We start from the raw sequence: 57,671 nt of genomic DNA, 5'->3' as shown, positions 1-57,671 counted from the left end.
CTTCACGCTGTCCTGGAACGAGTTCATCTACGCGCTGACCTTCATCCAGTCTTCGGAGAACAAGACCATCCCGGTCGGCGTTCTGACCGAACTGGTGCGCGGCGACGTGTTCGAGTGGGGTTCGCTGATGGCCGGCGCCCTGTTCGGTTCGCTGCCGGTGGTGATCCTCTATTCCTTCTTCGTCGACTACTACGTGGCCTCGATGACCGGAGCCGTGAAGGAATGAGCACCCATTCCACCCCGCTGGCCACCCCGCGGGCCGCCTCCGGGGCCGCCCGCGCGGCCGTCATCGGCCTCGGCTCGATGGGCTTCGGCATGGCCCAGTCGCTGCGCCGCGCCGGCTTCGATGTCGCCGGCACCGACGTGAACCCGGATGCCGTCGCCCGCTTCGTCGCCGAGGGCGGCCGCGGCGCGGCGAGCCCGGCGGAGGCCGCCGCCGACGCCGCGGTGGTCGTCTGCGTGGTGGTCAATGCGGCGCAGACGGAGGCGGTGCTGTTCGCTCCCGGCGGCGTCGCCGCGGCGATGCCGGAAGGCGCGGTCTTCGTCTCCTCGGCGACGATGGATCCGGCGGTCGCCCGCCGTCTCGCCGCGGGGCTGGAGGCGACCGGCCGGCACTATCTCGATGCGCCGATCTCGGGCGGCGCGGCCCGGGCGGCCAAGGGAGAACTGACCGTGATGGCCTCCGGCACGCCGGCGGCCTTCGCGGCCGCGCGCGGCGCACTCGACGCCATGGCCGCCAAGGTGCACGAACTCGGCGACGCGGCCGGGATCGGCGCCTCTTTCAAGATGATCAACCAGCTCCTGGCCGGCGTGCATATCGCGGCGGCCGGCGAGGCGGTGGCGCTCGCCGCCAAGCTGGGGCTCGATCTCGACAAGGTCTACGAGGTGATCACGGGCTCGGCCGGCAACAGCTGGATGTTCGAGAACCGCGTGCCGCACATCCTCGCCGGCGACTACCGGCCGCTCTCGGCGATCGAGATCTTCGTCAAGGATCTCGGCATCGTGCAGGACATGGTGCGCGCGGAGCGCTTCCCGGCACCGATCGCAGCCGCGGCGCTGCAGATGTATCTCGCCAGCGCCGGCCTCGGCTTCGGCCGCGACGACGACAGCTCGGTCGCCCGCACCTATGCGCAGCTCTCCGGGACCCGTCTGCCGCAGCCCGGCGGGCCGGCGGAGTAGGCCCGCGCCTCGCCGCGGGGCGCGCATCGACAGATCGATCCGGGCCGGCGGCGATCACGCCCCGGCCGTTCCAACGCCAGGGGAGGGGCCGGTGCCGGTCTTCGCCGCCAATCTGACCATGATGTTCAACGAGTGGGGCTTTCTCGACCGCTTCGACGCGGCGGCCGAAGCCGGCTTCACGGCGGTGGAATTCCTGTTCCCCTACGATCATCCGCCCGAGATCGTCGCCGAACGGCTGAGCCGCAACGGCCTGACCCAGGCGCTGTTCAACATGCCGCCGGGCGACTGGGCGGCCGGCGAACGCGGCCTCGCCGCCCTGCCGGAGCGCTTCGCCGAGGTCCAGGCCGGCGTCTCCAAGGCGCTCGACTATGCGGCCGCGACCGGCGTCAAGCGCATTCACATCATGGCCGGCCTGGCCGCGCCGGACGATCCCGTCGCCATCGCCACCTATCGGCGCTCGGTCGAGCATGCCGCCGGCCGGCTCGCCGAGGCAGGCATCGACCTTCTCCTGGAGCCGATCAACGGGCGCGACATGCCGGGCTATTTCCTCAACGATTTCAACCGCACCGCGGCGCTGATCGGCGAGATGGGGCTCGGCAATGTCAAGCTTCAATTCGACATCTACCATCGCCAGATCATCCATGGCGATGTCGCCAAGGGGCTGGAGCGGCTGATGCCGCTGACCGGCCATGTCCAGATCGCCAATCCGCCCGGCCGGCACGAACCGGACGGTGGCGAACTGAACTATCCGTTCCTGTTCGCAGAGCTGGACCGGCTCGGCTACCAGGGCTTCGTCGGCTGCGAATACCGCCCGCGCGGCGCCACGCTCGACGGGCTCAAGTGGTTCGCGCCCTATCGCGGAGCCCGGTCGTGACGCTCGCCCTCGGCTGCATCGCCGACGACTATACCGGCGCTTCCGATCTCGCCAACAGTCTGGCCAAGGCCGGGTTGCGCACCGTACAGACGATCGGCGTGCCCGATGCAGGGCTCGCCCTGCCGGAGATCGACGCCATCGTCTGCGCCTTCAAGATCCGCTCGGTGCCGGCGGCGGACGCCGTCGCGGCAGCCCTGCAGGCGGAAACCTGGCTGCGCGGCCAGGGCGCCGGCCACGTCCTCTACAAGGTCTGCTCGACCTTCGATTCCACCGACGACGGCAATATCGGCCCGGTCACGGACGCGCTGCGCGCGCGGGCCGGCGAGCCGATTGCGATCGTCAATTCGGCCTTTCCGGAGGCCGGCCGCACCATCTACCAGGGCCATCTCTTCGTCGGCGCCCTGCCGCTGAACGAAAGCCCGCTGAAGGACCATCCGCTCAACCCGATGACCGACGCCAATCTGGTGCGCGTGCTGGCGCGGCAGAGCCGCTCCGGCGTCGGCCTGGTCGACCGCAAGACCATCGCGGCCGGGGCTGCGGCGGTGGCGGCGCGGCTCGCGGCGCTCGTCCAGGAGGGCAAGGGTGCCGCGATCGCCGATACCATCGAGGACGCCGATCTCGAAACCCTCGGCCGGGTCGCGATGACCCACCGGGTCTCGACCGGCGCCTCCGGCCTCGGCCTCGGCATCGCCCGGGCGCTGGTCGCATCTGGGCGGGTGAGTGCCGCCGCGACCGGCACGGCCGGGCTTGAGGTGGTCGGCGGACCGGCGGCCTGCCTGGCGGGGTCCTGCTCCCAGGCGACCCTCGGCCAGATCGCCGAGGCCGAGCGGATCATGCCGGTGCTGCGGCTGGATGCCGGGCGGCTGGTGACCGACGGCATCGCCGAGACCGACCGGGCGATCGCCTTCGCGGCCGAACGCCTCGGCGCCGGCCCGGTGCTGGTCGCGTCCAGCGGCACGCCGGCAGAGGTGGCCGCCGTGCAGGCGAAGTTCGGTCGCGACGCGGCCGGCCACGCGATCGAAGCCGGCATGGCGCGCATCGCCGAGGCCCTGGTGGCGCGCGGCGTGCGGCGGCTGGTCGTCGCCGGCGGCGAGACCTCCGGCGCGGTCGTCGAGCGGCTGGCCATCCCGGCCTTCCGGCTTGGCCCGGAAATCGCGCCCGGCGTGCCGGTGTTGCATGCCCTCGGGATCGCCGGCGGGCCGATGGTGCTGGCGCTGAAGTCCGGCAATTTCGGCGCCCCGACCTTCTTCGCCGACGCGCTGAAGCTGATGCCGTGAAGCCGGGGTGCCGACGGGCGGGGGACGGGTCGAACCGGCCCCTTCTGTCCCCCTCAGGCGATCAAAGAAAATCTTCCCGCGCCGGCGTGAACACGTCGACCAGCACGCCGGGTTCCAGCGCAACGGCGCCGTGGACCAGGTCCGGGGAGACGAAATAGACGTCGCCCGGACCGAGTTCGGCCGTCTGACCGTCGATGGTCAGTTCGAACCGGCCGGACTGGACATAGCTCGCCTGCCGGTGCGGATGGCTGTGCAGCGCACCGATGGCGCCTTTCTCGAAAGCGACCTCGACCACCATCAGATGATCGTCGAAACACAGGATGCGCCGCCTCACGCCGGCGCCCAGATCCTGCCAGGCGATTTCGGCCGCCTTGCCGAAAGGCGCCGCCTTGTCGACCGTCACCATGTCGTCTCCCTTCAGAGCAAGACCCGGCCGGAGCGACAGGCTCCGATCGGAAATGGCTTGCGCAAGTCAAAGCTGGCGCAAGCAAAGTCATGTGCAAGCAACGGCATGCCGAACGGCATCAGACCCGGCGAGGTCGCCTGTCGCCTCAGCGCGCGAGCCAGCCGCCGTCGACCGGCAGGCAGGTTCCGTGGACATAGTCGGAGGCAGCCGAGGCCAGGAAGACCGCGGCACCGGCGAGATCGGCCGGCTCGCCCCAGCGCCCGGCCGGAATGCGCGCCGAGATCTCGGCATTGCGGGTGGCGTCGGCGCGGATCGCGGCGGTGTTGTCGGTGACCATGTAGCCGGGTGCGATCGCATTGACGTTGATGTGGTGCTTCGCCCATTCGTTGGCCATGATCCGGGCGAGGCCGAGGAGCCCGCTCTTGGCCGCCGTATAGGCCGGCACGCGGATGCCGCCCTGATAGGACAGCATCGAGGCGATGTGGATGATCTTGCCCGGCTGCCCGGCGGCGACGCAATGGCGGGCGAAAGCCTGCGACAGGAAGAAGATCGACTTCAGGTTCAGGTCGATGACCGCGTCCCAGTCGCTCTCGGTGAAGTCGAGCGAATCCGCCCGCCGGATCATGCCGGCATTGTTGATCAGGATGTCGGCCCGCCCGAAAGCCGCGACGGCCTCGCGGATCGTGTCGCCGGCATCCGCGCTGGCGAGGTCGGCCGCGATGGCGCAATAGCGGCGCCCGGCGGCCTCGACGCCGGCGGCGGTCGCCGACTGGTCCGACCGGGCGATGCCGACGATGTCGGCACCCGCCTCCGCGAGACCCTGCGCCATGCCGCGGCCGAGCCCGGTCGAGGCGCCGGTGACGATGGCCACGCGGCCGGAAAGATCGAACAGCTTCACGGCGATCGCCCTCTTGTGCGGCGGGTCAGCGCAGGTCCTGCGGCTTGACCATGTCCATGTCGGTGAATTCCTGGTTCTCGCCGGCCATCGCCCAGATGAAGGAATAGTTGCGCGTGCCCGAGCCCATGTGGATCGACCAGGACGGCGAGATCACCGCCTGCTCGTTGCCGAGCACCAGATGCCGCGTCTCGTCCGGCTTGCCCATATAATGGAAGACGCGGCCGTCCTCGCCGAGCCCGAAATAGAGATAGGCCTCCATGCGCCGTTCGTGGGTATGGCACGGATAGGTATTCCAGACGCTGCCCTCATAGAGATCGGTCTGGCCCATGCACAGCTGGCAGGTCTCGATCACATCCGGATGCAGATACTGGCGCAGCTGGCGCTTGTTGGCGTCGCGCACCGTGCCGAGTTCCAGCGTGCGCGCATCGGCCTTGCGGATCGCCCGGGTCGGGCAGGCGCGGTGCGCCGGCACGCTGACCAGATAGAACTTGGCCGGATCGGCCGGGTCCGGACTTTCGAAGGCGACGTCCCTGGCGCCCTTGCCGATATAGAGCGCGTCGGCCTCGACGAGATCGTAGGCGGTGCCGTCGACGGTGATCCGGCCGGTGCCGGCGATCACGAAGATGCCGGCCTCGCGCCGGTCGAAGAAGCCGAGGCCGCCGAACATCGCGCCGCCCTCGGGCCGGAGCGGTGCGCCGACCGGCATCAGGCCGGCCACGACCATGCGGTCGTCGTGGCAGTAGGTCATCCGGATCGCGCCGGGCGCGAAGACGCCGTCGATCAGATAGCGCGCCCGGAGCGTCGCGGTGTCGTAGGCCGGATAGTCGGCCGCGTGGGTCGAATAGCGGATGTCCATGGCGTCCCGGCCTCGTCCTGTCGCTGCCCGGCGCTTCGCGGCCGGTGCCGTTCTATAGCAGCTTGTATGATGACACGACAAGTTGGCAGTGATGCACCGATGGAGCGATCCGTCACCCCTCCCGGCCGATCCGGGCCGCCAGTTCGCGGGCCACGTCCAGGACCATGAGCACGTCGGCGCGGGTGGTGTCAGTCTGGCCGACCTGGACGCGGATGACGAAGCGGTTCTGGTGGCGGGTCTGGGTCAGGTAGATGCGGCCGTCGGCGTTGATCGCCTCGATGAGGTCCGTGTTCAGCCGGTCGAGCGCGGCGGCGTCGCCGTCGAAGCCGCGCGGGCGGTAGCGGAAGCTGAACAGGGCCAGGACCGGCGTCGAGGTCAGTTCGAAATCCGGGTCGGCGTCGACCAGGCCGGCCAGTTCGCGCGCCCAGGCGACATGGTCGCGGATCTTGGCGCGCAGCGCCTCGACGCCGTAGTGGCGGATCACGAACCACAGCTTCAGCGCCCGGAAGCGGCGGCCGAGCGGCACCGACCATTCGTTGTAGTCGGTGACGCCGGCGATCTCGTTGTCGCCGAGCCCGAGGGTGCGCAAATAGGCCGGCCGCAGCCCGAGCGTATAGGTCAGGGCTTTGGGATCCTTCACGAAATGGGCCGAGCAGTCGAAATTCGTGAAGAGCCACTTGTGCGGATTGAAGACGAAGCTGTCGGCCGCCTCCGCGCCGCGCATGAAATGGCGGAATTCCGGGCAGATCATCGCCGAGCCGGCCCAGGCGGCATCGACATGCAGGAAGATGCCGTGCCGGCGCGCCACATCGGCGACGCGGGCGATGTCGTCGACCGCGCCGACCGAGGTGCCGCCGAGACACGCGACGATCAGGAACGGCGTCATGCCGGCGGCCTTGTCTTCGCGGATCTGCTCGTCGAGGGCGGCGACATCCAGGCTGCAGAGCGGGCCGGCCGTGGGCAGCTTGACGAGATTCTGGTGGCCGATGCCGGCCATCCGGATCGCCTTGTCGACCGAGGAATGCGCCTCCGCCGAACAATAGGCCCGGAGCGGTGTCGCGCCGAACAGGCCGACCGTGTTGCCGAGATACGAGAGCGCGCGCTCGCGGGCGGTCAACACGGCCGCAAAAGTCGCGCTGGTCGCCGAATCCTGGATCACGCCGGCGAAGCTCGGCGGCAGGCCGATCATGCCGCGCAGCCATTCCATCATGCGCGCTTCAAGCTCGGTCGCCGCCGGCGAGGTCTGCCACAGCATGCATTGCGCCGCCATCGCGGCGGTCACGAACTCGGCGACCACCGCCGGCGGGCTGGAATTGGCCGGAAAATAGGCGAAGAAGCGCGGATGCTGCCAATGCGTCATGCCGGGCAGGATGGTCCGGTCCAGATCGGCGAAGATCGCCTCCATGGGCTCGCCCTGGAGCGGCGGCTCGGCCGGGATCGCCTGGTGGATCGCGCCGGGCGCGGTCTGGGCGCGCACCGGGCGCTCGCGCACGGTGGCGAGATAGTCGACCGCCCAATCGGCGGCGCGGCGCGCCCATTGGCGGAAATCGAACGGCAGCATCGGGAGTTTCACTCGGATTGCGGGGGCGTCCCCCTTTGCGGGGGCGTCCCTCTCTGTCGGAGGCGTCACCCTACCGGAGCCGGAGCGGTCGCGAAACAGGCGGCCTGATGGACGACGCCCTCCAGTTCGGGTCGCTCGCGGCGGCAGCGGTCGAAGACCAGCGGGCAGCGCGGGTTGAAGACGCAGCCGGGCGGCGGCGAGAAGGGCGACGGCAGTTCGCCCTTCAGGATGATGCGCTCCTTGCGGGCGGTCGGATCGGCGACCGGGGTCGCGGACAGCAGCGCCCGCGTATAGGGGTGGCGCGGATCGGCGAAGATCGCGTCGCGCGGGCCATATTCGGCGACGCGGCCGAGATACATCACCAGCACGTCGTCGGCGATGTGGCGCACGACCGACAGGTCGTGGCTGATGAACACATAGGCGAGGCCGAACTCGGTCTGCAGATCAGAGATCAGGTTCAGAACCTGGGCGCGCACCGAGACGTCCAGCGCCGACACGGGCTCGTCGAGCACCAGGATCTTCGGCCTGAGCATCAGGGCGCGCGCGATAGCGATGCGCTGGCGCTGGCCGCCGGAGAACATGTGCGGATAGCGGCGGGCATGTTCCCGGCGCAAGCCGACCCGTTCGAGCATGTCGAGCGCGGCCGCCCGGCGCTCGTCCGACGATCCGCCCATGCCGTTGACGAGCAGCGGCTCCTCCAGCGTGTCGGCGATGGTCTGGCGCGGATTGAGCGAGCCGTAGGGGTTCTGGAACACCATCTGCACCTTGCGGCGCAAGGCCTTCAGGGTCGCGCCGGTCGAGCCAGTCACGTCGATGCCGTCGATGGCGAGGCGGCCGTCGGTCGGCGTCTCGATCAGCGTCAGCATGCGGCCGAGCGTCGACTTGCCGGACCCGGATTCGCCGACCACCGCCAGCGTCTTGCCCGGCCGGACCGAGAAGGAGATGCCGGCGACCGCCTTCACGTCGGCGGTCGGGGCGAACATGCCGCGGCTGACCTGATAGGTCCGGTGCAGGTCGCGGGCTTCGAGGACGGGCGCGTCGGGCGCGGTCATGCGGAGACCTTTCCGGGCTCGGCGAAGGCAACGCCCTTCGGCAGGTTCTGGGGCGTGGGCAGGCCGCCGACCAGCGGCGTGTGGCAGAGCGCAAAGCCGAGGTCGGCCCGTGCCCGGACCGGCGGCGTGGTGCGGCAGGCCTCGAAGGCGAAGCCGCAGCGCGGCGCGAACAGGCAACCGGGCGGCCGGTCGAACTGGCCGGGCACCATGCCGGGGATCGAGGGCAGGCGTCGCTCGCGGGCCCGCTCGGGCAGGGCGGCGAGGAGCGCGTTGGTATAGGGGTGGTGCGGATCGGCGAAGAGAGCGCGCGTCGTCGCCTCCTCGACCTGCTGGCCGGCATACTGGACGACGACCCGCTCGGAGGTCTCCGCGACCACGCCCATGTCGTGGGTGATCAGGACGAGGCCCATGCCGGTCTTGTCGCGCAGCGAGACCAGGAGATCGAGGATCTGCGCCTGGATGGTGACGTCGAGCGCCGTCGTCGGCTCGTCGGCGATCAGGAGCTTGGGCGAGCAGGCGATCGCGATGGCGATCATGACGCGCTGGCTCATGCCGCCCGACAATTGATGCGGAAAGGCGGCGAGACGGCTCTCGGGCTCCGGGATGCCGACCTGGGCCAGCAGTTCGATCGACCGGCGCTTGCGTTCGCCGCGGCCGAGGCCGAGATGTGTGGCGAGGCTCTCGCCGAGCTGGAAGCCGACCGTGAAGCAGGGATTGAGCGAGGTCATCGGCTCCTGGAAGATCATCGCGACATCCTTGCCGATGATCCGTCGTCGCTCCGACGAGGTCAGCTTCAGAAGATCGCGCCCCTCGAAGGTCATCCGGTCGGCCGTGACCCGCGCGGTCTTGGGCAGGAGCCCCATCACGGCCAGCATGGCGACCGACTTGCCGGAGCCCGATTCCCCGACGATGGCGACGATCTCGCGCGGATTGACCGTCAGCGAGATGCGGTCGACGGCCCGGAACAGGCCGGATCGCGTCTCGAACTCGACGGTGAGGTTCTCGATCTCGAGAAGGGGCATGGAACGAGCCTCGGTTAGCGACTATATTGAGATCGAAAGGCGGGCCGGGACGGTCCGCTCATGCGAGGTGGCTGTCATGGCTGGTCCGATCCGTCCGTTCGTTGATCGTATCTGAACCCGGCACGCGGCGTTTCCGACCGAGGTCGGCGCCGAACCGGATCGCGCTGGCCATTTCGATCGCGGTCAGCGCCGCCAGACCGGCGGCCTGCTGCTCCCTCAGGAGCGCACCCAGGTTTCTCATGTATTTGCGCTTCTCGTCGGGCGTCTGCTGCTGAAACAGCGGATGCCGGGTGTCGTTGGTGTAGATGTTCGAGCGCATGGCCAGCTTGTAGTAGAGCACCACTTCGTGCGCGACCTCGACCGGGAGGAGGGAGAGGTCCGACTTGATCGATTCGAACACGAAATCGGTCTCGTCGGCCGGCGCGAAGGGCGTCTCGTTTTCTTCGGCGTAGCGGGCTTCCTCGTCGTCGGTCTGCAGTGACGCCGCGGCCGTCCCGGCGACGATCTCGGCGTGGAGCGCCGTCAGCAGGTCCAGCGTCCGGTCGTGCCGTCGCCGCATCTCCAGGACCCGATCCAGCACCTTGGACAGGATCAGGACCAGGAGCGCGCCGAGCATGCCGACGACGGCCGCCTCCATCCTCAGCTCCGCTTCAGCTTCGGGTCGAGCGCGTCGCGCAGGCCGTCGCCCATCAGGTTGATGGAGACGACGGTGATCAGGATGGCGAGACCCGGCAGGGTCACGATCCAGGGATCGGAGCGGATGAATTCGCGGCTGTCGGCCAGCATCGAGCCCCATTCGGGCGTCGGCGGCTGCGCGCCGAGACCGAGGAAGCCGAGGGCGGCGGCCTCCAGGATGGCGTCGGAGACGCCGAGGGCGGCCTGCACGATCAGCGGTGCGATGCAGTTCGGCAGCACGGTCACGAACATCAGCCGCAGACGGCCGGCGCCGACGACGCGGGCGGCGGTGACATAGTCCTTGCCGATTTCGGACAGGGCCGAGGCGCGCACCAGGCGGACATAGCGAGGCAGGTAGACGATGGTCACCGCCCAGATGGTGTTGGGCAGGCTCGGGCCGAGCACGGCGACGACCAGGATGCACAACACCAGGCTCGGCACGGCGATGATCAGGTCCATCACACGCATGATCACGCTGTCGACCGTGCCGCCCGCGAAGGCCGCGACGAGGCCGAGGCAGACGCCGATCACCACCGAAACGACCATCACCGACAGGCCGATGAACAGCGAGATGCGCGCGCCGTGGATCAGCCGGGACAGCGTGTCGCGGCCGAGCGCGTCGGTGCCGAGCGGAAAGCGCCAGTTACCGGCATCGTCCCAGACCGGCGGCAGCTTGGTGAAGTCGCGGAACTGTTCGATCGGCGAATAGGGCGCGATGAAATCGGCGAAAAGGGCGGTCAGCGCGATCAGCGCCAGCACGACCATGCCGAAGACCGCGCCGCGATTCTCCGTGAAGGAGGACCAGAATTCCGCGAGCGGGCTCTGGGGCGCCGCGGGCCGGGCGGCGGCGCCGGCGGGGGCAGCGGTGTCAGCGGGCATGGCGGAGCCTCGGGTTGATGGCGCCATACATCACGTCGACCAGCAGGTTGACCATGATGACGATGGACGAGATCAGCATGATGCCGCCCTGCAGGGCCGGGTAGTCGCGCCGGGCGATCGATTCGATCAGCCACTTGCCGACGCCGGGCCAGGAGAAGATCGTTTCGGTCAGCACGGCGCCTGCGAGCAGGGTCCCGATCTGTAGGCCGATCGAGGTCACTACCGGGATCATGGCGTTCCGGAGCGCGTGCAGGCCGATCACCCGGAACGGCGACAGGCCCTTGGCGCGGGCGGTGCGGACATAGTCCTCCGACAGCACCTCCAGCATGGAGGATCGCGTGATGCGCGCGATCACGGCCAGCGGGATGGTGCCGAGCACGATGGTCGGCAGGATCAGGTGCTGCACGGCGTCCTGGAAGGCGCCCTCCTGGCCGGACAGGATGCTGTCGATCAGCATGAAGCCGGTCACGCTGTCGAAGTAGAACTTGATCGGGTCGAGCCGGCCGGAGACCGGGGTCAGCCCCCAGCGCTCGGACACGAGCATGATCAGGAGGAGGCCCCACCAGAAGATCGGCATCGAGAAGCCGATCACCGAGGCGCCCATGACGCCGTGGTCGAACGGGCCGCCGCGCTTGACGGCGGCGATGACCCCGGCCGGCACGCCGATCAGCACGGCGAACAGCATGGCGCAGAGCGACAGTTCGATCGTGGCGGGAAACAGGACCGAGAACTCGGTCAGGACCTTCTCGGAGGTGACCAGCGAGGTGCCGAAATCGCCGTGCAGCAGACCGGCGACATAGTCGACGAACTGCTTCCAGATCGGCTGGTCGAGCCCCATCTCGTGGCGCAGCTGCGCCAGCCGTTCGGGCGCAATGCCGCGCTCGCCGGTGCGGACCTCGACCGGATCACCCGGCACCAGCCGGATCATCACGAAGGTCACGAACATCAGCGCCACGAAGGTCGGCAAGGTCAGCGCCAGGCGGCGCAGGAAATACTTGATCATGCACGGCTCCGGCGGCCGGGGCTGGGATGGCGTCGGCGAGCCGCGGCGGCCCGCACGGGGCTGCGTCGCGGTTCCCTCGATCGGCGTCTTCGGTCGGAAAGCAAGATTCGGTCCGCCGTCCGCTCCGGCGGGGTCCCGTATCGAAAGAGGCCGGCAGGGTCGCCCCCGCCGGCCTCCCTCATGCATCGGGCGGGATCGGGATCAGTTCAGTTCCACGCCGTAGAATTCATGCCGGCCGAAGGGCGAGATCTTCCAGCCCTTCACTTCCTTGCGCACCGGCTCGTAGACCACCGAATGGGCGATGGTCATGTCCGGGGCCTCTTCCTTCATGATCGCCTGCATTTCCTCGTAGAGCTTGGTGCGCTCCTTCACGTCGGAAATGCCGCGCGCCTTGGTCAGGCGATCCTCGAACTCCTTGTTGCACCACTTGGTCAGGTTCTGACCGCCCGGGCGGGCGCCGGTGCAGCCGCGCAGGAAGAAGAAGTTGTCCGGATCGCCGTTGTCGCCGGTCCAACCGAGCTGGCCGGTCAGGTGCTCGCCCTGCTGCATGCGCTTGCGATACTCGCCCCATTCGTAGGAGACCAGCTTGGCGTTGATGCCGAGCTTGGCGAGATCGGATTGCATCATCTCGGCGATGCGCTTGGCGTTCGGATTGTACGGACGCTGAACCGGCATCCACCACAGGTCGATCTCGAGCGGCGTCTTGACGCCGGCCGCCTCCAGCATGGCCTTGGCCTTGGCCGGATCGAACGGATAGTCCTTCACGCTGTCGTTATAGGACCAGATAGTCGGCGGGATCAGGTTCTTCGCGGCCTGGCCGGCGCCCTGGTACACGTCGCGGATGATGGCGGCCTTGTCGATCGCCATGTTGAAGGCCTGGCGGACTTCCTTCTTGTCGAAGGGCGCCTTCTGGGTGTTGAAGGCCCAGTAGGCGATGTTCAGGCCCGGCTGGTTCAAGAGCTGGAGATTGGCGTCCTTCTTGATCTCCTCAAGATCGGCCGGCCGCGGCGCGATCATGACCTGGCACTCGTTCTTCTTCAGCTTGGCGAGGCGGGCGGTCGGATCGGGCGTGATGGCGAAGACGAGATCGTCGATCTTGGACTTGCCGCCCCAATAGGCATCGAAGGCCTTGTAGCGGATCACCGCGTCCTTCTGGTAGGCGACGAACTGGAACGGCCCGGTGCCGACCGGGATCTGGTCGAGCTGCTCGAGCTTGCCGGCCTTCTGCAGCATGTCGGCATATTCGGCCGAATGGATCGTGCCGAAGTCCATGGCGAGGTTCGCCATGATCGGCGCGTTGGCCTCCTTGAGCTTCATGACGACGGTGTAGTCGTCCTTCTTCTCGATCGACTCGAGCAGCTTCGGCATGTCCATGTCGTCGAAGTAGTCGTATTTGCCGCCCGAGGTCTTGTGGTAGGGATGATCATCCTTCCACTGGCGATTGAACGACCACAGCACGTCGTCGGCGTTGAAGTCGCGGGTCGGCTTGAAGCCGTTCACGCCGGAATGGAACTTGACGCCCTTGCGCAGATTGAAGGTGATCGTCTTGCCATCCTCGGAGACGGCCCACTTCTCGGCGAGGCCGCCGACCACGGTCGTGGTGCCGCGCTCGAACTCGACGAGCTGGTTGTAGACCGGACGGGCCGCGTCGAAGGAGGTGCCGGTCGTGTTGAGAGCCGGGGTGAAGTTCTCCGGGCTGCCTTCCGAGCAATAGACCAGGGTCTTCGCGCTGGCCGCGGTACCGCCCAGCATGGCGGCGGCAAACAGGGCCAGTACGCCTGTTTTCAGGACTGACTTCATGGAACGGCTCTCCCTCGCTCGAAGCTCGATGGTCGCGGACCGGTCGCTTGCAACGCCGTCCGGACGGATTCCTGGCGGGCGGGGCGCCCGCCGCGTCTATGCCGGGGATGCATGGCACCCCCGTCTGATCGGATGATCAAATCCCAACCGGACAAGCTGCGCAATGGGGTCCGGGATCGATTTCAGCAGGAAAGCACGGGTATCGGTGCAGGCACTTTCCATACAAGGGATGAAATCGGGAATTTCATTCCCCGAATGGCGGCATCGGCCGCCCGCCTTTCTTCCCCACCTTGAATTGGCTCCAGTCCGAAGGCGATCCGCGCCTTAATCATGCGCGGATTCTGATTCCGGTCGGATCGTAGGGCGGCTCCAGGAACGCCTCTGCCGGCACCCGCTCGCCGGCGACGTCCAGTTCGTAGCGGCCCGAAAGAACAAAATCGCGGTCGACGCCTTCCGCCCGCCGGACATAGCCGTAGCCGAGCGCGCGTCCGACCGTGTGGCCGAAGCCGCCGCTGGCGAGCCAGCCGACGCGCTCCCCGTCGCGGTAGATCGTCTCCCGGCCGAGCAGCGTGACGGTGGGATCGGCCGAGAAGCCGGCGAGCAGACGCGGCAGCGGCGTGGCCGCCTGGGCCTCCAGGGCCGCGCGGCCGAGGAACGGGATGGCACTCTTCAGCTTGACGAAGCCGCCGAGGCCGGCGACCAGCGGCGAGTGATCCGGCCCGATCTCCGCCCCCCAGGCGCGGTATCCCTTCTCCAGCCGGAGCGTCTCGATCGCCCGGTAGCCGGCATCGGCGAGGCCGTAGGGGTCGCCGGCAAAATGCAGCGCATCGTAGAGGGTGGCGGCGAATTCGACCGGCACATGCAGTTCCCAGCCGAGTTCGCCGACATAGGTGACGCGCAGCGCCAGCACCGGACAGCCGGCCACCGAGAGCCGCCTGGCGCGTCCGAACGGGAAGGCGGCGTGGGAGATGTCGTCCCGGGTCAGCGTCTCCAGGATGGCGCGCGACAGCGGCCCCATCAGCACCAGCACGGCCTGGGCCGAGGTCACGTCGATCAGCCGGGCGTCGAGCCCGTCCGGGATGTTGCCGGCGATCCAGTGGAAATCGTGGGTGGCGAAGCCGGTGCCGGTGACGATCAGGTAGCGGTCGGCCGCCAGCCGGGTGACGGTCACATCGGCCTCGATGCCGCCGCGGGCATTCAGCATCTGGGTATAGACGATGCGGCCGGCCGGCTTGGCGACATCGTTGGCGCAGATCCAGGACAGCGCGGCCTCGGCATCGGGGCCGACCAGCTCGAACTTGGCGAAGCTGGTCTGGTCGAACAGAACCGCGCTGTCGCGCGCCGCCTTGTGTTCGCGCGCCACCGCGGCGAACCAGTTCGGGCGCTCGAAGGAATAGCGGTCGACCGGCTCCTCGTTGGCGGCCGCATCGGCGAACCAGTTCGGACGCTCCCAGCCGAGCTTCTCGCCGAAACAGGCACCGGCCTGTTTCAGGCGGTCGTAGAGCGGCGAGCGGCGCAACGGTCGGCCGGCCTCGGGCTCCTCGGACGGCCAGGCCATCGTGTAGTGGCGGCCATAGGCCTCCATGGTCCGGGTGCGCAGCCAGTCGAGATCGTGATGGTTGCGGCCGAAGCGGCGGATGTCGACGGTCCACAGGTCGAAGGGCGGCGTGCCGGTGGCGACCCATTCGGCCAGCGCCATGCCGGCGCCGCCGCCGGACGCGATGCCGAAGGCGTTGAAGCCGGCACCGACGAAAACGTTCTTCACCTCCGGCGCCTCGCCGAGGATGAAGTTGCCGTCCGGCGTGAAGCTCTCCGGCCCGTTGATCATCTGCTTGATGCCGGCCTCGGCGAGCGCCGGCACGCGGCCGAGCGCCAGTTCCATGATCGGCTCGAAATGATCGAAATCCGGCTGCAGCAGCTGGAACTCGAACGGCGAGGGCGGCGGATCGACGTCCCAGAGCTTCGGGTTGGGCTCGTAGCCGCCCATCACCAGCCCGCCGACCTCCTCCTTCCAGTAGGTCAGCCGGTCGGGATCGCGCAGCGTCGGCAGGGTCGGGGTCACGCCGGCAATGCGCTCGGTGATGACATACTGATGCTGGATCGAGACCAGAGGCACGTTGACGCCGGCCATGCGGCCGACCGCGCGCGCCCACTGGCCGGCGCAGATGACCACCTTCTCGCAGGCGATGCGGCCCTGGTCGGTCTCAACGGCGACGACCCGGCCATTCTCGACCGCGATCCCGGTGACGGCGACACCCTCGCGGATGGTCACGCCGGCCATGCGGGCGCCCTTGGCGAGGGCTGCGGAGATGTCGGAGGGCGAGGCCTGGCCGTCGGTCGGCAGGAAGGCGGCGCCGACCACGTCGTCGACCTGCATCAGGGGCCAGAGCTCCTGCGCCTCCTTCGGCGAGATGACATGCATGTCGAGGCCGAAGGAGCGTGCCGTGGTCGCCTGGCGCTTGACCTCGATCATCCGTTCCGGCCGGCAGGCGAGGCGGAGCCCGCCATTGCGCTTCCAGCCGGTCGCCTGGCCGGTCTCGGCCTCCAGGCGGTTGTAGAGATCGACCGAATAGCCGAGCAGCCGGGTGATGTTGGCGGATGTCCGGAGCTGGCCGACCAGACCGGCGGCGTGCCAGGTCGATCCGGAGGTGAGCCGGCCGCGTTCCAGCAGGATCACGTCGGTCTGGCCCATCCGCCCGAGATGCAGGGCGGTGGAACAGCCGACGATGCCGCCGCCGATGATGACGATCTTGGCCGAGGAGGGGAGGTCGGTCATGCGGACTCCATGGCGGCGAAGGCCGCGCGGGCGATCTCGTAGCGGGCGAAATTCTCGGCCGTGTAGGCGGCGTAGTCGAAGTCGAGCGTGCTGGCGATCTCGGAGACCATGCTCCAGAGCGTTTCGCGCAGCAGCGAGGCGGCCGTCATGGCGGCGAAGCGGTAGGCGAGGGCGTCGTCGAGCGGACGCTCGAAATAGGCCTCGATCAGCGCCCGGCACGCTTCGGGAGCGAGCTCGGAATTCGAGGCGAGGCCGCCCAGATCGAACAGCGGCGAGTTGAAGCCAGCATAGTCCCAGTCGACCAGCCAGAGCCGGTTTCCGTCGTCGATGACATTGGCGGCGAGCAGGTCGTTGTGGCCGAAGATCAGGTCGACCGGCCCGACAGCGAGCTCGAACCGGTCGGCATCGGCCATCAGCCCGGGCAGCGCCGCGGCATGCCGGCTGCCGGCCTCGCGCAGCGTGTGTGCGTAGTCGCGCAGGACATGGAACACCCAGAACAAAGGCGCCGGACCGCGCAGCGCCTTCGGGATCCCGGTATGGGCGCGGCGGACGAGATCGACGAGGCGCGGCAGGTTGGCCGGATCGCGCACGTCCTCAGGTCTGAAGGTGCGGCCGTCGATGAAACCGACCACCAGGGCGCCCGGCTCGACATGGAAGACCGGCGGCGAGACGCCGATCTCGGCGGCGGCCCGGCTGGCGGCGAGCTCGTTGCGGCGCAGGATGCCGTGATGGGGAATGTCGCCGCCGATGCGCACGACATAGCGCGCGCCGCGATCCTCGACGACGAAATTGGCGTTGGTCATGCCGCCGGAGAGCGGGCGTGGGCTGACCGGGCCCGACCAGCAGGCGAGCGACGCGGCGCGGGCTGCGAGGTCGGTCATGCGGTGCGGCGCTCCGGTGCTGACAGAAGCCAAGAGGGCAGGGGGGCGACCCGTGCGGGCGAGGGGGCGGACGAGAAGAGGGGGCGGCGGTGCCTCGTCGGGCCGCCGCCCGGCGCGATCAGTCGATCTTGCTCTTCACGTCGCCCTGGATGGCGTTCTCGAAGATCTCGAGCGCGCCGGCCTTGTCGAGCGGGATCGGGTTGCCGCCGGCGGTCGGGTCGACGATGGCCATTTCGGCGATCAGGTCGGCCTTGGCGTCGTCGACCTTGAGGCCGGCCAGCGTGTGCGGCACGCCGATCTCTTCGCGCAGCTCCAGCACCCAGTCCATCACGGCGGCGAAGTTGCCGCGCTCCAGGTCGAGCCAGCGGGCGAGCCGCTCCATCTTGTCCTTGATGGCCTTCTTGTTGAAGAACAGCACGTAGGGCATGAACACGGCATTGGTCATGCCGTGATGGGTGTCGTAGAGCGCGCCGACCGGATGGCTCAGGGCATGGATGCCGCCGAGGCCCTTCTGGAAGGCGGTCGCCCCCATGGCGGCGGCCGACATCATGTGGGCGCGGGCTTCCAGATCGGTGCCGTCCTTGACGGCGCGCGGCAGGTACTCCTTGACCAGCCGCATGCCCTCGACCGCGATGCCCTCGGCCATCGGGTGATAGCCCGGCGCGCAATAGGCCTCCAGGCAATGGGCGAGCGCGTCCATGCCGGTGCCGGCGGTCAGGAAGGCCGGCAGGCCGACGGTCAGTTCCGGATCGCAGATGGTGACGATCGGCATCATCTTCGGATGGAAGATGACCTTCTTGGTGTGCGACGCCTCGTTGGTGATGACGCCGGCGCGACCGACCTCCGAGCCGGTGCCGGCCGTGGTCGGCACGGCGACGACCGGTGCGATGCCGGCCGGATCGGCGCGGGTGTACCAGTCGCCGATATCCTCGAAGTCCCACATCGGCCGGGTCTGGCCGGTCATGAAGGCGATGACCTTGCCGGCGTCGAGCGCCGAGCCGCCGCCGAAGGCGATCACGCCGTCATGGCCGCCGGCCTTGTAGGCGGCGACGCCGGCGGCGATGTTGGATTCGACCGGGTTCGGCTTCACGTCGGAGAAGACCAGGGCCGGGCGGCCGGCCGCGGCGAGGCCGTCGAGCACCTTGGCGAGCATCGGCAGCCGGGCGATGCCCGGATCGGTGACCAGCAGCGGACGGGCGATGCCGGCGACGGCGAGCGCATCGGCAAGCTCGGCGATGCGGCCGGCGCCGAAGCGGATGGCGGTCGGGTAGTTCCAGTTGGCGCGGAGCGTCATGGGCGTCTCTTCGAAAAGGGGGAGGTTCGGCCGCCGGGCCGGCGGCCGTCAGCTCAGTTCGTGGTCAGGCGCAGGTGGTAGCTCTTCGGGCGGGTCAAGGCGTCGTAGCCGATCGCCGACAGGGCGGCGCCGTGGCCGGTATCCTTGACGCCGGTCCAGACCAGGCCCGGATCGAGATAGTCGCAGCGGTTCATGTAGACCGTGCCGGTCTCGACCTCCGCGCCGACGCGCTTGGCGGCGGCCGCGTCCTCGGTCCAGATCGAGGCGGTCAGGCCGTAGGGGCTGTCGTTCATCAGCCCGATCGCCTCGGCGTCGTCCTTGACCTTCATGATGCCGACGACCGGGCCGAAGCTCTCCTCCGTCATCACGCTCATGGTGTGGCCGACCCCGGTCAGCACCTGCGGCGCCAGATAGGGCGAGCCGTCGCGGTTTTCCGGGAAGGTCTTCGGATCGAGATGCGCGGTGGCCCCGGCGGCGATCGCCTCGGCGGTCTGGCGGCGGACCACGTCGGCGAGGTTGGTGCGCGCCATCGGGCCGAGGGTGGTGTCAGCGGAGAGCGGGCTGCCGAGCACGTATTTCGCGGTCAGGTCGACGAAGCCCTGCACGAAGCCGTCATAGAGGCTCTCGTGGACATAGATGCGCTCGATGCCGCAGCAGCATTGTCCGGAATTGAAGAAGGCGCCGTCGACCAGGTTCTCGACCGCGAAGGGCAGGTTGGCGTCGGCCATCACATAGGCCGGGTCCTTGCCGCCGAGCTCCAGGCCGCAGGTCGTGAAGGTGCCGGCGCAGGCGCGCTCGATGGCGCGGCCGGCCGGGACCGAGCCGGTGAAGGCGACATGGTTGACGTGGCCGCCCGCGATAATCCCGATGGTCTGGTCGTGCGACAGGACGAGGTGCTGGAACAGGCCGGCCGGCAGGCCGATCCGGTCGAAGGCCTCCTGGAAGCGGTCGCCGACCAGGAGCGTCTGCGCGGCATGCTTCAGGATCACCGCATTGCCGGCGATCAGCGCCGGGACGACCGAGTTGACGGTCGTCAGATAGGGATAGTTCCACGGGGCGATGGTGAAGACGATGCCGAGTGGATCGCGCGTGACGTAGCGCTCGAAGCCGGGGCGCACGTCCTTCGGCAGCACCGGGGCGAGCGCTTCCTCGGCGATGCCGACCATGTAGGTGGTGCGCTCCTCGACACCGCGCAGCTCGCCCTGGCCGTAGCGGATCGGGCGGCCCATCTGCCAGGCGAGTTCCTCGCCGATCCGGTTGCCCATCGCCTTCATGGCCTCGACCAGCCCGCCGACGAGGCGGGCGCGCTCGCCGACCGGGACCCGGCGCCAGGCCTTCTGGGCGGCGCGGGCGCGGGCGAGCGCCGCGTCGATCTCGCTCGGCGTGGCGACGGGGCGGTCGACATAGAGGCTGCCGTCGACGGGGGAGATGCACTGGATTCTGGCGGACATGTCGGAACCTCGATGGTCTTCGCAAGGGGCCGGGCGGGGGAGGCCGGCGCGAAGCGGCGTGGCGGAGGGGCGGCCCGAAGGCCGCGCCCCAGGGCGGCGACGGGATCGATCAGATGATCTCGAAGTAGCGCTCCATCTCCCAATCGGTGATGGCGCGGCGGAACTCGCGCTCTTCCCATTCGCGCGTGGCGGCATAATGGTCGACGAAGGTGTCGCCGAACAGCGAGCGGGCGGCCTTCGAGGCCTTCAGGCGCTGGGCCGAATCCCACAGCGTGCGCGGCAGCTGGCGCTTGGCCGGGTGCTTCTTCGCATAGGAATTGCCGACCACCGGCGCATCCGGCTCGATCCGGTTCTCGATGCCCCACAGGCCGGCGCCGATCGCGGCGGCGAGCGCGATATAGGGATTGATGTCGGCGGCGGCGATGCGGAACTCGACGCGCTGCGACTTCTCCGAGCCCGGTATGGCGCGCAGCGCGCAGGTGCGGTTCTCGACGCCCCAGGTGGCGTCGGTCGGCGCCCAGAAGCCAGGGATCAGGCGGGTGTAGCTGTTGACCGTGCAGGCCACCATCGCGAGCAGTTCAGGGAGCAGGGCCTGCTGGCCGCCGATCCACCAGCGCATGGTGTCGGAAATGCCGTGCGGCTTGGAGGGGTCGTGGAACACGCCCTTGCCGTCCTTGGTCAGCGAGCAGTGGATATGGCCGGACTGGCCGGGCCAGTCCTTCGACCACTTGGCCATGAAGGTCGCCATCCAGCCGCGCCGCTGGGCGAGGATCTTGGTGTAGGTCTTGAAGAGTGCGGCCTTGTCGGCGGCCGCCAGCGCGCTGTCGACCCGGATCGCGGCTTCGAGCACGCCCGGGCCGGTCTCGGTGTGCAGGCCCTCGATCTCGAAATCCATCAGCCGGGCGGTGTCGAGCAGTTCCTGATAGAATTCGGCATGCACGCTCGAGCGCAGCATGGAATAGCCGTAGAAGCCCGGCGTGATGTTTGTCAGGTTCTTGTATTTCTTCTCGCGCACCGAATGCGGCGTCTCGTCGAAGACGAAGAACTCGAACTCGACCGCGCTCATCACGCCGTAGCCGTGGCTCGCGGCGCGGTCGAGCACCCGGCGCAGCGTGCCGCGCGGGCAGGCCGCCTCGTGGGCGCCGGCGAATTCGGCCAGGAACAGCGGCACGTTCTCCTCGAAGGGAATCGTGCGCATGGACTGCGGCACGACGCGCACCTCGGCGTCCGGATAGGCGGTGTGCCAGCCGGTCAGGGTGACGTTGTCGTAGAGTTGGTCGTTGGAATCCCAGCCGAGCACCACGTCGCAGAAGCCGAAGCCTTTCTCCAGCGCCGACAGGAACTTGTCGCGCGCCATGTACTTGCCGCGCATGATCCCGTCCGTGTCGAAGACCCCGACCTTGACGTAGGGAATGTCGCGTTCGCGGATGTAGCGGGCGGCGTCTTCGGCGGTCCGGATCGGGCTCGTCTCGGTCATGGTCGTCTCGGGTTCGCTGCCGACGGCGGGCGTCGGATGGGACGGTCAAGGGTCGGAGGCGGAGGGACGGGGGCGAACCCGTCCCGCGCAAGGTCGGGTCAGGCTCAGATCTCGCCCACGGCCTTCTCGGCTTCCCGTATGTCGCGCTGCCGCTTGGCGATCATGTCGCCGATCGGCGGGCCCTGGAAGCGCTTGTTCTCGAAGGCGATCCACACGATCGCGGTCAGCAGCAGGAAGCCGACGGTGATGTAGAGCGCCCAGTCGTTCGGCGGCTGGATGCCGATCACGAAGATCGCCACCATGGCCACGACCGACAGGAAGGCGACGATGCGGAACAGGAAGCCGCCCATGTTCCACGGTCCCGGCTTCGGCCACTTCGCCGTGCCGTAGACCACCATGCCGAGCGCGATCGGAATGGTGAAGGAGATGAACAGGAAGATGACCGTGCAGGACACCACGATCGTATAGGCCGAGGAACCGGCGATGGTGACCAGCGAGGCGCCCCAGACGAACAGGACCGCCAGGAGCGAGCCGGTCCAGATCGCAGCCACCGGCGTGCGATGGGCCGGGCTGACCTTCGAAAGCAATCCGGAGGCCGGCAGGCCGCCGTCGCGGGCGAAGGCGAAGATCATGCGCGACACCGAGGTGACGGTCGCCAGGCCGCACAGGAACTGGGCGACGAAGATGGCGATGTAGAGCGCCTTGGCGACCATCGGGTGGGTGGCCGAATCCATGGTCCAGAAGAAGACGTTCCAGCCCTGCTTGGCGGCCTCGTTCATGTCGGGAATCGCGAGCACGAAGGCGCACAGCATCAGGTAGCCGAACAGGAACGACCACCAGACCGACGAGACGATGCCGGCCGGCACCGAATGGGCGGCCTTCTGGGTCTCTTCCGAAGTATGCGCGGAGGCGTCGTAGCCGGTGATCGTATAGATCGGCAGCAGCAGGCCGAGCGCGAAGACGTACCAGACGTTGTCGCCCTTCGGCCAGACCGGCGCATCGCCTTCCGGCAGTCCGGAATAGTTGGTGAAGGTGAACAGGCGCTGGAGGTCCCAGGTCTTGACGCCGAACAGCAGCACGACCGTCAGCACGATCGCCGTGGCGAAGATCAGGTAGCCGGAGAAGTCGGTCAGCTTGGCGGTCAGGCGGATGCCGAAATGGTTGATCAGCGCCTGCACGAAGGTGATCGCCGCCACGAAGACGATCTGGTTGCGGAAACCGGCCGAGGTCGTCGTATCGGTGACGATGTCGAACCAGGGCGCGATCGAGCCGGCGAAGAAGCCCCAGGTGCCGGTGTTGATGGCGCCGAGCACGGTGACCAGGCCGAGCAGATTGAGCCAGGCGGTGACCCAGCCGGTGAAGCGGTTGCCGAGGATCGAACCCCAGTGATAGAGGCCGCCGGCCGTCGGATAGGCCGAAGCGATCTGCGCCATCGCCAGGGCGAAGACGCCGGAGATCAGGCAGCCGAGCGGCCAGCCGTAGCCGATCGCCGCGCCGCCGGCGCCCGAGGTCGCCTGGGCCAGCGAATTGATGCCGCCGGACAGGATGCAGATGATCGAGAAGGAGATGGCGAAGTTGGAGAAGCGGCTCATCCGCCGTTCCAGTTCCTGGGCATAGCCCATGGAATGGAGGATGTGCACGTCTTCCTTCTTGTCGCGATCGGAATATTGGTCCGCGTCCAGGCTGCTCATGAAATTGACCCCCGTGTCGATTGGCTCCGAATGTGCTTCCCTGCACTTCCTCCGTCAGGCGTCCCGCTCCCTTGTCGAGGGCGGGACCCGCTTCATGCGCCCGGCGACGCCCCAAGGGCCTCGTCGAGAGCGGCGGCGAGGCGGTCGCCCCAGCGGCGTTCCTCCTCGTCGGTGGTGGCGAGGTCGTTGCGGACCTCGATCATGATGGTCGCCAGGCCGCGGACGGTGCCGTGCCGGTCGAGCGTATGATAGACGCGGTCGGCCGGGGCATAGGGCTCGTTGTCGCCGACGACGAGCCCCGGTTCGCGCTTCAGGATCGCGATCACGCGATCGGCCAGCGCATCGCCGGGGTGATGGACGATCCCGACATGCCAGGGCCGTGCCACGCCGCGCATCACGGGCGTGAAGGTATGCACCGCGCAGAGCGAGACGGCGCCGGACTGCGCCGGGCGCCGGGCGAGCGCCGTCTCGATGGCCTCGTGATAGGGCGTGTAGGCTTCCGCCACACGGCGGTCGCGCTCGGCCGCATCGACCGTCGCATTGCCCGGAACCGGCGTCGTCTCGCCGATCGCGACGATCGAATCCGGGTCGCTCGGCAGGCGGTTGCAGTCGATCACCAGGCGCGACACGGTCGACAGCACCAGGGCCGCATCGAGCCGTTCGGCCATCCGGCGGGCGATGCCGCGGGCGCCCGGGTCCCAGGCGAAATGCCGGGTCAGGTCGGCGGCGCCGAGGCCGAGCGTGCCGTAGCGGGCGGGCAGGCGGTTGGAGGCGTGATCGCAGAGGAGCAGCCAGCGTCCGGCACCCTCGGGGCGCTCGATCACCGCAGCCGCGCCGCCGCGCTCCGAAATGTCCAGGTCCGCGGGTTCGGCTTCCGTCACGCGCCTCTCCGATCCGATGTGCACACGGGTCCGATATCCGGACGGGTCCGATGTCCAGGCCGGCCGGCGCGCGGACATGAAAGGTCCGTCCGGCCGCACGAGGCAGCCCGGCCCCGCAGCCCTCCGGCACGGTCGCATCGGCATCGCATCCTGGAACCCCGATCCCTGCAGGGCTGTATTATTCATTACACGGGAAATCGTTTTGTCAAATTCGGAATTTCGGTTTCAGTATTGCGCCGGCGAACCATCTCTGGAAACCGGCACCCCGATCGTGCGGCGGAAGGCGAACTGCGCGTCTCCCAGCCGGGGGCGACGGGCGCCGACGGCTCGTTCGGCGGTGGGTGAAGGGTCGACCGCACCGGGCGAATGTGCCGTAAGCTGGCGGTGCGACGCGGGATTCGGATCGTCGGGGGAACATGGACGTGGGATCGCGTTGGGGGGAGCGTCATGTCGGACATCCATGACGAAGGCGGGTCGGTCGCCGAGGCGGTGCGCGACCGCCTGGAGGCGATGACGGCGACCGAGCGCAAGGCGGCCCATGCGCTGCTCGCCAACTATCCGGCCGCAGGGCTCGCCCCGGTCGCCGAATTCGCCGACCGCGCCGGCGTCAGCGCGCCGACGGTGCTGCGATTCGTCGCCAAGCTTGGATTTGCCGGCTATCCGGATTTCCAGCGCGCCCTGCGCGGCGAGTTGGAGGCGCAATGGGCCTCGCCGCTGGTCAAGGCCGCCGGTCCCGGCAGCCGCGGCGCACCGCCGAGCGCCTTCGACCGCTTCGCGACCGCCGTCGTCGACAATCTCCAGCAGACCCGGCGGCACCTGCCGCCGACCGAGTTCGACGCGGCGGTCGATCTGGTCGCCGATACCCGCCGCGCCATCCACCTGATCGGCGGCCGCTTCACCGATGCGCTGGCCGGTTACATGGCCGCCCATCTGGCCATCGTGCGGCCGCGGGTCGAGCATGTCGGTAGCCGGACCGGCGTCTGGCGCGACCATCTCCTCGACATGAACCGGCGCGACGTGCTGGTCGTGTTCGATATCCGGCGCTATCAGGAGGATGTCGTGGCCTTCGCGGAGGCTGCCGCGGCGCGCGGCGTGACCATTCTGCTGGTCACCGATCAGTGGCTGTCCCCGGTCGCCCGCCATGCCGAACATGTCCTGGCCGGCCGAATCGCGGTGCCGTCGCGCTGGGACAGTTCGGTCGCGTTGCTGACGCTCGCCGAGGCGCTAATCGCCGCCGTCACCGAGCGGCTCGGTCCGATCGCCGACCAGCGCATCGCCGAACTGGAAGCGCTGCGCCGGGGCGACGCGCGCTGAGTTCCACGCGAGACGAACGGATTCGGTCCGGACGCGCTCAGGCGGCCGGCGGCGCGCCTGCGGGATCGTTTGGCTTCAGTTCGCGAATCCGTTCCGCCAGGCCGCGGCGTTTGCGCTTGCCGCCCCCCTTCGTGGGTGGCGCCGGCGGTGCGGAAGCCGACGGCGATGTCGGGGGCGGCGGAGCCCGGTCCGGGGCGTCGGCCAGGATGCGCGTGATGGCCGAGTCGGGTCCCTCGGCCTTGGCGGTCATGTCGACGATTCGCGCGGCGAGATCCGCCAGCCGGTCGCGCAGGATCTCGTTGGCGGACCCGTCGGGACCCGGCTGGAGAAGGGCGAGCCGGTCGGCCAGCGCGTCGCGGTCCGCCGTCAGGGCCGAGAGACGGGCCTCCAGATCGGCATTGGCCCGTTCCAGGCCTTCCATGGTGCGGGTCAGGTTGTCGCCCGGACCGGCCGACGCCGCCGCCAGCGCCTCGCGCAACCGCGCCGCTTCGGCGTCGAGCACCGCGATCCGCGCCTCGGCCTTGGTCAGCCGGTCGGACTTGGTGGTCAGATCCTTGGCGCGTTCGGCGAGTGCGCTCTCGATGCGCTTGATCCTGTCCCGTTCGTCGGCAATCAGCACATCCCGCTTCGCGATCTCGGCCTCGGCGACTTCGGCCCGGTAGATCGCCTGCTTGCGATCGTCGCCGAGATGACCGGCCTTGGCCTCCAGGGCCTGGATGGTGGTCCGCAGCGCCGCCGTCTCGACCTTGCGGGCGTCCGCCTCCGCGATCAGGTCGGCAAGCCGGATCTTGAGGTCGTTGACCTCGTGAATCTGGCTCTCGCCCTGGTGCCGGCTGTGGTCGAGAATGGCGCGGGCATTGTCGAAATCATCCCGGCGCGCCGCGAGATCCGCTTCGACGGCCGCCAATTGCGCGGCGATCCGGTCGCGTTCGCCGGCGATCGCCGCGACCTGATCGCGCGCACGTGCCGCCTCGATCTGCCGCTCGGCGGCGCGGCGCCGAAGTTCCGCCGCGGCCATCTCCAGCCGGCGGGTCTCGCGCGCGAATTCGGCGCGCATCTGGTCCCGGTTCGCCTTGATCTCGGCGAGACTGAGCGGCGTCGAGGCTTCGATGCGCAGGCGGGTCAGGCGAACGGCCCGGCGCCAGAAGCTCGGCATGATCATCAGGGCGATCAGCCCCGCGACCAGGAACCCGAGGGCGAAGAAGAGGGCCGATTCGATCAAGTCTGGTCACTCCGCCAGAGGAGCCAAGCTTTGCGCCGTCACCGAGCCGGCCCGGGCGCCGCATCACACGGCCGCCAAAGTCGGACGGTCGCACGAGGGGCCGGTCACCGCGCCGGCCGCCCCTGCAGCGGCCGCCGGCCGTGGCTCGGTTTCGATGATTAGCATGCCGGGCAGCGGACGGCACGTCCATCCGCGACGGCGTTCGACCTCTTGAGGAAAATCCGCCGGCCCCGCTCCTTGGGGATCAGAAGGGGTTCCAGGTGGCGGTGGGCGTGAACTTCAGATAGCCGAGCGCCACGCCGAGGCGCATGCCGACGCCGGCGCGGACCGGCACGACATAGACGTTGTTGTTGACCAGCGCCGTCATGCCGAAGCCGCCGATGAAATAGGCGGAGCCGTCGACACCGCCGAAGCGGTTGTAGATCGCCCCGACGGCCGGCAGGTTGTAGACCAGCATCATCGTCCGGGCGCCTTCGCCGCCGATGTCCCAGCCGAGGGACGGGCCCTGCCAGAAGATGCGGTGCTGGCCCTGGTCGCGGGTATGCAGCGTGCCCTCGCCGTAGCGCAGGCCGGCCCCGATCGCACCCGAACCCTCCTCACCGAGAATGTAACCGTTCGGCTGGCCATACTGGGCGACCGCCTTCTCGATCACGGTGGCGAGGCCGCCCGAGACGGTGCCGAAGAAGCGGTGTCCGGTGGAGATGAGTTCGTTGGAGCTGTAGCTGCCGCCGGGCGGACCCGACTGGGCGCCGGCAGGAGCCGCCGCGAGAGCGAAGAGGGCCGCGACGGCGGCAAGGATAGTCGTGAGCCAAGGGCGAGCCATGGAGGACCTCGTGGTGTCGCAGAGCATTCCGGTTGGGCCTGCCTTAACGGAGGCCTCATGTCTTCCTGCCACCCTTCCCGTTCCGGAGGTCGGGCCTCCGGGTCTGGAATGCCCGGCATGCCGGGAAGCCGATCCCGACAGTTCCGGACATTGGGCGTGAATGACGGCAGGCCGAATCAATATGGCAGACTTTAGCGGAATTCAGGCGACGCCATGGTTACGGGAGGTTGCCGGCTGCTTTCGCACCTTCGCGCTCGCCGGAACGCTCCTGGTCGCCGGACCCGCCGTGTGGGCTGCCGAGCCCAGTCACGGCGGCGGGCACGGCGAGACCAAGCCGGCCGCTCCGGAGCCACCGCCGCCACCCGAGAAACCGCCGCCGCCGCCCCTGCCGAAGCTGGAGAAGGTCGAGACGGTTCCGCGGATCCCGAAGGTCTTCGCCGACCCGCTGACCGGCCTGGCGCTCGGCGGCCTGGACCCGGTTGCCTTCTTCACCGACGGCAAGCCGATCGAAGGCCGCCAGGATCTGGAACTGGACTGGCGCGGCGCCGCCTGGCGTTTCGCCAACGAGGGCAATCAGGCCGCCTTCAAGGACGCACCGGAGATCTACGCGCCGCGCTTCTCCGGCTATTGTGCCTTCCAGCTCGGCCGCGGCTTCCTTGCCGAAGCGGCGCCGAATGTCTGGGTGATCTTCCGCGACCGGCTCTACCTGTTCCTGTCGCCCGCCCAACGGGCCGCCTTCATGCTCGATCCGGACGGTGCCGTGGCCAAGGCCGAGGCCGCCTGGCCGGCCCTGTCGCGGCAGCTGCCCTGAGCGGCGGCAGAGCCCGGGTCCGTGGATTGGCGGCGTGGCGCGCTTTGAATTCCGACGGCGAGCCTGTATCTCAAAACTGACCTCATCCGCCCGATTCGGGCGAATCGGGCTCGCCTTTTCCGATCCAGAGCCCACTTCCGGAGTTTTCCGCCATGGCCGACGCCGCCGACATCGCCGCGCTCGATCTCGCGGCACTTCTTGCCAGCCGCGTCTGTCACGACATCATCTCGCCGGTCGGCGCCATCACCAACGGGCTCGAAGTCCTGGAGGAGGAGACCGGCGAGGAGATGCGCAGCTTCGCGATGGACCTCATCAAGAAGAGCGCCCGCCAGGCCTCCGCCAAGCTCCAGTTTGCGCGTCTGGCCTTCGGGGCGGCCGGCTCGGCCGGCGCGGAGATCGATCTCGGCGACGCCGAAGCGGTCACGCGCAACTTCATGTCCGGCGAGAAGGCCAACATCGAGTGGACGGCCGTGCGCGTCCTGATGCCCAAGAACAAGGTCAAGCTGCTGCTCAACCTGGTTCTGATCGCCACCCATGCCATTCCGCGCGGCGGCACCATCCGCGTCACCGTCGAAGGCGCCCCGACCGCCCCGACCTTCCGGCTGGCCTGCACCGGCACCAATGCCCGGATTCCGCCGAACGTGGACCAGATTCTTGACGGGCGCCTGCCCGAGCAGGCACCGGACGCGCATATGATCCAGCCGATCTATGCCGGTCTCCTGGCGCGCGCCGCCGCCATGCGGGCGACCGTGGCCAAGGAAGGCGACGATGTCGTCTTCACCGCCGTGCCGCAGGACGTCGTCGGTTGATTTCCGGATTCCCTAGGGAAAGGGTAGAAGTTTCCCGTTCGGCAAGTCTCTCTTAACGCTTGACCTCGATACTTGACCTAAGGAACCGCGAGCCCGAGCCGATCGCGGTCCACCAGAGGGCAAGGAAGAGGCCATGGACGATCTCCTTCGCGAATTCTTGACGGAGACGAACGAGAGCCTCGACGTCGTGGACGTCGAACTCGTGAAATTCGAGCAGGATCCGAACAATGCCAAGATCCTGGCCAACATTTTCCGGTTGGTCCATACCATCAAGGGGACCTGCGGCTTCCTAGGCCTTCCGCGGCTCGAAGCGATTGCCCATGCGGCCGAAACGCTGATGGGCAAGTTCCGCGACGGCGTCCCCGTGACGCCCCAGGCGGTCAGCCTCGTCCTGTCTTCGTTGGATCGGATCAAGTCGCTTGTCGCCGAGCTCGAGGCGACCGAGCAGGAGCCGACCGGATCGGATCGCGATCTGATCGAACTGCTCGAACGGATGGCGGAATCCGGCGCCCCTGCGGCGCCCGTCGCGGCCGCTCCGCCGCCGCCCGAGGCGAAGCCCGCGCCGACGCTGGTCCAGGCCGAGGGGCCGAAGCATGCCTCCGGCGACATCGTCTATCAGGTCCTCGAGCGGCCGCTCCGTCCCGGAGAGGATTCGCTCGACGATCTGGAGCGCGCCTTCCGCGAGACCGAAGCGGAAGTGCCCCTGCTGAAGCAGATCGAACCCAAGCGCGATGCGCCGGCCAAGGCCGCTCCCAGCGCCGAGAAGCGCGGCGGGCGGGAGCCGGCCAAGGAGCGGGAGCCGTCGGCCGAGACCGAAGCGGCCAAGGGCGGCGTGTCCGCCCAGACCATCCGCGTTTCGGTCGACACGCTCGAACATCTGATGACCATGGTGTCAGAGCTGGTGCTGACCCGCAACCAGCTCCTCGAGATCGTGCGCCGTCACGAGGATTCCGAGTTCAAGGTTCCACTGCAGCGCCTCTCCAACGTCACCGCCGAGCTGCAGGAAGGCGTCATGAAGACGCGCATGCAGCCGATCGGCAACGCCTGGCAGAAGTTACCCCGCGTCGTCCGCGACCTCAGCCAGGAACTGGGCAAGCAGATCGAACTGGAGATGGTCGGCCAGGATACCGAGCTCGACCGCCAGGTGCTCGAACTGATCAAGGATCCGCTGACCCACATGGTCCGCAACTCCGCCGATCACGGCCTGGAGACGCCGGATCAGCGCAAGGCCGCGGGCAAGTCCGAGAAGGGCACGATCCGTCTGTCCGCCTATCACGAGGGCGGCCACATCATCATCGAGATCGCCGACGACGGCCGCGGCCTGAATGTCGATCGCATCCGCCAGAAGGTTCTGGAGAACGGTCTCGCCAGCGAGTCCGAACTCGAGAAGATGACCGAGCAGCAGATCTGCAAGTTCATTTTCGCGCCGGGCTTCTCGACGGCCGCCAAGGTCACCAACGTGTCCGGCCGCGGCGTCGGCATGGATGTGGTCAAGACCAATATCGACGCGATCGGCGGCACCGTCGATCTGAAGACCGTGATCGGTCAGGGCACCAGCTTCACCATCAAGATCCCGCTGACGCTCGCCATCGTCTCGACGCTGATCGTCGAGTCTGCCGGCGACCGCTTCGCGATCCCGCAGCTTTCGGTGGTCGAGCTCGTTCGCGCCCAGTCCAATACCGAGCACCGCATCGAGCGCATCCGCGACACGCCGGTCCTGCGGCTGCGCAACAAGCTGCTCCCGCTGGTGCATCTGTCCAAGCTGCTCGGCATCACCGACCGCTCGCCGAACGCGGTGGCGCGACCCGAGGACGACGGCTTCATCGTCGTCATGCTGGTCGGCAACCAGACCTTCGGCGTGGTCGTCGACGGCGTGTTCCACACCGAGGAAATCGTGGTCAAGCCGATGAGCTCCATGCTCCGGCACATCACCATGTTCTCGGGCAACACCATCCTGGGCGACGGTTCGGTGATCATGATCGTCGATCCGAACGGCATCGCCCAGGCGCTCGGCGGCATCACGTCGACGGCCGAAATGGCCGGCGAGAAGGATGCCGAGGAGGACCGCGCCCGGGTCGATGCGCAGACCATCTCGATGCTCCTGTTCCGGGCCGGCTCGGCCGAACCGAAGGCGGTGCCGCTGTCGCTGGTCACGCGCCTGGAAGAGTTCTCGGTCGAGAAGGTCGAGCACTCCAACGGCCGCGATCTGGTCCAGTATCGCGGTTCGCTGATGCCGCTGGTCTATTTCGACGAGATGCTGCAGCGCAAGAGCGAGGGCAGCGTGCCGATGCTGGTCTTCTCGGACGCTGGCCGGTCCATGGGCCTGGTGGTCGACGAGATCATCGACATCGTCGAGGACGAACTGAACATCCAGGTCGGGTCCGAGCGTCCCGGCGTGCTGGGATCGGCGGTCATCAAGAACCGTGCGACCGAAGTGGTCGATATCGGCTTCTACCTGCCGCAGGCCTTCGAGGACTGGTTCCAGCGCAAGGAGATGAAGGTCGAGAGCCTGACGCGCTCGCTGCTCTTCGTCGACGACGCGCCCTTCTTCCGCAACATGCTCGGCCCGGTACTCAAGGCCGCCGGCTTCAACGTCACCAGCGTCGAATCCGCGGTCGAAGGCCTCAAGCTGTTCGACGACGGCCGGCGCTTCGACGTGGTCGTCTCCGACATCGAGATGCCGAACATGAACGGCTACGAGTTCGCCGAGATCCTGAAGCGGCATCCCAAGTACCGCCAGATCCCGATCCTCGCGCTGAGCGCCATCTGCACGCCGGCCTCGATCGAACGCGGCCGTCAGGCCGGCTTCGACGACTACATCGCCAAGTTCGACCGGGCCGGCCTGATCGCCGCGCTGAAGGAAGTCACCACCACCGAATATGGGATCGCCGCATGAGCGAGGAGATCACCAGCCTGACCGACTCGGTGCAGTATGTGACCGTCATGATCGGCGGTCAGCTGTTCGGGTTGCCGATCGAGCGCGTCCATGACGTGTTCATGCCGGAATCGATCACCCGCGTGCCGCTGGCGCGGGGCGAGATCGCCGGTGTCCTCAACCTGCGCGGCCGCATCGTGACCGCGATCGACATGCGCAAGCGCCTGCATCTGGCGCTGCGTCAGGACGGCGGCCAGACCATGGCGGTCGGCATCGAGCACAAGGGCGAATCCTACGGCTTGCTGATCGACAATGTCGGCGAGGTCCTCACCCTGCCGACGGCCGGCCGCGAACCGAACCCGGTCAATCTCGATCAGAAATGGGCTGCCATTTCCGGTGGCGTGCACCGCCTGAACGGTCACCTCATGGTGATCCTGGACGTGGACCGCGTGCTCGGCGGCATGGCCGAAGTGCTTGCGGCATGACGACCCCGGTCGGACCGGGAAGTGGAGTGGTTGCCATGAAGCATTGCCTCGTCGTCGACGACTCGAGCGTGATCCGAAAAGTCGCCCGACGCATCCTCGAGGATCTCTCGTTCGAGATCGTCGAAGCGGAGGACGGCAAGCAGGCGCTCGACCTGTGCCGGCAGAAGATGCCCGACGCCATCCTGCTCGATTGGAACATGCCGGTGATGAACGGCCTGGAATTCCTGTCCGCGCTCCGCCAGGAGCCGGGCGGGGAGGCCCCGAAGGTCGTCTTCTGCACCACCGAGAACGATGTGGCGCATATCGCACGCGCCATTCGAGCCGGTGCCAACGAGTACATCATGAAGCCCTTTGATCGCGACATCGTGCAAGCCAAGTTCGCCGAAGTCGGTCTCATCTGAGCGGGGTCCCATGCCGTTGCCCTCTGCTGCCGCCAGCGCCTCGGGCGCCGCGGTCACCGATCCCGTGCGCGTGATGATCGTCGACGATGCCGTCGTTGTCCGCGGTCTGATCGGCCGTTGGATCGACGAAGATCCGGCGCTTGCCGTGGTCGCAAGCCATCGCAACGGCAGGCTCGCCGTTGAGGATGTGATGCGTTCCAACCCCGACGTCGTCGTGCTCGATGTCGAAATGCCGGAGATGGACGGGCTGACCGCGCTGCCGCTGCTGCTCAAGCAGAAGCCCGGCCTGGTCGTCGTCGTCGCGTCGACGCTGACCCGACGCAATGCCGAGATCAGCCTGAAGTGCCTCTCTCTCGGCGCCGCCGACTATGTGCCGAAGCCGGAATCCAATGCGAGCGTGACCACCTCGCCGGAATTCAAGACGGAGATCGTCCAGAAGGTGAAGACGCTGGGATTGCGCGCCCGCCAACGCGCCGGCCGTGCGGTCCGCATGCCGGAGCCCGCCCCGACGCCCGGCATGCGCCCGACCACCGCCATGGCTCATGCGCCGCAGCCGCAGCGCACGCCCTTCGCACGGCCCGCCGCACAGCCCGGACGGATCTCCGCGACGGCCCGCCCGGACGGCGGCAAGCCGGCGATCGCGACGCGCGCCTATTCCAACGTGGCGCCGCGCGTGCTGCTGATCGGCTCGTCGACCGGCGGGCCCCAGGCCCTGACCAAGCTCTTCGGCGAGATCGGCCCGGCGATCGGCAATCTGCCGGTGCTGGTCACCCAGCACATGCCGGCCACCTTCACGGCCATCCTGGCGGAACACCTGACCAAGGCCTCCGGGCGCCGCGCCGCCGAAGGCGTCCATGGCGAGCCGCTGATGCCGGGCCGCATCTATGTCGCGCCGGGCGGCAAGCACATGGTGATCGGCAAGGACGGTCACGACACGGTCGTCCAGCTCAACGACCTGCCGCCGGTGAACTTCTGCAAGCCGGCCGTCGACCCGCTGTTCCAGAGCGCGGTGCCGTTGTTCGGCGCCGCCATCCTTTCGGTGGTGTTGACCGGCATGGGCCATGACGGCGCCGCCGGCGCGGGCGTCATCGCCAAGGCCGGCGGCAGCGTCATCGCGCAGGACGAGGAGAGCAGCGTGGTGTGGGGCATGCCGGGTGCGGTCGCACAGGCCGGCGCGGCTTCCGAGATTCTGCCCCTGGACCAGATCGGCTCCAAGATCATCCGCATTCTGAGCGGGGGGCGCCCGTGACACCGGCCGAGTTCGACTATCTCCGCGTCTTCCTGAAGACACGCTCCGGCCTGGTCCTGACCAACGAGAAGCAGTATCTCGTCGAAAGCCGGCTCTTGCCGGTCGCGCGCAAGGCGGGGCTGCCGTCGATTTCGGCCCTTGTCGCCCGCGTCAAGGAACCCGGTGGCGCGGCGCTGCAGGACCTCGTCGTGGAAGCGATGACGACCAACGAGTCCTTCTTCTTCCGCGACAAGACTCCCTTCGAGTATTTCACCAACTACATGCTGCCGGAACTGCTGCAGGCGCGGGCGCGCGAGCGCCGGCTGCGCATCTGGTGTGCGGCCGCGTCGACGGGCCAGGAGCCCTACACGCTGGCCATGTGCCTGAAGGACAACGAGGCCAAGCTCGCCGGCTGGCAGGTCGAGATCATCGGCACCGACCTGTCGGTCGAGGTTCTGGAGAAGGCCAAGGCCGGCATCTACACGCAGTTCGAGGTCCAGCGCGGCCTGCCGATCAACCACCTGCTGCGCTATTTCAACCAGACCGGCGACGTCTGGCAGATCCGTTCCGACCTGCGCTCGATGGTGCAGTATCGCAAGCTGAACCTGCTCGAGAACTTCTCCTCGCTCGGCCAGTTCGATATCGTCTTCTGCCGCAACGTGCTGATCTATTTCGACAACGAGACGAAATGCGGGGTCCTCAACCGGATCGCCAAGATGCTGCCCGACGACGGCTTCCTGGTGCTGGGCGCGGCCGAGACCGTGGTCGGCCTGACCGACGCCTTCCGGCCGATGTCGGACCGGCGCGGCCTCTACCAGCCGAACCGGGCCGGTGCCCGACCGGCCGCCAAGACCGGAACCACCGGGACGGCGCCCGCGGCCCCTCCCGCCGGCTCCAGCCGGCTCGGCAGCTACACCTTCGCCAACCGGTAGGGCAGGGCGGTCGGGCTGCCGCCATCCCGGCGCCTACGGGCGTGCGCCGCCCGGCTGTGCCGCGAGACCCGTGGTCCCGCGCCGCTGCCCGTGGCGCCCCACCCTTGAAACGATGATCGGATCGACGCCGAGCGAGGCCGCAGCGCGGCGGCTCCGCATGGCGACGTTAACCGTCCCTTAACCATAAACCCGGCATTTTTTGCCCAGCGCCGGGCGTCCCCACCGTTCGGCGCGGCCCCTGTCCGGAACCGCGCCCATGACCGACACGACCGCCGGCGAGCCCGCTTCCGCTCCGAAGCCATCGCCTCTCAAGATCCCCTCGATCGGCGAATTGCTCGGCCACGCCCGGCGCGGCGATATCGGCTTGGCGGTCGGCGTCATCGCCATCCTGATGGTGCTGATCGTTCCGCTGCCGCCATGGCTGCTCGATCTCGCGCTCGCCGTCTCGATCACCCTGTCGGTCCTCGTCCTGATGACCGGCCTGTTCATCCAGCATCCGCTGGAATTCTCCGCCTTCCCGACCGTTCTGCTGATCGCCACCATGCTGCGGCTGGCGCTCAATCTCGCCTCGACGCGGCTGATCCTGAGCCACGGTCACGAGGGCACGCATGCCGCCGGCCATGTCATCGAAGCCTTCGGCAACTTCGTGATGGGCGGCAATTTCGTCATCGGCATCATCGTCTTCGCGATCCTGCTGATCGTCAATTTCGTCGTAATCACCAAGGGTTCGGGCCGCATCGCCGAGGTCGCGGCGCGCTTCACCCTGGATGCCATGCCGGGCAAGCAGATGGCCATCGACGCCGATCTCTCGGCCGGTTTGATCGACGAGAAGACCGCCAAGCAGCGGCGCAAGGATCTGGAGGACGAATCGAGCTTCTTCGGCGCCATGGACGGTGCCTCGAAATTCGTGCGCGGCGATGCGGTGGCGGGCCTGCTGATCACCTTCATCAACGTGATCGGCGGCATCATCATCGGCGTCGTCCAGCAAGGCATCACCTTCAGCCAGGCCGGCCATTCCTACACCGTGCTGACCGTCGGCGATGGCCTGGTCACGCAGATCCCGGCCCTGATCGTCTCGACCGCCGCCGGCCTTCTGGTCTCCAAGGCCGGCGTCTCCGGTTCGGCCGACAAGGCGATCATGAAGCAGCTGTCGGGCTACCCGAAGGCGCTCGGCATGTCGTCGGCGGTGATGATCGCGCTCGCCATGCTGCCCGGCATGCCGACGCTGCCCTTCCTGCTGCTCGCCGGGACCGCCGGCTTTCTCGCCATGGTCTCCGACCGGAACCAGAAGGACAAGGCGATCCACAGCGCCGCCGAGGCGCTGAAGGCCCAGGCCGCGGCCGCGCCGACCACCCCGGTCGAGGAACCGATCTCCGACGCGCTCAAGATGGACCATCTGCGCGTCGAACTCGGCTATGCGCTGCTGGCGCTGATCAACGGGCCGGACGGCGCCGACCGGCTGACCGACCAGATCAAGGCCCTGCGTCGGCAATTGGCGGCCGACATGGGTTTCGTCATGCCGCCCTGCCGCATCCTCGACAACGTGCAGCTGCAGCCGAACGAATACATCATCAAGATCAAGGAGGTGGAGGCCGGGCGCGGAACCATCTTCGCCAATCTGTTCATGCTCATGGACCCGGAGGGACGGGCGATCGACCTGCCCGGCGTGAAGACGACCGAGCCGACCTTCGGCCTGCCGGCAACCTGGGTCGAGCCGGCGCTGCGCGAGGAGGCGGCGATCCGCGGCTATACGGTGGTCGATCCGGCAACGGTGTTGTCGACCCATCTGACCGAGATCCTGAAGGCCAACGTGGCCGAACTCCTGACCTATGCGGACGTGCAGAAGCTGCTCGCCGATCTGCCCAAGGAGCAGCACAAGCTGGTCGAGGACATCGTCCCGAGCCTGATCAACGTCTCCGGCATCCAGCGGGTGTTGCAGGCGCTGCTCAACGAGCGCATCTCCGTGCGCGATCTTTCCGGCATTCTGGAGGGCGTCGCCGAGGCGGTCGGCTTCACCCGTTCGGTGCAGGGCATCGCCGAGCATGTCCGCACGCGGTTGGCCCGCCAGATCTGCGCCTCCAACCTGTCGCCGGCAGGCTATCTGCCGTTGATCTCGATGTCGCCGGCCTGGGAACTGGCCTTTGCCGAGGCGCTGCACGGGGAGGGCGACGACAAGCACCTGGCCATGGCGCCGTCCAAGCTCGGCCAGTTCGTCGCCGCCGTGCGGGAGGCCTTCGAGGATGCCGCTCGCATGGGCGAGATCCCGGTCCTGCTGACCAGCCCGTCGATCCGCCCCCATGTCCGCTCGATCGTCGAACGCTTCCGCGCCCATACCGTCGTCATGAGCCAGGCCGAGGTCCACCCGCGCGTGCGGCTGAAGACGGTCGGGACGGTGTAGGCTGCCGGCGGGCCGGGCTGGCCGTACTCCCATCTTTGTTGAGAGTGCGCGGCCGCATCCCGCCCGTGCGCGGGCGGCTCTTGTCGGGCGGGGTTCGGCTTGCGAGAAACGCGCTCGTCGAGGAAACGCCCACGAGAGGCCCATGTCCGCCATTCTGTATCTGACCACCATCGAATTCGGGCCCGGCGTCGTCGCCACCCTACCGGAGCAACTGGCCGCGCTCGGGGTGAAGCGGCCGCTGATCGTGTCCGATCGCGGGCTGGCCGCGACCGGGCTCGTGCAGCGGATCGCCGATCTGTGCGGCGGTCAGCCTGCGATCTTCCTCGACGTGCCGACCAATCCGACCGAGGCGGCCTGTCTGGCGGCGCTCGAGGTTTACCGGGCCGGGGAGTGCGACGGCGTCGTGGCGGCGGGCGGCGGCTCGCCGATCGACCTCGCCAAGGGGGTGGCTCTGCTGGCGACCCATGCCGGGCCGCTCGCCACCTATGCGGCGATCCTCGGCGGCATCCCGAAGATCACGCCCGCGGTGGCGCCGGTCGTCGCCGTCCCGACTACGGCCGGGACCGGCTCCGAGGTCGGCCGCGCCGCCCTGATCACGCTGGAGGACGGGCGCAAGCTCGGTTTCATCTCGCCGCATCTGATCCCGAAACGCGCGGTCTGCGATCCGGAGCTGACCGTCGGCCTGCCGCCTTTCCTGACCGCCGCGACCGGGCTCGACGCGCTCTCCCACTGCATCGAGACCTTTCTCAGCCCGCGCTACAATCCGCCCGCGGAGGCGATCGCGCTCGACGGGGCCGGGCGCGTCTGGCGCCATATCGAGGCCGCCTTCCGCAACGGCTCGGACCTGGAGGCCCGGACCGAGATGATGATGGGGGCGCTCGAGGGCGGGCTGACCTTCCAGAAGGGGCTCGGCGCCGTCCATGCGCTGTCGCATGCGCTCGGCGGGCTGAAGAGCCCCGTCCTGCATCACGGCACCCTCAACGCCATCCTGATGCCGACGGTCGTCCGCTTCAACGCCGCCGTCGCGGGCGCGAAGATCGCCCGGCTCGCCGCCGCGATGGGGCTGCCGGAGGGCGCCGATCTGGCCGGCGAACTGGACGGGCTCAACCGCCGTCTCGGCATCCCGGCCGGACTGGCGACGCTGGGCGTGACCCCCGACATCCTGCCGCGCATCGTCGAGGGCGCCTTGGCCGATCACAGCCATGCCACCAATCCCCGGCCGGCGACCGCGGAGGACTATCGCGCGATGCTCGACGCCGTGATGGTCTGACCCGAAAACCGGGCTGCGCCGCCGCGAATGCCGGGCGGCGTGGCCTTCTTGCACTCGTGGCCGGAGGCCGGCTCGGATAGACTGTTGCTGATTGATTCCGAGCGTCGATCGACAGCCGTCTCCGGGGAAGCCACGCATGCGTTTCTTTGCCGCCATCCTCGCCGCCGCCGCCGCGACCACCGGCCTGACCGGGCTCGCCGCAGCGCAGAGCGCGTTTCCGGCGCCGGGCGACGACCTGATCGTCACGCTCGGCGGCGGGCCTCGCGTCCAGCCGCAATACGAAGGTGCGCGCAACTACATGCTGTCGCCCTTTCCGATTGTCAGTGTCCGCTTCCTGATCAATCCCTTCACGGGCGAGCCGTCGAGCGAATACGGCCTCGGCTTCGCGCCGTCCTTCCGCTATATCGGCGCGCGCGACCGCAGCGTCGACAAGAAACTCGCCGGCTTTCCGAAGGTCGATGCGGCTTATGAACTCGGTGGCGTGGTCGACTATACGCTGCCCTTCGCACGCGGTTATCTGGCGGTTCGTCAGGGCTTCGGCGGCCATCACGGCCAGGTCGCGGATGTCGGCGTGGAGGGGATCTTCAAACCCTTCGGCGGTCTGAAGATCGCCGTCGGTCCGAAGCTGACCTTTGCCAGCAAGGAATACATGGAGACCTATTTCAGCGTTCCGCCGGACCGTTCCGGGTCGCCGACCCCGCCGCCGGATCCCTATTCGCGCAAGAAGGGCGGCGGCGGCAAGGGCGGCTTCCAGGCCGATGCCGGGCTGAACTCCTACGGACCGAACCTGAAGATCGACTACGACTTCACGCCGCAATGGACCGGCAAGTTCGAGGCGAACTACAGCCGCCTCGCCGGCGATGCCGGCGACAGCCCGCTCGTGCAGAAGATCGGCAGCCGCAACCAGATCAGCGTCGGCTTCGGTCTCGCCTACCGCTTCGGCGTCGACTACCGCTGACGCCGGCGCCGCCGATTCCGGCCGCCGCCCGGATTCGATCCTGTCGGCCAATCGGGAGGTGTCGGTCGCGCGAGTGCTGGAATTGTGGGCACGCGATTGTGGGCGTCGCGCATCGTGCATCGACCGGCCGAAATGAGGGTCGTCGGGAACTCCCGACCGTCATCGCCCGTTGCATAGCCCGGTGGGGCAGGGTCTGCGAACGTCGTCCGTTGCCGACCCGCCCAGCTCTCGTCCCGTCCGTCTGGTTTCACACCGAGCTCCGGCATTTCCCTGGCCCATCGCCGGCCGGATGCGCGCCCCGGACGGCCCTTCGCTGACCGCATCGGGGGCGCGGTGCAATGTGTGCCGACGCGCTGTCGGCCAGACCGGCATCGATTCTCGGAGACTTCTTTTCATGACCGCGACCATCCCGTCCGGGCAGGGCGCGCCCGTCGGCGCCGCCGGCTCCTCGCAGACCCTGGCGGTCGCCACGGACGGCTATACAGACCTGCCGCCCGGCCTTCTGGCGACCCTCGTCACCTATCTGGAGATGACCGCACCGCCCGCGCCGGCAGGCCGCCCGTTTCCGCCTGGACTTGCGTTGCGGCGGGTCGATCGGCCCGATCCGGCCTGGTATCGCATCCTCTACGACCGGATCGGCGAGGACCTGCTCTGGTTCTCGCGCCGGGCGATCGGTCCGGCGCAGCTCGCCGCGATCCTCTACGATCCCGCCGTCGAGGTTCATGTGCTGACCCAGGACGACGCCGAGATCGGCCTCCTGGAACTGGACCGGCGCGTGGCCGGCGAGGTCGAGATCGTCTTTTTCGGGCTGGTGCCGGAGGCCGTCGGCGGTGGCACCGGCCGCCTGCTGATGGACCGGTGCCTGGAGATCGCCTGGGCCGGCCCCGTGCCGCCGCGCCGGGTCTGGCTGCACACCTGCGCCTTCGACCATCCCGCCGCGCTCGGCTTCTATCGGCGCTCCGGTTTCCGGCCCTATCGGCTGGCCCTGGAACTCGGTCCCGACCCGCGCCTGACGGGCGCGATGCCGCGCACCGCCGCCCCGCAGATCCCGCTGATCGAGCCGGAGACCGGGGCCTGACCGGCCTCAGCGCACGAGGAAGCCTTCCGGGAACGGATCGTCGGCCTCGACGGTGAACACTGCCGACCCAGAATAATGCGCCTTGCCGGCGACGCGCGCCGTCACGGCGGGCCGCCCGGCCAGATCGGTCAGGTTCTCGATCGCGCCGGTGAATTCGGACCCGGTGATCGAGCGGAAGCGGCGCGTCTCTCCGAGGGCGAGGTCGCCGCGCGCCTGCATCAGGGCCACCCGGGCGGTCACGCCCGATCCGGTCGGCGAGCGGTCGACCTCGCGGTCGGCGAAGACGCAGACATTGGTCGTCGGCTGGTGCCGGCCGTCGCCGCCGTCGGTCAGGATCGTCCCGTAGAGGAAGCCCAGATCCGGTTCGAGCGGGTGCTCGATCGTCATCTGTGCCTTGACGGCCGTGGAGACCGCATCGGCCGCCTCGACCAGGTGACCGGCGCGGGCCTCCAGTGTCAGGCCCAGCCGCTCGGCCGGCAGGAAGGCGTAGAAGGCGCCGCCATAGCCGATGTCGAGCGTGACGGGTCCGAAGCCCGGGACCGTCACGGTCGCGTCGAGCACGGCCGCGAAGGCCGGCACGCTGACGAAGGAGACCGCTCCGGCGCGTCCGTCGCGCACTTCGACATGGGCCGTGACCAGCCCGCACGGACACTGGATGCGCACCACCGTCACCGGCTCGACGGCCGGCACGATGCCCCGGTCGACCGCATAGCGGCCGAGCGCGATCACCGCGTGGCCGCACATGGTCGAGTAGCCCTCGTTGTGGATGAACAGCACCGCCATGTCGGCGCCGGGCAGATCGGGTTCGACCGGAATCACGCCGTACATGTCGTAATGGCCGCGCGGCTCGAACATGATCAGCCGCCGGTAGCGGTCGAAATGCTCGCGGGCGTGCCGACGCTTGTCGAGGATCGTGCGGCCTTCCAGGCGCGGATAGCCGCTCTCGACGATGCGGACGGCCTCGCCGCCGGTATGCATCTCGGTGGTCGCGATGCGGATCGTAGACTCCGACATGAAATCTCCTTCCGGTTCCGGCCGTGCAAGGATAGAGGAGAAGCGGGCACCGTGGCGAGCGGCGCCGCGACCGGGAGGTTGGATGTCCGGGATCGTTCTGCCAGAGGCACCCGAGGACCTGAGCGAGGCGCCGCCGGCCATGCTGGCCGAGTTGGATGAGCCGGTGCGGATCGCCATGTGGTCCGGCCCGCGCAACATTTCCACGGCGATGATGCGCAGTTTCGGCAACCGGTCCGACACGGCGGTCGTCGACGAGCCCTTTTATGCGGCCTATCTGGCCCATACCGGGCTCGACCATCCGATGCGCGAGGAGGTGCTGGCGTCGCAGCCCCGGGATTGGCGCCAGGTGATCAACCAATTGATCGGGCCGGTGCCGGACGAGAAGCCGGTCTTCTATCAGAAACACATGACCCATCACATGCTGCCGGAATTCGGCCGCGGGTGGATCGACCAGGTCAAGAGCGCCTTTCTGATCCGGGCGCCCGAAAGCGTGCTCGCCTCCTATGTCGACAAGCGCGCCGAGGTCACCTTGCGCGATATCGGCTTCGTCGAGCAGTTCGAGATCTTCGAGCAGGTCGCCGAACGGCTCGGCGAGGCGCCGCCGGTGGTCGATGCGGCCGACATCCTGGCCGATCCGCGCCGCACGCTGGCCGCACTCTGCGATGCGCTGGCCATCCCGTTCCGCGACGAGATGCTGGCCTGGCCGCCCGGGCGGCGGCGCGAGGACGGCGTCTGGGCGCCGGTCTGGTACCAGGCCGTGGAGGCGTCCACGGGTTTCGGCCCGCCGCGGAGGGCGGTTTCCTTCGATGCGCTTGCCGATCCGCTGAAGCCGATCGCCATCGCGGCCCGCATCTATTACGAGAAGATGCGGGCCTATCGTCTCTGAGTGCCGGCCCCGACCGGTCAGGCCGCAGCGGCCGTGAGGAAGGCGACGGGCAGGTCCTGGAGCTTGCGGTCGAAGTGGACGCCGACGCCGCTGGCGTCGACCCAGACGCAGCGGCCGGCGACATCGATGCCCGGCATGTGCAGGGTGATCGGCCCATCAACGGCCAGCCCGGCCGTCACTCCGAGCGAGCCGCCGGTCAGGCTCACGTCGCGCAGCATGACGCGGGTCCGACGTCCGGCGATCGTGGCTTCGATCTCCCGATCGACCCGGTGGCGGACCAGCGACCGCCGGTCCTTCATGTCGTCCGAAATGGTGCCCAGGAAGGCGTCGATCCCGGACGAGAATTCCTGAACCAGTTCGAACAGGGATCCGGAGGCCTGCTCGACCAGATCGACCTCCCGGCGTGCGCCGTGCACGATGTCGGACACCTTGGCCGACGTTTCGTGGGCGTCGCGGGTGCTTTCCGCCGCGCGGGTTGCGCCGGAGGCGATCTGCGCCGTCGTCTCGCTCTGACGGACGGTCGCCGCGGCGATCTCGTCGTTCAACTGCCGAACGGTCTGCACGGCATCGGAGATCTGGCTGATCGAAGTGACCACCGTGCCGGAACATTGCTCGATGTCCTGCAGCAGCCGGGCGACCGAGGAGGCCGCCTTGGCGGTCTCCGAGGCCAAGGCCTTGACCTCGGCGGCAACGACCGCGAAGCCGCGTCCGGCTTCGCCGGCGCGGGAGGCTTCGATGGTTGCATTCAGGCTGAGCAGGTTGGTCTGCCCCGCGATGCCGGTGATCGTGTCGAGGAAGGCGCCGATCTCGCTGGTCACGCGGGCGAGCCGCTGCACGTCCTGCTCGGCCGCGCGGGCACCGTCGGCTGCCTTCTCGGTCAGGCGTTGCGCGTTGACCGCCTGTGCGGCGATCCTGTGCGTCGACTGCGACAGTTCGTCGGTGGCATTGGCCACCGAGCCGACGCTTTCGGCGGCGGCGGTGGATGAATTCAGGCCTGCAGAGGCTTCCCGCTCGGTGGTCGAGACCGTGGTGCGGAAGGCATTGGCGCAGTTGCGGACGACATGGGCCTCGCGATCGAGCATGATCTTGATCTGGTCGGAATCGCGCATGAACTTGAAGGCGAGCTCTTCCAGGCGGCTGCGACCGGTCTCCGCCTCTGTCCGGGCCCGGCTGATGTCGTCGACCAGCGTTCGGCGTTCGGCCGCATTCTGGCGGAACGCTTCGACCGCCTCGCCCATGTCGACCAGTTCGCGCGTTCGTCCGGACTCGGGCGCACCGCGTCCGTCGCCGCCCTTGGCGAGATCGCGCAAGGCCGCGGCGAAGCGGGCGATCGGACCGACCAGATGGGTTTCGAGCAACACCGCGCAGCCGACCATCATGACCAGCACGAGCAGGCCGAGGCTGCCCAGCAGCGTCAGATTGAATGTGACGCTCGCCTCGGTCGCCTGTTCGGTGCGGGCGCTGGATTGGTTGGCGAGCGTGACCAGCGCCTCGACCTTCTGGCGATGGTCGGCATAGGCGGCGGTGATGGCCGGAAAGACCGCGCGGGCGGCCGCGGTGTCGCCGCGTGCCAGCGCCGGCATGAAGCGGTCGAGCACCAGCGACCAGAAGGTCTCGGCGGGCTTGTGCGCGCCGATCAGCAGGGCGGCCTTGACCTCGCTGTCGACGTCCTTCCGGGTCCAGTAGGCGTGCCGCTCGTCATAGTCGCGGCGGAGCTTGGCCAGATCGGACTGGATTCGGGCGAGTTCGCCGGGATTGTTGAGGACGACGTTCACATCCAGATAGGCTTCGATGATGTAGAGCGGCGGCGGCAGGACGTCGGCCACCAGGTCCTTGTCGTTGATGATCCGGTCATAGGCCGGGCCACCGACCCGCACCGTCTCGATCGCATGGTGCCCCACCACCAGGCTTCCGATCAGCGTGGCTCCGAGCAGCACACTCACCAGCCGCGCATAGAACCGCGTCGAACGCATCCGCATCGCGTTTTGTCTCCCCCGGCGCGGCCGCGGCGTGTGGCGGCTGTTGTCAGCGCCAGACCGCATCTTCCGCAATTCTTGAATGTATTCGCGACGCGCCTTTCCGATCCCTTAAAATGAATGCCCTTGCGTCAACTTTTGCGAAGGAATGTTGCTGGCTGCGGGACGCGCCCGATACAGGCCGCGTCCGGACGCGAAAAGCCCGTCGTGCCTGACCGCACGACGGGCTCCGCTTCCGGTGTGTCCAGCTTCCGGGGGTCCGGCAGCCACCAGAAAATAAAAGGGTTTTTTGAAGTCAGCGGCCGAAGGCGTGGCGGCGGCCGGCCATGTCGTCGAGCGCTTCCTGCTCGACCTGATCGCGGGCATCGCGGTCGCGTTGCTGGTCGCGCTCTTCGATCAACTCGACCTTCTTCAGGTCCTCGATCGCCTCGGCAAGCTCGGCCTGGGCATCGGCCAGCTTCTCTTCGAGATCGCGCACCGACACCTTGAGATTGTCGCGGCGCTGCATGGCGGCCCGGGCGAAGGTCGGGTAGGCGAAATGCGTCACGTCGTGAATGCCGACGCGGTTCTGCTCGATGACGATCTGATCGTCCAGGTCGCCGATCATGCGCATGAACTCGGCGATCATCATTTCCACCTGGGCCGCCTGGCGACGCTTTTCGTCGACCTGGAAGCGCCGGACCCGAATGAGGCTTTCACGGGACTTCATCACGCAATACTCCCTGGGACAACGGCCTGCCGATCGCCTCGTCGGGCCTTCGTCTCCCGTCACGCTCCAGCTCCGCCCGAGCGCGTTGCGGCGCTGCGGCGGGGCGGCCGTCCTCCAGCCGAGGAGGAGAATAGGCGAGACCGGTTGCCAAATGGTGAGTCATCGGCATCGTTTCGGCATCCGTCCGGCCCGATGCTACGACTTCGCCGTGTGTTGCGTTCATGCAACAGGTCGCGGCGGGACGGTCGGTCTCAGCCCGCCAGAATTTTGGCGATCTGATCGTAGCAGTCCGGCAGGCGGGTCGATTCCTCCTTGCGTTGGGTCAGGAAGGCCTCGAACGGGCCATTGAGAGCAATGGCGCGGTCGACCTCGGAGCTGGAGCCCTTGCGATAGGCGCCGAGCCGGATCAGCTCCTCCATGTCGGCATAGGTCGCCATGAGGCGTTTTGCCTCGGTGATCAGCGGCCGGCGCGCTTCGGGAATCGCGCGCGGCATGGTGCGCGACACCGACTTGAGCACGTTGACGGCCGGGTAGCGGCCGCGCTCGGCAATGGCGCGTTCCATGACGATATGGCCGTCCAGGATGCCGCGGACCGCGTCGGCGACCGGCTCGTTGTGGTTGTCGCCCTCGACCAGCACGGTGAACAGGCCGGTGATCGAGCCGCCGCCCGGGAAACCCGGTCCGGCCCGTTCCAGGAGCCGCGGCAGTTCCGTGAAGACGGTCGGCGTGTAGCCCTTCGAGGTCGGCGGCTCGCCGGCGGCGAGGCCGATCTCGCGCTGCGCCATGGCGAAGCGGGTGACCGAGTCCATCAGGCACAGCACGTTGGCGCCCTGGTCGCGGAAATATTCCGCGGTCGTCAGGGTCAGATAGGCGGCCTGCCGGCGCATCAGGGCCGGCTCGTCCGAGGTCGCCACCACCACCACCGAGCGGGCGAGGCCGGCCTCGCCCAGATCGTCCTCGATGAATTCCTGCACCTCGCGGCCGCGTTCGCCGACCAGCCCGATCACCGCCACGTCGCAGGCGGTATAGCGGGCGAGCATCGACAGGAGCACCGACTTGCCGACGCCGGAGCCGGCGAAGATGCCCATGCGCTGGCCGCGGCAGCAGGTCACGAAGGTGTTGAGCGCGCGCACGCCGAGATCGATCGGGTCGCCGACCCGGGTCCGATCGGCCGCCGGCGGCGGGTTGGCACGGAGATGGCGCGCCTCGGGGCCGGGCGCGAGCGGACCCTTGCGGTCGATCGGCAGGCCCATGGCGTCGACGATGCGGCCAAGCCAGGCCTCCGAGGGCCTGACGACCGCATCGGCGGCCTCGATCACGGCCCGGCAGCCGAGCCGCACGCCCTCCACCGATCCGAACGGCAGCAGCAGGGCGTGGCCGCTTTCGAAACCGACCACCTCGGCCGGCACCGAGGGGCGGGCCGAACCGCTTTCGATCCGGAGCCTGGAACCGACGCTCATGGCATGCAGCGGACCGGCGACCTCGATCATCAGGCCGCGCACGCCGACGACCCGTCCGAAGGTCTCCAGTTCGCCGATCTCCGCGATTTCCCGGATGAGCGCTTCCACGGATGCTTCTTTCGGCAGACGTCGTTTCGACTCGGGCGGTTCAGTAACGGCTTATTAACGTCCTTCGTCAAACATTATGAACGAGCGTTCGATGTGGGGTCGATCGCAAAATATCGTCGGCGTTCGGCGGAGAGCTGATTCCCGAGAGTCGGTTAGCGGTGCTTCTTGAAGTGCCGCGTTAACCGACAATCTCGCGGAAACACATTTTCCGTCAGGCGCATGCGAAAATTTCCTGCACTGATCCCGCGCGCCGCTTGCCGCTACGAATCAAAATTTGTTAACCATTGGCCGGTACGCTACCGAGTCGGGGTTCACAGGTTCCTTCGCAGCGGTCGAACGGGGGCCGATGCGCCAAGCCCAGGATAGGCGACACGAGGGGATTGGCATGCGCGTACTGCTCATCGAAGACGACAGCGCGACTGCTCAGAGCATCGAATTGATGTTGAAGTCGGAAAACTTCAACGTTTACACGACGGATCTGGGTGAAGAAGGCATCGATCTCGGCAAACTGTACGATTACGATATCATTCTGCTGGATCTCAACCTTCCGGACATGTCCGGCTACGAGGTCCTCAGGACGCTGCGCGTTTCCAAGGTGAAGACGCCGATTTTGATCCTCTCCGGTCTGGCCGGCATCGAGGACAAGGTGCGCGGCCTCGGCTTCGGCGCGGACGACTACATGACCAAGCCGTTCCACAAGGACGAGCTGGTCGCCCGCATCCATGCCATCGTGCGCCGTTCCAAGGGCCACGCCCAGTCGATCATCCAGACCGGCGAACTGACCGTCAATCTCGACACCAAGACGGTCGAGGTGAACAGCCAGCGGGTGCATCTGACCGGCAAGGAATACCAGATGCTGGAGCTGCTTTCGCTCCGCAAGGGCACCACGCTCACCAAGGAGATGTTCCTCAATCATCTCTATGGCGGCATGGACGAGCCCGAACTGAAGATCATCGACGTGTTCATCTGCAAGCTGCGCAAGAAGCTTGCAAGCGCGACCGGCGGCAAGAACTACATCGAGACGGTGTGGGGCCGCGGCTACGTGCTGCGCGAACCCGACGAGAACGATGTCTATTCGGAAAGCGTCGCCTGATTTTCTGACCGCCCTGCGGCCAGACGCCGCGCATTGTGGTCGCCGCAAGTCCAAACCCCGCCCTTCAGGCGGGGTTTTGCTTTGGCGGAGCGCGAAAAAGACGCAGTGTGTTGCCCCTACGGAATTGCGCGCGCCTGCGAATTTGAGCATGGATTATGCAATCGTTTTTCGGGGGCAATCATGTTTCGAGTCGTGACGGGCGCATTCATTGCCGTGGTCGCCGCGAGCTGCGGCAACGCCGCGGCCCAGGGGGGGACCCCCTACAACTGGTCTGGTGTCTATGGCGGCGTCAGCGGCGGTTATGCCGCGCAGACGGGGCGGATGAACCAGACGACGGACTTCTTCCTGCCGCCGGGCGAGCACAAGCAAAGCCTCAATGGCAAGGGCGTCAGCCTCGGCGGCTATGTCGGCTACAATTTCCTGGTCACGCCGATGGTCCTCATCGGTGCGGAGGCGGAAGCGGCCACCATCCAGGGCTCGGCCACCAAGAAGCTGTCCCAGTTCGGCGCCAGGCTTGAGCAGGACGGTCAGTGGATGGGCAGTCTGCGCGGCCGCGTCGGCCTGGCGCTCGACCGGACACTGATCTACGCCAATGCCGGCGTCGCCTATTCGGACGCGAAGACGACCATGGCGTGGGTCCCGGTCGGGTCGCGCTGGACCTACAAAGCCGGCACCGGGCGGGTTCTCGGCCTCGGCATCGAGCAGGCGGTGACCAGCAATATCGTGCTCCGCCTGGAGGGTTCGGCCTACGATTTCGGCAGCGGCAAGGCGCATGCCTACGACAATATCGGCGGCTACGAGTTCAAGGGCTCGCAGGAATCGGTCTCCGTGCGTGGCGGCGTCGCCTACAAGTTCTGATCCGCGCGGGGCGGACCGGGCACTGTCTTCGGTCTCCCGGCAGCGCCGTCCTTCGATGCCTGCCGCGCCCGGGCTCGTCCCGGGCGTTTGCTTTTGAGGCCGCCCGCGTCCCCGAGCGGACCCGGGCGCCGCGCCGATGTCGCGTTCGCGCCGGCTGCGGCCGGCGGGGGGCGCGCCCGGCAACGCACCCTTCCCCCGGGTGGCCCCGGCGCGTCAGGCCCCAAGCGCGGCCGCCGCCAATTGGCGGACCTCGCCGCGCGCGATCTTGCCGTTCTCGGTTCGCGGAATGGTCTTGACCGGCACGAAGCGGTCGAAGGCGGCGCTGCGGATGTTGCGGGCCGCCCAGTCGGCCAGTGTGCCCTGGCGATAATCCGCGGCCGCGACGACGAGGGCGACAATGGCCGGCCGGCCGATGCCGGACGGCACGGCAACGACCGCGATGTCGGTAATGCCCGGTGCCCCCGCGAAGGCGGCCTCGATCGTCTCCGGGGCGGTCTTGGCGCCGCCGGAGTTGATCAACTGATCGGTGCGTCCGGTCAGGATCAGCAATCCGTTGGCTTCGATGCGCGCCAGATCGCCGGGATGATGCCATCCCTCGGCATCGAAGCCGAACGCTGCCGGATCGGCATCGCCATAGGGGCGCGCGTCGGCGCGGCTGCGCGTCCGGACATGCCCTTCGGTTCCGGTCGCCACCGGGCGGTTCTGGTCGTCGACGATCTCAGTATCGGCCGTGGAGCCGATGAAGCCCACCGCGCCGGGCACATGCAGCCGGTCGAGCGGCGCCCAGGCGATGGCGCCGGTCTCGGTCGATCCGTAGACGCAGACCGCGTTCTTGCACAGATGCGCCATCACGGCGCCGGCCAGCGCCGGGCTGTGCATGCCGCCGCCGATCACCGCCATCGACAGGGCCGGCATCGGCGTCGGGCCGCGGCGCAGGTCCTCGATCATCAATTCCGCCGCACGCGGAGAGGCGATCATGCCCTCTGCGCCATAGAGGGCGGCCATCCGTATGGCCGCACCGGTATCGGGCGGCAGCACCAGGCTCGCCCCGCAGGAGAGCGCCTCGAGCGCATAGACCAGCCCGTAGCAGGTCGACAGACCGACCAGGATCATCAGCCGGTCGACCGCCCGGTAGCCGATCGACACGCGCACCACCTGCAGTCTTTCGCGCAACGACAGCGCCGTGAAGGCCAGCGGCTTCGGCGTGCCGGTGGTGCCGGAGGAGAAGACGACGCGGATGACCGCATCGTCCTCGAAACGAACCGGCCGCGTCTCGGGTGCCAGATCGAACCAGCGCTCGGTCATGATCAGGCATCGATGGCGCGTCCGCGCCGACAGGTCCGATTGGCCGATCACGGCCTTGAAGGAAACGCCGAGCCGATCGATCGGATCCTGGCTGCCGAAGGCGGCGCCGACCGCGCCGATATGGGCGAGCGCGCAGGAGAGGATCAGGTTCCAGGACGGCAGGTCGATCTGGAAGCCGACCACGTCGCCGCGGCCGATGCCGGCGGCCGACAGGCTCCGGGCCACGCCGCGGATGCCTTGGCCCATCATGCCGTAGGTGACGATCCGGTCTGACAGGATGAGAGCCGGCTTCTCCGGCCAAGTCTTCGCCTGGAACAGCACGTGCTCGTGGAAATTCACCGCAGCCCCTCCGATCGCGATTCGACCGGATGGTGGTGTCACGGGCTGACGTCTCGGTCAACGGTCGCCGCTCAGGCGACCTCGCGCGCCTCGCCCTGGCCGGGCGGGGGCACCGGATGACCCTCCTCGGCATATTCCTTGAGCTTGTTGCGCATGGTGCGGATCGAGATGCCGAGGATGTTGGCCGCGTGGGTGCGATTGCCGAAGCAGTGGTCGAGCGTCGACAGGATCAGGTCGCGCTCGACATCGGCCACCGTTCGGCCGACCAGGGCGCGCGTCACCGCCTCGGCGGTCTCGGCGGCCCGGGCCACGGTCCGGTCGAGGTCCGGGCGTTCGGGGGCGCCCATCAGTTCGCCGTCCGGCGTCAGGATGGCGTCCGGGCCGATCTCGTCGCCGGCGGCGACCAGCACGGCGCGGTGCATGCAGTTCTCGAGCTCGCGGACATTGCCCGGCCAGCGCGCGCGCATCAGCTGCCGGCGCGCCTCCGCGCCGATCGCCTTCGGCTTCAGCCCGTTCACCTTGGCGTATTTCTCGGCGAAATGCTCGGCGAGCGCGATCACGTCGGCCGGCCGCTCGCGCAAGGGCGGGATCTTCAGGTTGACGACGTTCAGCCGGTAGAGCAGGTCCTCGCGGAACGTGCCCTTGCGCACCTCGTCGGCGAGCGTGCGGTTGGAGGTCGCCAGGATGCGGATGTTGACCGGCACCGGCCGGGCGCCGCCGACCCGGTCGATCAGCCGCTCCTGGATGGCGCGCAGCAGCTTGGCCTGCAGGCGCAGGTCCATCTCGGAGATTTCGTCGAGCAGCAGCGTGCCGCCGTCGGCCTCCTCGAACTTGCCGATGCGGCGCGCGATCGCCCCCGTGAAGGCGCCCTTCTCGTGGCCGAACAGCTCGCTTTCCAGCAGTTGCTCGGGGATCGCGGCGCAGTTGACCGCAATGAACGGCTTGTCGGCCCGGTTCGACTTGCGATGCACGTGGCGGGCGAGCACCTCCTTGCCGGTGCCGCTCTCGCCGGTGATCAGGATCGAGGCCTCCGAGGCGGCGACCTGGTCGGCCAGGCGCAGGACGCGCGCCATGGCGTCGTCGCGCACGATCAGATCCCGGCTCTCCTCGGCGACCGCGGCCAGAACGGCGGCGATCAGCTCGGGATCGGGCGGCAGCGGGATATATTCCTTGGCGCCGGCGCGGATCGCCTCGACGGCCGCCCGGGCATTGGTGGTCGTCCCGCAGGCGACTACCGGGACGTGGATCAGTTCCTGCTCCAGGCGGCGGATCAGGTCGCCGATATTCAGCGCCACGTCGATCATGATCAGATCGGCGCCGCGGCCGGAGCGCAGCGTCTTCAGCGCGGTTTCCACCGAGTCGGCATGGACCACGGAGGCCCCGCGGTCCATCGCCATGCGCGAGGCGACGGCGAGCTGCCCACCCAGCGTTCCGACGATCAGCAGTCTCATGGCTCAGCCCTCCGGCGCGCGACTCAGCGCTCGCCCTTGATGATTTCGGTCATGGTCACGCCGAGCCGGTCCTCGACCAGGACGACTTCGCCGCGCGCGACCAGACGGTTGTTGACGTAGATGTCGATCGCCTCGCCGACCTTGCGGTCGAGTTCCAGCACCGTGCCGCTGGTCATCCGCAACAGGTCGGAGACCTGCATCCGCGCCTGTCCGAGCACGGCCGAGACCTTGACCGGGACGTCGAACACCGCCTCCAATTCGGCCGCACTGCGGGCGATCACCGGTTCGTCGTTGAGTGCGCTCTGGCGGGCTGGGTTGCCCATCTCGTCGAGCGCGATTCCCTCGTTCGGGCCGGCCATGGCTCAGGTCCTCCCGCCGTTCTCGGCGGGCGCCGCCGCGGGGGGGGGGGGGAGGGGGGGGGGGGGGGGGGGGGGGGGGGGGGGGGGGGGGGGGGCCCCCCCGTCCCCGGGCCCCCGCCGCGGCGTCGCGGGCGGCAAAATAGCGTGCGACCGCGGCGTCGACCTCGGCCTCAAGGGCGGCGCCGTCGCGGATGATGCCGCCGTCGGCCCATTCGATCCGGCAGTCGCCGCGCCGGACATCCGGCTCGCCCAGGATGACGATGCGGCCGTCGAAGCCGCTCTCCCGCGCGATCCGGTCGACCTCGGCGCGGATCTGCTCGGCATGTTCGGGGGCGAGCCGCAACACCATATGGGGCGCCTTGCGCAGGGGGCCGAGGCATTCGGCCAGCACCGCGCGAATGGCCGCGGTCGGCTCCCGGTCGATCAGCCCGGCGCTGAGCTTGCGGGCGGCGGCGAGCGCCAGATCGATCGCCTGCTTCTCCAGTGCCGTCCTGTCGGCGTCGAGGGCGGCCAGGAGCGCGCGCGCCGAGGCGACCAGCACGGCGGCCTCTTCCGCCAGACGCTCGGCGGCGCGCACCTCGGCGCTCTGCCGGCCTTCGAGGCGGCCGGCGGCAAGCCCCGCCTCGCGGCCGCGCGCCTCGGCAGCCGCCTTTTCGGCCAGATGCAGTTCGAGATCGATCGTCGGCCGCTCGGGCACGACTTCGACCGGCTTCGGCGGCACGGGCGGCGCGGCGAAGTCCTTGTCGAACAGGAAGCGGGCTGGGGCTGCCATGCTGGTTTTCCGGTCCTCAGTAGATCAGTTCGTCGTCGCCCTTGGACTTGGTGATCATGATCTCGCCCTTCGCCGCGAGATCCTTGGCGACGTTGACCATGGTCGCCTGCGACTCGTCCACGTCGCGCAGGCGGACCGGGCCGAGTGCCTCCATGTCTTCCTTGAGCATGCCGGCGGCGCGGCTCGACATGTTGGAGAAGAAGATGTTCTTGAGGCTGTCAGAGGCACCCTTGAGCGCGATGGCCAGCTTGTCCTTGTCGATGTTGCGCAGGAGCGTCTGGACGCCGGCGCTGTCGAGCTTGCCGAGATCCTCGAAGGTGAACATCAGTGCCTTGATCTTCTCGGCCGACTCGCGGTTGTCCTCCTCCAGCGCAGTCAGGAAGCGGGCTTCGGTCTGGCGGTCGAAGGAGTTGAAGATCTCCGCCATCAGTTCGTGCGCGTCGCGCCGCGAGGTGTGGCTGAGATTGGACATGAACTCGATGCGCAGCGTCTGCTCGACCTTGTCGAGCACCTCCTTCTGCACCGCCTCCATCTTCAGCATGCGGTTGACGACTTCGAGCGAGAATTCTTCCGGCAGGATCGCCAGCACGCGGCCGGCATGGTCGGAGCGGATCTTGGACAGGACCAGCGCGACGGTCTGCGGGTATTCGTTCTTCAGGTAGTTGGCGAGCACGTTCTCCTGCACGTTGGAGAGCTTCTCCCACATGTTGCGGCCGGCCGGCCCGCGGATCTCCTCCAGGATCTGGTTGACCCGGTCCGGCGGGAGGAAGGACAGCAGGATGCGCTCGGTCGAATCGAGGTTGCCGGTCAGCGAGCCCTTCGACGAGATGCGGGTGACGAAGTCGACGAAGAGGTTCTCCAGCATCTCCGGCGTGACCGGGCCGAGCTTGGCCATGGCCTGCGAGATCTGGCGGATCTCCAGTTCGTCGAGCCGCTTCCAGACTTCGCGCCCGTGTTCCTCGCCGAGCGCCAGCAGGAGCACGGCGGCGCGCTCGGCGCCGGCCAGTTCCCGGTAGCGTTCGTTGGTGCTGACCTGGAGCGCGGCGACGCCGGTGGCGCGCTGCGCCAGGGTGGCGGGCGGCGGGGCGGCGGTGGGAGCGGGTGCGGCCATGGTGCGGTCAGCCCTCCATCAGCCAGCCGCGGATCAGCGCCGTGGCTTCGGCCGGATGTTCGACGATCAGTTCGCCCACCTTCTGGATCGAGGTGGCATGCATGGCGCCGAGCGCCTTGGCCTGCTCGAGCTTCTGCAGGTTCATGTTGTCGGGCAGCGGCAGGCCGGCGGCCTGGCCGTCCGGACCGACCGTGCCGGCGGCGCTGACCGGAACGGGCTTGCCGTCCGCACCGATGACATGGCCCGGCAGGGTGACTTGCAGCACGGTCGAGCCCGGCTCGCCGGAGAGCGTGGCGGAGGCGCCGAGCGCGGCGACCCCGTTTCCGGCGGCATTGGCGGCGGTCGGGTCGACCATGCGCTTGATCAGAGGCCGGACGGCGAAGAGCAGGACCAGGATGGTCATCAGGAACAGGATGCTGAGCTCGATCAGCCGCAGGATGTCGTCCTTGGTGAAGTCGATCAGCGCCATGATGCCGGTCTTGGCCTGCGCCTCCAGCGGCAGCGAAGCCGGCGCCTCGGCGAAGCGCAGGTTGACCACCTCGACCTGGTCGCCGCGCTTCTGGTCGAAGCCGACCGAGGAGCGGACCAGGGCGGAGATGCGGTCGAGATCCTGCTGGCTGCGAGGCTGGTAGGTGACCTCGCCGTTCTGGCCGGCGGCATAGACGCCGTCGACCAGCACGGCGACCGAGATCCGCTTGATCCGGCCCGCCTCCAGGACCTCGGTCCGCGTGGTCTTGGAGATCTCGTAGTTGACCAGTTCCTCGGAGCTGTTGGTGGCATCGCGGCCGGCGGCCCCGTTCTGCTGCTGGGAACCCGGCAGCTGGTTGCCGACCGAGACGGCCTTGTCGCCGGTCGCCGAGCTGGAATTCTCTTCCTTGGTCTGGGTCGAGCGGACCACCTGACCGTTCGGATCGAAGGTGTCCGAGGTCTGGGTGACGCGGTTGAAATCGAGTTCGGCGGAGACGCGGACGCGGGCGCGTCCCTGGCCGACGATCGAGCCGACGATCGATTCGATCTGGGTCTCCATGCGGCGCTCGTAGCCGGCGGTACGCTCCTGCAGGGAGGCCGCGACGGTACCCTGCGGGTCTTCCTCCTGACCGCCGCCAAGCAGGGTGCCCTTCTCGTCGACGATCGAGACGCGGAACGGCTTCAGCCCCTCGACCGCCGAGGCGACCAGGTGCTGGATCGAGCGGATCTGCTGGGCTTCGAGCGTGCCGCGCAGCTTCAGCACGATCGACGCGGATGGCATGGCCTTTTCGCGCTGGAACAGTTGCCGCTCGGGGATGACCAGATGCACGCGCGCGGCCTGGACCCGGTCGATGGCCCGGATGGTGCGCGCCAGTTCGCCTTCCAGGGCGCGCAGATGGTTGATGTTCTGCACGAAGCTCGTGGTGCCGAGCGCGTCCGACTTGTCGAAGATCTCGTAGCCGACCGAGCCGCCGGCCGGAATGCCCTTCTCGGCCAGCTTCATGCGCAGCCGCAGCAAATTCTCCTTGGGAACCAGGATCTGGGCGCCGTCCTGGCGCAGTTCGTAGGGCACGGCCCCGGCTTCCAGCTCTTTCACGATCGAGGCGGAATCCTGAACCGAGAGGTCCGAGTAGAGCGGCGCCATCACCGGCTGGGTTGCCCGCATGATGATGAAGCCGAAAAAGCCGACGAGCAGGGCCGTGACCACCGCCATGGCGGCGAGGCGGGCAGGTCCGAGGGTCTTGAGGAACTCGACGGCGCCGTTCACGGGGGTTCTTGTCCGAGGTCGGAGGGGGCAGCGGCGGCGCCGGATCCCCCGTGTGGGGCGCGGGGGCCCGACGCCGAACCGCTGGGCAAGAATTTCCCAGTGGATGGTAAACGTCCGGTTAACAAGGGTCCCGTTGCGGTACGCCCGGTGCACAAATGACGGCAATTTCGTTAACCGCCGGTTCGGCGACCGTGCGAAATTTGCCGCCTGCCATTAAGGTCCCGGAAACGGAACGGGCCGGGCCGACGACCGGGCCGACAGGCCAACGAAAAAGGCCGGGCTGTGGGCCCGGCCTTCAGGAAGAATCGGCATCGTTCGCGAGGATCGCTACTGTCGGTAATGCTGGATGCGCGTGGTCCTCAGACCCGCCAGCCCGTGGCGGTCGATCGACTGCTGCCAGGCGATGAATTCTTCGACCGTCAAAGTATAGCGGTTACACGCCTCCTCAAGCGAGAGGAGCCCGCCGCGCACCGCAGCGACCACTTCGGCCTTGCGGCGGATGACCCAGCGCTTGGTATCGGTCGGCGGCAGGTCGGCGATCGTCAGCGGACTGCCGTCCGGCCCGATGACGTATTTCACTCGCGGTCTAACCTGATCGGTCATCGTACTCTCACAAACACACTCGATGCGACCACATCGATTGAGAGCGTAAGCGCGACCGCCTTAAAATATGGCTAAGCGATGACCGACACTTCGACTGGATTGAGATGAACATCTTCGGCATCGCCGCCCTGCCGAGTCGCGGAAGGGCTTGGCCGGCCTATCAGTTCGCCGCAGTTACCGATTTCACCGACCAGACCGAAATGCTCATGCCGTCGATCAGCAGGTAGGGTTGACCGGACGTGAAATCGAGCGCCGTCACCTTGCCGGTGACTTCCGCGCTCGGCTTCACGGCATTGCCGGCGGAATCCTTGGCGTCGAAGGAAATCGTGTAGGTGCCGTCCGGCGCGGCGGACCCGTCGGTCTTCTTGCCGTTCCAGACGAATTCCTGGACGCCGCTGGTGAAGCTCTTCTGTTGCGAATAGACGACGGCGCCCGCCTCGTTCTTCACGGTCACGGTCGCCGAGGCGGCCTTCGGCATGGAGAAGCTCCACTTGGCCTGGCCGCCCTGCAGCGTGGTCTTGCTCGAATCCGCCGTCACGGTCGTGCCGACATAGTTGACCAGTTGCGTGGCGTTGGCGATGGCCAAGGCGCTCTTCATGTCCTCGAGGTTGGTGTTCATCTTGATTTGCTGCTCGATGGACGAATACTGAACCAGTTGTTGGGTGAACTGGTTGGCATCCATCGGCTGGGTCGGATCCTGATGCCTGAGCTGAGTCGTCAGCAGAGTCAGGAACATGGTGTAGTTGGACGACAGCCGGGTCTGGTCCGCGGTCGAGGCGGAATTGCTGCTGGTGCCGGGTGCCGTGGCGATGCCGGAAATGGCCATGATGCGTTTCCTTCGCTAGCGGTCAGAAACCGACATCGGCGCCCCGCAAATGTCGGATTGAATTGACCACGCAATCAAAGAGTTGGTGGTTCGGATTCACGAGCCGGACGGGAACCATCCGTCCCGATCGAACCACGAAGGCCGGCGGGCTTCGGTCGGGCCGCCACACCCGCATGCGATGACTGACGGAAGGGTCGATCCTCGCGCCGGGCGGTGGCCGGCGCCGGATCAGACGCTGAGGTCGATGCCGCCGGCCCGCTCCGGCCGGCGATAGGGCAGGGCGGCCGGGAGTGCGATCTCCTCGTCCGAGGCCTGTGCCGCATCGCCCCGGCGATCGGCGCCGTAGGGATTGCGCCAGCCGTCGCCTCCGGGCTGGCCGCCGTCCTGGCGCAGCGAGAAGCTGACGCCGTTGTCGGCGAGCTTCATGCCGCTCTGCTCCAGGCTGCGCTCAAGCCCGCGCTGATCGCGCAGCATCATGTCGAGCGTCTCGGCCCGTTCGACCACCAGATGGGCGCGAACCTCGCCGTCG

Annotated in this window: 50 protein-coding genes and 1 pseudogene (2 of these 51 running past the window's edge); 19 read left to right on the top strand and 32 right to left on the bottom strand. The window is 68.2% G+C overall.

Annotated elements, in window-relative coordinates:
• From KL771_RS07485 to otnK, 4 genes are all read left to right on the top strand, one after another.
• On the top strand, positions 1–226 hold the 3' portion of the coding sequence (locus KL771_RS07485) for a carbohydrate ABC transporter permease (RefSeq protein WP_054360530.1). Its footprint begins 680 nt before the window's first position; 226 of the gene's 906 nt are visible here — the last part of the coding sequence; its start codon lies off the left edge, out of view; the stop codon is at positions 224–226.
• Positions 223–1,179 (top strand): L-threonate dehydrogenase, encoded by a 957-nt coding sequence (ltnD, locus tag KL771_RS07480; RefSeq protein WP_261967920.1) that lies wholly within the window; start codon positions 223–225, stop codon positions 1,177–1,179. The genes KL771_RS07485 and ltnD overlap by 4 nt, the downstream gene beginning before the upstream one ends.
• 91 nt (positions 1,180–1,270) lie before the next feature.
• Positions 1,271–2,053 (top strand): 2-oxo-tetronate isomerase, encoded by a 783-nt coding sequence (gene otnI / locus KL771_RS07475; RefSeq protein WP_261967919.1) that lies wholly within the window; start codon positions 1,271–1,273, stop codon positions 2,051–2,053.
• A complete protein-coding gene (gene otnK / locus KL771_RS07470) occupies positions 2,050–3,330 on the top strand; it encodes a 3-oxo-tetronate kinase (RefSeq protein ID WP_261967918.1) in 1,281 nt (426 codons plus the stop codon). Before otnI ends, otnK begins: the two co-directional genes overlap by 4 nt.
• A 61-nt stretch (positions 3,331–3,391) precedes the next feature.
• Here the strand turns inward: otnK and KL771_RS07465 are convergent, their stop codons facing one another.
• The 17 genes from KL771_RS07465 to KL771_RS07385 all read right to left on the bottom strand — a co-directional run bounded on the left by KL771_RS07465 (position 3,392) and on the right by KL771_RS07385 (position 23,933).
• Positions 3,392–3,736, bottom strand: coding sequence for a cupin domain-containing protein (locus KL771_RS07465; RefSeq protein ID WP_261967917.1), 345 nt, complete (start codon positions 3,734–3,736; stop codon positions 3,392–3,394).
• A gap of 145 nt (positions 3,737–3,881) precedes the next feature.
• Positions 3,882–4,634, bottom strand: a complete 753-nt coding sequence (gene kduD, locus KL771_RS07460) for a 2-dehydro-3-deoxy-D-gluconate 5-dehydrogenase KduD (protein WP_261967916.1) — start codon at positions 4,632–4,634, stop codon at positions 3,882–3,884.
• Between the two features lie 25 nt (positions 4,635–4,659).
• On the bottom strand, positions 4,660–5,490 hold the full coding sequence (gene kduI, locus KL771_RS07455; protein WP_261967915.1) for a 5-dehydro-4-deoxy-D-glucuronate isomerase: 831 nt from the start codon (positions 5,488–5,490) through the stop codon (positions 4,660–4,662).
• 112 nt (positions 5,491–5,602) lie between these two features.
• Positions 5,603–7,051, bottom strand: a complete 1,449-nt coding sequence (locus KL771_RS07450; protein ID WP_261967914.1) for a pyridoxal phosphate-dependent decarboxylase family protein — start codon at positions 7,049–7,051, stop codon at positions 5,603–5,605.
• Positions 7,052–7,116: 65 nt separating this feature from the next.
• Complete coding sequence (locus KL771_RS07445) at positions 7,117–8,103, bottom strand: dipeptide ABC transporter ATP-binding protein (RefSeq protein ID WP_261967913.1); 987 nt, start codon at positions 8,101–8,103, stop codon at positions 7,117–7,119.
• Positions 8,100–9,125 (bottom strand): ABC transporter ATP-binding protein, encoded by a 1,026-nt coding sequence (locus tag KL771_RS07440; RefSeq protein WP_261967912.1) that lies wholly within the window; start codon positions 9,123–9,125, stop codon positions 8,100–8,102. Before KL771_RS07440 ends, KL771_RS07445 begins: the two co-directional genes overlap by 4 nt.
• Before the next feature lie 58 nt (positions 9,126–9,183).
• The gene (locus tag KL771_RS07435) at positions 9,184–9,762 is read right to left on the bottom strand and encodes a hypothetical protein (RefSeq protein ID WP_261967911.1); all 579 of its coding nucleotides are present in this window, start codon (positions 9,760–9,762) and stop codon (positions 9,184–9,186) included.
• A 2-nt stretch (positions 9,763–9,764) separates the two neighbouring features.
• Entirely contained in the window at positions 9,765–10,679 is a 915-nt protein-coding gene (locus KL771_RS07430) for an ABC transporter permease subunit (protein ID WP_261967910.1), read from the bottom strand.
• The gene (locus tag KL771_RS07425) at positions 10,669–11,682 is read right to left on the bottom strand and encodes an ABC transporter permease subunit (RefSeq protein ID WP_261967909.1); all 1,014 of its coding nucleotides are present in this window, start codon (positions 11,680–11,682) and stop codon (positions 10,669–10,671) included. The genes KL771_RS07430 and KL771_RS07425 overlap by 11 nt, the downstream gene beginning before the upstream one ends.
• A gap of 201 nt (positions 11,683–11,883) precedes the next feature.
• A complete protein-coding gene (locus KL771_RS07420; RefSeq protein ID WP_261967908.1) occupies positions 11,884–13,482 on the bottom strand; it encodes an ABC transporter substrate-binding protein in 1,599 nt (532 codons plus the stop codon).
• 328 nt (positions 13,483–13,810) lie between these two features.
• On the bottom strand, positions 13,811–16,258 hold the full coding sequence (locus tag KL771_RS07415) for a GcvT family protein (RefSeq protein ID WP_261967907.1): 2,448 nt from the start codon (positions 16,256–16,258) through the stop codon (positions 13,811–13,813).
• A complete protein-coding gene (locus tag KL771_RS07410; protein ID WP_261967906.1) occupies positions 16,255–17,139 on the bottom strand; it encodes a choline kinase family protein in 885 nt (294 codons plus the stop codon). The genes KL771_RS07415 and KL771_RS07410 overlap by 4 nt, the downstream gene beginning before the upstream one ends.
• A 118-nt stretch (positions 17,140–17,257) precedes the next feature.
• On the bottom strand, positions 17,258–18,433 hold the full coding sequence (locus KL771_RS07405) for an iron-containing alcohol dehydrogenase (RefSeq protein WP_261967905.1): 1,176 nt from the start codon (positions 18,431–18,433) through the stop codon (positions 17,258–17,260).
• 53 nt (positions 18,434–18,486) lie between these two features.
• Positions 18,487–19,884, bottom strand: coding sequence for an aldehyde dehydrogenase family protein (locus tag KL771_RS07400; RefSeq protein ID WP_261967904.1), 1,398 nt, complete (start codon positions 19,882–19,884; stop codon positions 18,487–18,489).
• 109 nt (positions 19,885–19,993) lie between these two features.
• Entirely contained in the window at positions 19,994–21,361 is a 1,368-nt protein-coding gene (locus KL771_RS07395; RefSeq protein WP_261967903.1) for a glutamine synthetase family protein, read from the bottom strand.
• A 104-nt stretch (positions 21,362–21,465) separates the two neighbouring features.
• Complete coding sequence (locus tag KL771_RS07390) at positions 21,466–23,052, bottom strand: amino acid permease (RefSeq protein ID WP_261967902.1); 1,587 nt, start codon at positions 23,050–23,052, stop codon at positions 21,466–21,468.
• A 92-nt stretch (positions 23,053–23,144) separates the two neighbouring features.
• The gene (locus tag KL771_RS07385; RefSeq protein ID WP_261967901.1) at positions 23,145–23,933 is read right to left on the bottom strand and encodes an N-formylglutamate amidohydrolase; all 789 of its coding nucleotides are present in this window, start codon (positions 23,931–23,933) and stop codon (positions 23,145–23,147) included.
• A gap of 447 nt (positions 23,934–24,380) precedes the next feature.
• Between KL771_RS07385 and KL771_RS07380 the strand changes: the two genes are divergently transcribed.
• Positions 24,381–25,247 carry a MurR/RpiR family transcriptional regulator gene (locus KL771_RS07380; RefSeq protein ID WP_261967900.1) on the top strand — a complete coding sequence of 289 codons (867 nt, stop codon included), beginning with the start codon at positions 24,381–24,383 and terminating at the stop codon, positions 25,245–25,247.
• Positions 25,248–25,284: 37 nt separating this feature from the next.
• On the opposite strand, the gene KL771_RS07375 is transcribed toward KL771_RS07380, so the two are convergent.
• Positions 25,285–26,469, bottom strand: a complete 1,185-nt coding sequence (locus KL771_RS07375; RefSeq protein ID WP_261967899.1) for a hypothetical protein — start codon at positions 26,467–26,469, stop codon at positions 25,285–25,287.
• 244 nt (positions 26,470–26,713) lie between these two features.
• Positions 26,714–27,292, bottom strand: a complete 579-nt coding sequence (locus tag KL771_RS07370) for a DUF1134 domain-containing protein (protein ID WP_261967898.1) — start codon at positions 27,290–27,292, stop codon at positions 26,714–26,716.
• Positions 27,293–27,473: 181 nt separating this feature from the next.
• Between KL771_RS07370 and KL771_RS07365 the strand changes: the two genes are divergently transcribed.
• The 11 genes from KL771_RS07365 (at position 27,474) to KL771_RS07315 (ending at position 40,537) form a co-directional block, all read left to right on the top strand.
• The gene (locus tag KL771_RS07365; RefSeq protein ID WP_261967897.1) at positions 27,474–28,103 is read left to right on the top strand and encodes a YHS domain-containing (seleno)protein; all 630 of its coding nucleotides are present in this window, start codon (positions 27,474–27,476) and stop codon (positions 28,101–28,103) included.
• A 152-nt stretch (positions 28,104–28,255) separates the two neighbouring features.
• Entirely contained in the window at positions 28,256–28,912 is a 657-nt protein-coding gene (gene chpT / locus KL771_RS07360; protein WP_261967896.1) for a histidine phosphotransferase ChpT, read from the top strand.
• Positions 28,913–29,045: 133 nt separating this feature from the next.
• Entirely contained in the window at positions 29,046–31,808 is a 2,763-nt protein-coding gene (locus tag KL771_RS07355; RefSeq protein WP_261967895.1) for a hybrid sensor histidine kinase/response regulator, read from the top strand.
• Entirely contained in the window at positions 31,805–32,272 is a 468-nt protein-coding gene (locus tag KL771_RS07350; protein WP_054360559.1) for a chemotaxis protein CheW, read from the top strand. Before KL771_RS07355 ends, KL771_RS07350 begins: the two co-directional genes overlap by 4 nt.
• A 35-nt stretch (positions 32,273–32,307) precedes the next feature.
• A complete protein-coding gene (locus KL771_RS07345) occupies positions 32,308–32,673 on the top strand; it encodes a response regulator (RefSeq protein ID WP_054360560.1) in 366 nt (121 codons plus the stop codon).
• A 10-nt stretch (positions 32,674–32,683) separates the two neighbouring features.
• Complete coding sequence (locus KL771_RS07340; protein ID WP_261967894.1) at positions 32,684–33,922, top strand: protein-glutamate methylesterase/protein-glutamine glutaminase; 1,239 nt, start codon at positions 32,684–32,686, stop codon at positions 33,920–33,922.
• Entirely contained in the window at positions 33,919–34,833 is a 915-nt protein-coding gene (locus KL771_RS07335) for a CheR family methyltransferase (protein WP_261967893.1), read from the top strand. Before KL771_RS07340 ends, KL771_RS07335 begins: the two co-directional genes overlap by 4 nt.
• 256 nt (positions 34,834–35,089) lie before the next feature.
• Complete coding sequence (gene flhA / locus KL771_RS07330; protein WP_261967892.1) at positions 35,090–37,231, top strand: flagellar biosynthesis protein FlhA; 2,142 nt, start codon at positions 35,090–35,092, stop codon at positions 37,229–37,231.
• A 142-nt stretch (positions 37,232–37,373) separates the two neighbouring features.
• Positions 37,374–38,501 (top strand): iron-containing alcohol dehydrogenase, encoded by a 1,128-nt coding sequence (locus KL771_RS07325; protein WP_261967891.1) that lies wholly within the window; start codon positions 37,374–37,376, stop codon positions 38,499–38,501.
• A gap of 136 nt (positions 38,502–38,637) precedes the next feature.
• Positions 38,638–39,459, top strand: a complete 822-nt coding sequence (locus KL771_RS07320) for a MipA/OmpV family protein (RefSeq protein ID WP_261967890.1) — start codon at positions 38,638–38,640, stop codon at positions 39,457–39,459.
• A 394-nt stretch (positions 39,460–39,853) separates the two neighbouring features.
• Complete coding sequence (locus tag KL771_RS07315) at positions 39,854–40,537, top strand: GNAT family N-acetyltransferase (RefSeq protein WP_261967889.1); 684 nt, start codon at positions 39,854–39,856, stop codon at positions 40,535–40,537.
• Between the two features lie 6 nt (positions 40,538–40,543).
• Here KL771_RS07315 and KL771_RS07310 read toward each other — a convergent pair whose 3' ends face one another.
• A complete protein-coding gene (locus KL771_RS07310) occupies positions 40,544–41,551 on the bottom strand; it encodes a proline racemase family protein (protein ID WP_261967888.1) in 1,008 nt (335 codons plus the stop codon).
• Between the two features lie 82 nt (positions 41,552–41,633).
• Here KL771_RS07310 and KL771_RS07305 point away from each other — a divergent pair, with 82 nt between their 5' ends.
• A complete protein-coding gene (locus tag KL771_RS07305; RefSeq protein ID WP_261967887.1) occupies positions 41,634–42,437 on the top strand; it encodes a sulfotransferase in 804 nt (267 codons plus the stop codon).
• Positions 42,438–42,454: 17 nt separating this feature from the next.
• On the opposite strand, the gene KL771_RS07300 is transcribed toward KL771_RS07305, so the two are convergent.
• From KL771_RS07300 to fliI, 3 genes are all read right to left on the bottom strand, one after another.
• Positions 42,455–44,416, bottom strand: coding sequence for a methyl-accepting chemotaxis protein (locus KL771_RS07300; RefSeq protein WP_261967886.1), 1,962 nt, complete (start codon positions 44,414–44,416; stop codon positions 42,455–42,457).
• Between the two features lie 292 nt (positions 44,417–44,708).
• Positions 44,709–45,122 (bottom strand): flagellar FliJ family protein, encoded by a 414-nt coding sequence (locus KL771_RS07295; protein WP_054360569.1) that lies wholly within the window; start codon positions 45,120–45,122, stop codon positions 44,709–44,711.
• Between the two features lie 251 nt (positions 45,123–45,373).
• Positions 45,374–46,690, bottom strand: a complete 1,317-nt coding sequence (gene fliI, locus KL771_RS07290) for a flagellar protein export ATPase FliI (RefSeq protein WP_261967885.1) — start codon at positions 46,688–46,690, stop codon at positions 45,374–45,376.
• 385 nt (positions 46,691–47,075) lie between these two features.
• On the opposite strand from fliI, the gene ctrA reads away from it, so the two are divergent.
• Together ctrA and KL771_RS07280 are read left to right on the top strand one after the other, a co-directional pair.
• Complete coding sequence (ctrA, locus tag KL771_RS07285) at positions 47,076–47,783, top strand: response regulator transcription factor CtrA (RefSeq protein ID WP_054360571.1); 708 nt, start codon at positions 47,076–47,078, stop codon at positions 47,781–47,783.
• Between the two features lie 180 nt (positions 47,784–47,963).
• Positions 47,964–48,641, top strand: a complete 678-nt coding sequence (locus tag KL771_RS07280; protein WP_261967884.1) for an outer membrane protein — start codon at positions 47,964–47,966, stop codon at positions 48,639–48,641.
• Positions 48,642–48,854: 213 nt separating this feature from the next.
• Here KL771_RS07280 and KL771_RS07275 read toward each other — a convergent pair whose 3' ends face one another.
• The 9 genes and pseudogenes from KL771_RS07275 to KL771_RS07235 form a co-directional block, all read right to left on the bottom strand.
• On the bottom strand, positions 48,855–50,285 hold the full coding sequence (locus KL771_RS07275) for a class I adenylate-forming enzyme family protein (RefSeq protein WP_261967883.1): 1,431 nt from the start codon (positions 50,283–50,285) through the stop codon (positions 48,855–48,857).
• Positions 50,286–50,356: 71 nt separating this feature from the next.
• Entirely contained in the window at positions 50,357–51,736 is a 1,380-nt protein-coding gene (flbD, locus tag KL771_RS07270; RefSeq protein ID WP_261967882.1) for a sigma-54-dependent transcriptional regulator FlbD, read from the bottom strand.
• 23 nt (positions 51,737–51,759) lie between these two features.
• On the bottom strand, positions 51,760–52,059 hold the full coding sequence (gene fliN, locus KL771_RS07265) for a flagellar motor switch protein FliN (RefSeq protein WP_244472192.1): 300 nt from the start codon (positions 52,057–52,059) through the stop codon (positions 51,760–51,762).
• A gap of 292 nt (positions 52,060–52,351) precedes the next feature.
• A pseudogene (locus KL771_RS28355) lies at positions 52,352–52,867 on the bottom strand (FliH/SctL family protein); the annotation flags it as partial.
• A gap of 16 nt (positions 52,868–52,883) precedes the next feature.
• The gene (fliG, locus tag KL771_RS07255) at positions 52,884–53,978 is read right to left on the bottom strand and encodes a flagellar motor switch protein FliG (RefSeq protein WP_261967880.1); all 1,095 of its coding nucleotides are present in this window, start codon (positions 53,976–53,978) and stop codon (positions 52,884–52,886) included.
• A gap of 7 nt (positions 53,979–53,985) precedes the next feature.
• The gene (fliF, locus tag KL771_RS07250; RefSeq protein WP_261967879.1) at positions 53,986–55,713 is read right to left on the bottom strand and encodes a flagellar basal-body MS-ring/collar protein FliF; all 1,728 of its coding nucleotides are present in this window, start codon (positions 55,711–55,713) and stop codon (positions 53,986–53,988) included.
• 327 nt (positions 55,714–56,040) lie between these two features.
• Positions 56,041–56,316: a CtrA inhibitor SciP gene (sciP, locus tag KL771_RS07245; RefSeq protein WP_054360580.1), complete on the bottom strand. Its 276-nt coding sequence runs from the start codon at positions 56,314–56,316 to the stop codon at positions 56,041–56,043.
• Positions 56,317–56,476: 160 nt separating this feature from the next.
• Positions 56,477–57,142 (bottom strand): flagellar hook assembly protein FlgD, encoded by a 666-nt coding sequence (locus tag KL771_RS07240; protein ID WP_261967878.1) that lies wholly within the window; start codon positions 57,140–57,142, stop codon positions 56,477–56,479.
• A 228-nt stretch (positions 57,143–57,370) separates the two neighbouring features.
• Positions 57,371–57,671, bottom strand: the end of a protein-coding gene (locus KL771_RS07235) for a flagellar hook-length control protein FliK (RefSeq protein ID WP_261967877.1). 1,514 nt of this gene lie beyond the right edge of the window; the window shows 301 of its 1,815 coding nt (coding positions 1,515–1,815); its start codon lies beyond the right edge, outside the window — the gene reads right to left on this strand; the stop codon is at positions 57,371–57,373.

This window comes from Prosthecodimorpha staleyi, from assembly GCF_018729455.1.
GTDB lineage: Bacteria > Pseudomonadota > Alphaproteobacteria > Rhizobiales > Ancalomicrobiaceae > Prosthecodimorpha > Prosthecodimorpha staleyi.
Note: the sequence above shows the minus strand (reverse complement) of the source record. Positions and strands in the feature narration are given on the sequence as shown.

Excerpts from the sequence above, each read along its gene's own strand:
- KL771_RS07415 (WP_261967907.1), bottom strand. The coding sequence starts at position 16,258 with ATGACCGACCTCCCCTCCTCGGCCAAGATCGTCATCATCGGCGGCGGC.
- KL771_RS07305 (WP_261967887.1), top strand. The coding sequence starts at position 41,634 with ATGTCCGGGATCGTTCTGCCAGAGGCACCCGAGGACCTGAGCGAGGCG.
- KL771_RS07380 (WP_261967900.1), top strand. The coding sequence starts at position 24,381 with ATGTCGGACATCCATGACGAAGGCGGGTCGGTCGCCGAGGCGGTGCGC.
- KL771_RS07350 (WP_054360559.1), top strand. The coding sequence starts at position 31,805 with ATGAGCGAGGAGATCACCAGCCTGACCGACTCGGTGCAGTATGTGACC.
- KL771_RS07325 (WP_261967891.1), top strand. The coding sequence starts at position 37,374 with ATGTCCGCCATTCTGTATCTGACCACCATCGAATTCGGGCCCGGCGTC.
- KL771_RS07450 (WP_261967914.1), bottom strand. The coding sequence starts at position 7,051 with ATGCTGCCGTTCGATTTCCGCCAATGGGCGCGCCGCGCCGCCGATTGG.
- KL771_RS07320 (WP_261967890.1), top strand. The coding sequence starts at position 38,638 with ATGCGTTTCTTTGCCGCCATCCTCGCCGCCGCCGCCGCGACCACCGGC.
- KL771_RS07240 (WP_261967878.1), bottom strand. The coding sequence starts at position 57,142 with ATGGCCATTTCCGGCATCGCCACGGCACCCGGCACCAGCAGCAATTCC.
- fliN (WP_244472192.1), bottom strand. The coding sequence starts at position 52,059 with ATGGGCAACCCAGCCCGCCAGAGCGCACTCAACGACGAACCGGTGATC.
- KL771_RS07390 (WP_261967902.1), bottom strand. The coding sequence starts at position 23,052 with ATGAGCAGCCTGGACGCGGACCAATATTCCGATCGCGACAAGAAGGAA.
- KL771_RS07365 (WP_261967897.1), top strand. The coding sequence starts at position 27,474 with ATGGCAGACTTTAGCGGAATTCAGGCGACGCCATGGTTACGGGAGGTT.
- fliG (WP_261967880.1), bottom strand. The coding sequence starts at position 53,978 with ATGGCCGCACCCGCTCCCACCGCCGCCCCGCCGCCCGCCACCCTGGCG.
- KL771_RS07405 (WP_261967905.1), bottom strand. The coding sequence starts at position 18,433 with ATGACGCTCCGCGCCAACTGGAACTACCCGACCGCCATCCGCTTCGGC.
- chpT (WP_261967896.1), top strand. The coding sequence starts at position 28,256 with ATGGCCGACGCCGCCGACATCGCCGCGCTCGATCTCGCGGCACTTCTT.
- KL771_RS07420 (WP_261967908.1), bottom strand. The coding sequence starts at position 13,482 with ATGAAGTCAGTCCTGAAAACAGGCGTACTGGCCCTGTTTGCCGCCGCC.
- ltnD (WP_261967920.1), top strand. The coding sequence starts at position 223 with ATGAGCACCCATTCCACCCCGCTGGCCACCCCGCGGGCCGCCTCCGGG.
- KL771_RS07445 (WP_261967913.1), bottom strand. The coding sequence starts at position 8,103 with ATGACCGCGCCCGACGCGCCCGTCCTCGAAGCCCGCGACCTGCACCGG.
- KL771_RS07315 (WP_261967889.1), top strand. The coding sequence starts at position 39,854 with ATGACCGCGACCATCCCGTCCGGGCAGGGCGCGCCCGTCGGCGCCGCC.
- flhA (WP_261967892.1), top strand. The coding sequence starts at position 35,090 with ATGACCGACACGACCGCCGGCGAGCCCGCTTCCGCTCCGAAGCCATCG.
- KL771_RS07395 (WP_261967903.1), bottom strand. The coding sequence starts at position 21,361 with ATGACCGAGACGAGCCCGATCCGGACCGCCGAAGACGCCGCCCGCTAC.
- flbD (WP_261967882.1), bottom strand. The coding sequence starts at position 51,736 with ATGAGACTGCTGATCGTCGGAACGCTGGGTGGGCAGCTCGCCGTCGCC.
- kduI (WP_261967915.1), bottom strand. The coding sequence starts at position 5,490 with ATGGACATCCGCTATTCGACCCACGCGGCCGACTATCCGGCCTACGAC.
- KL771_RS07440 (WP_261967912.1), bottom strand. The coding sequence starts at position 9,125 with ATGCCCCTTCTCGAGATCGAGAACCTCACCGTCGAGTTCGAGACGCGA.
- KL771_RS07465 (WP_261967917.1), bottom strand. The coding sequence starts at position 3,736 with ATGGTGACGGTCGACAAGGCGGCGCCTTTCGGCAAGGCGGCCGAAATC.
- KL771_RS07310 (WP_261967888.1), bottom strand. The coding sequence starts at position 41,551 with ATGTCGGAGTCTACGATCCGCATCGCGACCACCGAGATGCATACCGGC.
- KL771_RS07400 (WP_261967904.1), bottom strand. The coding sequence starts at position 19,884 with ATGTCCGCCAGAATCCAGTGCATCTCCCCCGTCGACGGCAGCCTCTAT.
- KL771_RS07370 (WP_261967898.1), bottom strand. The coding sequence starts at position 27,292 with ATGGCTCGCCCTTGGCTCACGACTATCCTTGCCGCCGTCGCGGCCCTC.
- KL771_RS07295 (WP_054360569.1), bottom strand. The coding sequence starts at position 45,122 with ATGAAGTCCCGTGAAAGCCTCATTCGGGTCCGGCGCTTCCAGGTCGAC.
- KL771_RS07430 (WP_261967910.1), bottom strand. The coding sequence starts at position 10,679 with ATGCCCGCTGACACCGCTGCCCCCGCCGGCGCCGCCGCCCGGCCCGCG.
- ctrA (WP_054360571.1), top strand. The coding sequence starts at position 47,076 with ATGCGCGTACTGCTCATCGAAGACGACAGCGCGACTGCTCAGAGCATC.
- KL771_RS07355 (WP_261967895.1), top strand. The coding sequence starts at position 29,046 with ATGGACGATCTCCTTCGCGAATTCTTGACGGAGACGAACGAGAGCCTC.
- KL771_RS07340 (WP_261967894.1), top strand. The coding sequence starts at position 32,684 with ATGCCGTTGCCCTCTGCTGCCGCCAGCGCCTCGGGCGCCGCGGTCACC.
- KL771_RS07410 (WP_261967906.1), bottom strand. The coding sequence starts at position 17,139 with ATGACCGACCTCGCAGCCCGCGCCGCGTCGCTCGCCTGCTGGTCGGGC.
- KL771_RS07435 (WP_261967911.1), bottom strand. The coding sequence starts at position 9,762 with ATGGAGGCGGCCGTCGTCGGCATGCTCGGCGCGCTCCTGGTCCTGATC.
- KL771_RS07280 (WP_261967884.1), top strand. The coding sequence starts at position 47,964 with ATGTTTCGAGTCGTGACGGGCGCATTCATTGCCGTGGTCGCCGCGAGC.
- sciP (WP_054360580.1), bottom strand. The coding sequence starts at position 56,316 with ATGACCGATCAGGTTAGACCGCGAGTGAAATACGTCATCGGGCCGGAC.
- KL771_RS07300 (WP_261967886.1), bottom strand. The coding sequence starts at position 44,416 with ATGCGGATGCGTTCGACGCGGTTCTATGCGCGGCTGGTGAGTGTGCTG.
- KL771_RS07345 (WP_054360560.1), top strand. The coding sequence starts at position 32,308 with ATGAAGCATTGCCTCGTCGTCGACGACTCGAGCGTGATCCGAAAAGTC.
- KL771_RS07425 (WP_261967909.1), bottom strand. The coding sequence starts at position 11,682 with ATGATCAAGTATTTCCTGCGCCGCCTGGCGCTGACCTTGCCGACCTTC.